This window comes from Kitasatospora sp. NPDC127060 (assembly GCF_042724935.1).
Classification (GTDB): domain Bacteria; phylum Actinomycetota; class Actinomycetes; order Streptomycetales; family Streptomycetaceae; genus Kitasatospora.
Genome location: NZ_JBHXEG010000076.1, coordinates 1 through 47,962, shown reverse-complemented (window position 1 = coordinate 47,962; position 47,962 = coordinate 1). Strand labels below are relative to the sequence as shown.

At 71.2% G+C, this 47,962-nt stretch carries 44 protein-coding genes and 7 pseudogenes; 21 read left to right on the top strand and 30 right to left on the bottom strand.

All coding sequences use genetic code 11. The features are described 5' to 3' along the window. Positions 1-28: 28 nt before the first annotated feature. Positions 29-583, top strand: a pseudogene (locus ACFWIS_RS31875) (transposase); the annotation flags it as partial. A gap of 45 nt (positions 584-628) precedes the next feature. On the opposite strand, the gene ACFWIS_RS31870 reads toward ACFWIS_RS31875, so the two are convergent. The 4 genes from ACFWIS_RS31870 to dnaE form a co-directional block, all read right to left on the bottom strand. Next, positions 629-877: a WhiB family transcriptional regulator gene (locus ACFWIS_RS31870; protein WP_380524146.1), complete on the bottom strand. Its 249-nt coding sequence runs from the start codon at positions 875-877 to the stop codon at positions 629-631. Between the two features lie 396 nt (positions 878-1,273). Continuing rightward, positions 1,274-2,008: a transcriptional repressor LexA gene (gene lexA, locus ACFWIS_RS31865; RefSeq protein ID WP_380524144.1), complete on the bottom strand. Its 735-nt coding sequence runs from the start codon at positions 2,006-2,008 to the stop codon at positions 1,274-1,276. A gap of 1 nt (position 2,009) precedes the next feature. Then, positions 2,010-3,086, bottom strand: coding sequence for a helix-hairpin-helix domain-containing protein (locus ACFWIS_RS31860; protein WP_380524143.1), 1,077 nt, complete (start codon positions 3,084-3,086; stop codon positions 2,010-2,012). Between the two features lie 79 nt (positions 3,087-3,165). Next, on the bottom strand, positions 3,166-6,573 hold the full coding sequence (gene dnaE, locus ACFWIS_RS31855; RefSeq protein ID WP_380524142.1) for a DNA polymerase III subunit alpha: 3,408 nt from the start codon (positions 6,571-6,573) through the stop codon (positions 3,166-3,168). 357 nt (positions 6,574-6,930) lie between these two features. Between dnaE and ACFWIS_RS31850 the strand changes: the two genes are divergently transcribed. Next, positions 6,931-7,164, top strand: coding sequence for a hypothetical protein (locus ACFWIS_RS31850; protein ID WP_380524140.1), 234 nt, complete (start codon positions 6,931-6,933; stop codon positions 7,162-7,164). Between the two features lie 319 nt (positions 7,165-7,483). Here the strand turns inward: ACFWIS_RS31850 and ACFWIS_RS31845 are convergent, their stop codons facing one another. The 4 genes and pseudogenes from ACFWIS_RS31845 to ACFWIS_RS31830 all read right to left on the bottom strand — a co-directional run bounded on the left by ACFWIS_RS31845 (position 7,484) and on the right by ACFWIS_RS31830 (position 10,366). Beyond that, positions 7,484-7,945: a hypothetical protein gene (locus ACFWIS_RS31845; RefSeq protein ID WP_380524138.1), complete on the bottom strand. Its 462-nt coding sequence runs from the start codon at positions 7,943-7,945 to the stop codon at positions 7,484-7,486. Positions 7,946-8,043: 98 nt separating this feature from the next. Next, a pseudogene (locus tag ACFWIS_RS31840) lies at positions 8,044-8,628 on the bottom strand (helix-hairpin-helix domain-containing protein); the annotation flags it as partial. Positions 8,629-8,692: 64 nt separating this feature from the next. Continuing rightward, the gene (locus tag ACFWIS_RS31835; RefSeq protein WP_380524136.1) at positions 8,693-9,877 is read right to left on the bottom strand and encodes a competence protein CoiA; all 1,185 of its coding nucleotides are present in this window, start codon (positions 9,875-9,877) and stop codon (positions 8,693-8,695) included. 243 nt (positions 9,878-10,120) lie between these two features. After that, complete coding sequence (locus ACFWIS_RS31830) at positions 10,121-10,366, bottom strand: hypothetical protein (RefSeq protein ID WP_380524135.1); 246 nt, start codon at positions 10,364-10,366, stop codon at positions 10,121-10,123. Between the two features lie 180 nt (positions 10,367-10,546). On the opposite strand from ACFWIS_RS31830, the gene ACFWIS_RS31825 reads away from it, so the two are divergent. After that, positions 10,547-12,067: a hypothetical protein gene (locus ACFWIS_RS31825; RefSeq protein WP_380524133.1), complete on the top strand. Its 1,521-nt coding sequence runs from the start codon at positions 10,547-10,549 to the stop codon at positions 12,065-12,067. A 27-nt stretch (positions 12,068-12,094) separates the two neighbouring features. On the opposite strand, the gene ACFWIS_RS31820 is transcribed toward ACFWIS_RS31825, so the two are convergent. Continuing rightward, positions 12,095-12,568 (bottom strand): type II CAAX prenyl endopeptidase Rce1 family protein, encoded by a 474-nt coding sequence (locus ACFWIS_RS31820; RefSeq protein ID WP_380524131.1) that lies wholly within the window; start codon positions 12,566-12,568, stop codon positions 12,095-12,097. Positions 12,569-13,208: 640 nt separating this feature from the next. Here ACFWIS_RS31820 and ACFWIS_RS31815 point away from each other — a divergent pair. The 3 genes from ACFWIS_RS31815 (at position 13,209) to ACFWIS_RS31805 (ending at position 16,745) form a co-directional block, all read left to right on the top strand. Then, positions 13,209-15,005, top strand: coding sequence for a hypothetical protein (locus ACFWIS_RS31815; protein ID WP_380524129.1), 1,797 nt, complete (start codon positions 13,209-13,211; stop codon positions 15,003-15,005). Positions 15,006-15,060: 55 nt separating this feature from the next. Next, positions 15,061-15,186, top strand: coding sequence for a hypothetical protein (locus ACFWIS_RS31810; RefSeq protein ID WP_380524127.1), 126 nt, complete (start codon positions 15,061-15,063; stop codon positions 15,184-15,186). Between the two features lie 80 nt (positions 15,187-15,266). Further along, entirely contained in the window at positions 15,267-16,745 is a 1,479-nt protein-coding gene (locus tag ACFWIS_RS31805) for a hypothetical protein (protein WP_380524125.1), read from the top strand. Between the two features lie 201 nt (positions 16,746-16,946). Here ACFWIS_RS31805 and ACFWIS_RS31800 read toward each other — a convergent pair whose 3' ends face one another. Next, positions 16,947-17,270 (bottom strand): hypothetical protein, encoded by a 324-nt coding sequence (locus ACFWIS_RS31800; RefSeq protein ID WP_380524123.1) that lies wholly within the window; start codon positions 17,268-17,270, stop codon positions 16,947-16,949. Beyond that, complete coding sequence (locus ACFWIS_RS31795; protein WP_380524145.1) at positions 17,267-17,980, bottom strand: DUF1524 domain-containing protein; 714 nt, start codon at positions 17,978-17,980, stop codon at positions 17,267-17,269. The genes ACFWIS_RS31800 and ACFWIS_RS31795 overlap by 4 nt, the downstream gene beginning before the upstream one ends. Positions 17,981-18,253: 273 nt before the next feature. Here ACFWIS_RS31795 and ACFWIS_RS31790 point away from each other — a divergent pair, with 273 nt between their 5' ends. Next, positions 18,254-18,406, top strand: coding sequence for a hypothetical protein (locus ACFWIS_RS31790; protein ID WP_380524121.1), 153 nt, complete (start codon positions 18,254-18,256; stop codon positions 18,404-18,406). A 354-nt stretch (positions 18,407-18,760) separates the two neighbouring features. Here the strand turns inward: ACFWIS_RS31790 and ACFWIS_RS31785 are convergent, their stop codons facing one another. Further along, the gene (locus tag ACFWIS_RS31785) at positions 18,761-19,246 is read right to left on the bottom strand and encodes a hypothetical protein (RefSeq protein WP_380524119.1); all 486 of its coding nucleotides are present in this window, start codon (positions 19,244-19,246) and stop codon (positions 18,761-18,763) included. 100 nt (positions 19,247-19,346) lie between these two features. On the opposite strand from ACFWIS_RS31785, the gene ACFWIS_RS31780 reads away from it, so the two are divergent. The 5 genes from ACFWIS_RS31780 to ACFWIS_RS31760 all read left to right on the top strand — a co-directional run bounded on the left by ACFWIS_RS31780 (position 19,347) and on the right by ACFWIS_RS31760 (position 25,375). Next, positions 19,347-20,072 carry a hypothetical protein gene (locus tag ACFWIS_RS31780; RefSeq protein WP_380524117.1) on the top strand — a complete coding sequence of 242 codons (726 nt, stop codon included), beginning with the start codon at positions 19,347-19,349 and terminating at the stop codon, positions 20,070-20,072. Positions 20,073-20,148: 76 nt separating this feature from the next. Continuing rightward, complete coding sequence (locus ACFWIS_RS31775) at positions 20,149-20,697, top strand: hypothetical protein (protein WP_380524115.1); 549 nt, start codon at positions 20,149-20,151, stop codon at positions 20,695-20,697. A 76-nt stretch (positions 20,698-20,773) separates the two neighbouring features. Beyond that, positions 20,774-23,587 (top strand): Helicase associated domain protein, encoded by a 2,814-nt coding sequence (locus ACFWIS_RS31770; RefSeq protein ID WP_380524113.1) that lies wholly within the window; start codon positions 20,774-20,776, stop codon positions 23,585-23,587. 13 nt (positions 23,588-23,600) lie between these two features. Then, complete coding sequence (locus ACFWIS_RS31765) at positions 23,601-23,918, top strand: Imm51 family immunity protein (RefSeq protein WP_380524112.1); 318 nt, start codon at positions 23,601-23,603, stop codon at positions 23,916-23,918. A 437-nt stretch (positions 23,919-24,355) separates the two neighbouring features. Beyond that, on the top strand, positions 24,356-25,375 hold the full coding sequence (locus ACFWIS_RS31760) for an LGFP repeat-containing protein (protein WP_380524110.1): 1,020 nt from the start codon (positions 24,356-24,358) through the stop codon (positions 25,373-25,375). Between the two features lie 228 nt (positions 25,376-25,603). Here the strand turns inward: ACFWIS_RS31760 and ACFWIS_RS31755 are convergent. The 4 genes and pseudogenes from ACFWIS_RS31755 to ACFWIS_RS31740 form a co-directional block, all read right to left on the bottom strand. Further along, a pseudogene (locus ACFWIS_RS31755) lies at positions 25,604-26,014 on the bottom strand (ATP-binding protein); the annotation flags it as partial. Then, a pseudogene (istA, locus tag ACFWIS_RS31750) lies at positions 26,014-27,535 on the bottom strand (IS21 family transposase). The pseudogenes istA and ACFWIS_RS31755, both read right to left, overlap by 1 nt. Beyond that, a complete protein-coding gene (locus tag ACFWIS_RS31745; RefSeq protein WP_380524108.1) occupies positions 27,532-28,146 on the bottom strand; it encodes an SMI1/KNR4 family protein in 615 nt (204 codons plus the stop codon). Before ACFWIS_RS31745 ends, istA begins: the two are co-directional and overlap by 4 nt. A 68-nt stretch (positions 28,147-28,214) precedes the next feature. Beyond that, positions 28,215-28,880 (bottom strand): annotated as a pseudogene (locus ACFWIS_RS31740) (transposase); the annotation flags it as partial. 327 nt (positions 28,881-29,207) lie between these two features. Between ACFWIS_RS31740 and ACFWIS_RS31735 the strand changes: the two are divergent. After that, positions 29,208-29,792, top strand: coding sequence for a hypothetical protein (locus ACFWIS_RS31735; RefSeq protein WP_380524106.1), 585 nt, complete (start codon positions 29,208-29,210; stop codon positions 29,790-29,792). A gap of 49 nt (positions 29,793-29,841) precedes the next feature. Here the strand turns inward: ACFWIS_RS31735 and ACFWIS_RS31730 are convergent, their stop codons facing one another. From ACFWIS_RS31730 to ACFWIS_RS31695, 8 genes are all read right to left on the bottom strand, one after another. After that, positions 29,842-30,399, bottom strand: a complete 558-nt coding sequence (locus ACFWIS_RS31730; RefSeq protein WP_380524105.1) for a type VII secretion system-associated protein — start codon at positions 30,397-30,399, stop codon at positions 29,842-29,844. A gap of 42 nt (positions 30,400-30,441) precedes the next feature. Then, on the bottom strand, positions 30,442-32,223 hold the full coding sequence (locus tag ACFWIS_RS31725; RefSeq protein ID WP_380524103.1) for a putative T7SS-secreted protein: 1,782 nt from the start codon (positions 32,221-32,223) through the stop codon (positions 30,442-30,444). A gap of 1 nt (position 32,224) precedes the next feature. Then, positions 32,225-32,731: a hypothetical protein gene (locus ACFWIS_RS31720; protein WP_380524101.1), complete on the bottom strand. Its 507-nt coding sequence runs from the start codon at positions 32,729-32,731 to the stop codon at positions 32,225-32,227. Between the two features lie 19 nt (positions 32,732-32,750). Next, on the bottom strand, positions 32,751-33,161 hold the full coding sequence (locus tag ACFWIS_RS31715) for an SseB family protein (RefSeq protein WP_380524099.1): 411 nt from the start codon (positions 33,159-33,161) through the stop codon (positions 32,751-32,753). Between the two features lie 153 nt (positions 33,162-33,314). After that, positions 33,315-33,560, bottom strand: coding sequence for a hypothetical protein (locus ACFWIS_RS31710; RefSeq protein WP_380524097.1), 246 nt, complete (start codon positions 33,558-33,560; stop codon positions 33,315-33,317). A gap of 195 nt (positions 33,561-33,755) precedes the next feature. After that, the gene (locus tag ACFWIS_RS31705) at positions 33,756-34,925 is read right to left on the bottom strand and encodes a methyltransferase domain-containing protein (RefSeq protein WP_380524095.1); all 1,170 of its coding nucleotides are present in this window, start codon (positions 34,923-34,925) and stop codon (positions 33,756-33,758) included. A 137-nt stretch (positions 34,926-35,062) separates the two neighbouring features. Further along, on the bottom strand, positions 35,063-35,353 hold the full coding sequence (locus ACFWIS_RS31700) for a hypothetical protein (protein WP_380524093.1): 291 nt from the start codon (positions 35,351-35,353) through the stop codon (positions 35,063-35,065). Positions 35,354-35,389: 36 nt separating this feature from the next. After that, positions 35,390-35,713 carry a hypothetical protein gene (locus tag ACFWIS_RS31695; protein ID WP_380524091.1) on the bottom strand — a complete coding sequence of 108 codons (324 nt, stop codon included), beginning with the start codon at positions 35,711-35,713 and terminating at the stop codon, positions 35,390-35,392. A gap of 318 nt (positions 35,714-36,031) precedes the next feature. Between ACFWIS_RS31695 and ACFWIS_RS31690 the strand changes: the two genes are divergently transcribed. From ACFWIS_RS31690 to ACFWIS_RS31675, 4 genes and pseudogenes are all read left to right on the top strand, one after another. Beyond that, positions 36,032-36,427 carry a hypothetical protein gene (locus ACFWIS_RS31690; protein WP_380524089.1) on the top strand — a complete coding sequence of 132 codons (396 nt, stop codon included), beginning with the start codon at positions 36,032-36,034 and terminating at the stop codon, positions 36,425-36,427. Positions 36,428-36,577: 150 nt separating this feature from the next. Then, on the top strand, positions 36,578-37,735 hold the full coding sequence (locus ACFWIS_RS31685) for a hypothetical protein (RefSeq protein ID WP_380524087.1): 1,158 nt from the start codon (positions 36,578-36,580) through the stop codon (positions 37,733-37,735). A gap of 224 nt (positions 37,736-37,959) precedes the next feature. After that, positions 37,960-38,271, top strand: a pseudogene (locus ACFWIS_RS31680) (SNF2 helicase-associated domain-containing protein); the annotation flags it as partial. Between the two features lie 41 nt (positions 38,272-38,312). Next, positions 38,313-38,738 carry a hypothetical protein gene (locus tag ACFWIS_RS31675; protein WP_380524149.1) on the top strand — a complete coding sequence of 142 codons (426 nt, stop codon included), beginning with the start codon at positions 38,313-38,315 and terminating at the stop codon, positions 38,736-38,738. 85 nt (positions 38,739-38,823) lie between these two features. Here the strand turns inward: ACFWIS_RS31675 and ACFWIS_RS31670 are convergent, their stop codons facing one another. Beyond that, positions 38,824-40,341 carry a hypothetical protein gene (locus ACFWIS_RS31670; protein WP_380524086.1) on the bottom strand — a complete coding sequence of 506 codons (1,518 nt, stop codon included), beginning with the start codon at positions 40,339-40,341 and terminating at the stop codon, positions 38,824-38,826. Between the two features lie 298 nt (positions 40,342-40,639). Here ACFWIS_RS31670 and ACFWIS_RS31665 point away from each other — a divergent pair, with 298 nt between their 5' ends. Next, on the top strand, positions 40,640-41,536 hold the full coding sequence (locus ACFWIS_RS31665; RefSeq protein WP_380524148.1) for a type II CAAX prenyl endopeptidase Rce1 family protein: 897 nt from the start codon (positions 40,640-40,642) through the stop codon (positions 41,534-41,536). 188 nt (positions 41,537-41,724) lie between these two features. Here ACFWIS_RS31665 and ACFWIS_RS31660 read toward each other — a convergent pair. Further along, positions 41,725-42,447: pseudogene (locus ACFWIS_RS31660) on the bottom strand (aminoglycoside phosphotransferase family protein); the annotation flags it as partial. Positions 42,448-42,790: 343 nt separating this feature from the next. On the opposite strand from ACFWIS_RS31660, the gene ACFWIS_RS31655 reads away from it, so the two are divergent. Both ACFWIS_RS31655 and ACFWIS_RS31650 read left to right on the top strand, forming a co-directional pair. Further along, positions 42,791-43,846 (top strand): HesA/MoeB/ThiF family protein, encoded by a 1,056-nt coding sequence (locus ACFWIS_RS31655; RefSeq protein ID WP_380524084.1) that lies wholly within the window; start codon positions 42,791-42,793, stop codon positions 43,844-43,846. Continuing rightward, positions 43,843-45,108 (top strand): PqqD family protein, encoded by a 1,266-nt coding sequence (locus ACFWIS_RS31650; RefSeq protein WP_380524082.1) that lies wholly within the window; start codon positions 43,843-43,845, stop codon positions 45,106-45,108. Before ACFWIS_RS31655 ends, ACFWIS_RS31650 begins: the two co-directional genes overlap by 4 nt. 57 nt (positions 45,109-45,165) lie before the next feature. On the opposite strand, the gene ACFWIS_RS31645 is transcribed toward ACFWIS_RS31650, so the two are convergent. Then, positions 45,166-46,482 (bottom strand): M14 family zinc carboxypeptidase, encoded by a 1,317-nt coding sequence (locus tag ACFWIS_RS31645; RefSeq protein WP_380524080.1) that lies wholly within the window; start codon positions 46,480-46,482, stop codon positions 45,166-45,168. Between the two features lie 202 nt (positions 46,483-46,684). Then, complete coding sequence (locus tag ACFWIS_RS31640) at positions 46,685-46,921, bottom strand: hypothetical protein (protein ID WP_380524078.1); 237 nt, start codon at positions 46,919-46,921, stop codon at positions 46,685-46,687. 112 nt (positions 46,922-47,033) lie between these two features. Here ACFWIS_RS31640 and ACFWIS_RS31635 point away from each other — a divergent pair, with 112 nt between their 5' ends. Continuing rightward, complete coding sequence (locus tag ACFWIS_RS31635) at positions 47,034-47,240, top strand: hypothetical protein (protein WP_380524076.1); 207 nt, start codon at positions 47,034-47,036, stop codon at positions 47,238-47,240. 38 nt (positions 47,241-47,278) lie between these two features. Here ACFWIS_RS31635 and ACFWIS_RS31630 read toward each other — a convergent pair whose 3' ends face one another. Together ACFWIS_RS31630 and ACFWIS_RS31625 are read right to left on the bottom strand one after the other, a co-directional pair. Next, positions 47,279-47,668: a hypothetical protein gene (locus tag ACFWIS_RS31630; RefSeq protein WP_380524074.1), complete on the bottom strand. Its 390-nt coding sequence runs from the start codon at positions 47,666-47,668 to the stop codon at positions 47,279-47,281. A gap of 29 nt (positions 47,669-47,697) precedes the next feature. Then, a complete protein-coding gene (locus ACFWIS_RS31625; protein ID WP_380524073.1) occupies positions 47,698-47,850 on the bottom strand; it encodes a hypothetical protein in 153 nt (50 codons plus the stop codon). Between the last annotated feature and the right edge of the window lie 112 nt (positions 47,851-47,962).

The following is a 47,962-nucleotide window of genomic DNA, read 5'->3' as shown; positions in this document are numbered from 1 at the left end:
ACCGGGCGCCTTCTGGCGGGACCTGCGAGTGCTCGCGATCGACGGCACCCAGATCGACGTCCCGGACAGCCACAGCAACGCCACGACCTTCGACGATCCCTGCCTCCAGGACCGCACGCCCACAGGCTTCCCGCAGGTCCGCGCAGTGGTCCTCGTCGAGGTCGGCACCCATGCCGTGGTGGACGCCGAGATCGGCGGCTGGCGCGACGGCGAGCCCGGCCTGGCGGAGCCGCTTGCCCGCTCGGTCGGACCGGACACCCTGGTCATCGCCGACCGCGGCTTCTGGAGCTCGGCGTTCTACCGCGACTTCCACGCGGTCCAGGGCGCCCACCTGCTCGCTCGGCTCCCGTCTAACAAGCTCGGGCGCAAGCAGTACGACCTGCCGGACGGCACCTACATCTCCGAGATCAGGCCGAGGAAGCAGAACATCCTCCGGGCGAAGAAGGCCGGCCGCCCGTTCCCGGAGGTGATGGTGTTCCGGGTGATCCCGTTCGCCGTTGACGGCAAGCCCTGGTGGCTGGCCACCACCCTGCTCGACCCACGGCAGCACCCGGCGGTGGAGCTGATCAACCTCTACCGGCAGCGGTGGGAGATCGAGATGGCGTTCGACGAGATCAAGAACCACCTCTCATGCGGCCGGACGGCGAAGTTCACCGGCTTCCCGTTCGTGCTCGGCCCTGGCGGCGTCCAGGAGGTCGCGCCACGAGGCGACGGTCGTCCGGCGGCGCAGCAGGGCGCGACGCTCCCGCTCGGTCATGCCACCCCAGACTCCGAACTCGATCCGGTGGTCGAGGGCGTGCGCCAGGCATTGGGTGCGGGAGGGGCAGCCGGAGCAGGTGGCCTTGGCGCGGGCTTGGTAGGCGTGGTTGGCGAACATCTCGTCCGGATCGGTGGTGCGGCAGGCCGCCGCTTCCCGCCAGTCTTCCTCGTGCAGCACTGGTGTCCTCCCCTACTTCGGTGCTGGGCTCAATCTAGGCGATCGGGATCATATGGTCGAGGATTTACCAGAAATGATTTCCTGGACCCGGTTCGCGGGTTTCTCGATTTCTTTCTGCGGTCACCTGGACGAGGCTCTTCCTGCGCCCTTTTGAGCTGGCTTCTCAGGGGCTTTTTTCCGGCCATGGATCTACAAGGTCAGTCAAATGGTGCGCAGTGCCGGGGCGCGAATGATCGCCGAGTTCAGCTCGACGGTTGGCGGCTTGGGATGGCCACCCGCCGAGCCATCGGAAAGGCTGCCATGGATAGTTCATTGGAACTGGGGTCGGGCAGCGGGTCAGAGGCTGCGGAGGACGGCGACGACCCTGCCCAGGATGGTGGCCTGATCGCCCGGTAGCGGTTCGTAGTCAGGATTGGCGGGCATGAGCCAGGTCTTCCCGTCCCGGCGTCGCAGCCGCTTGACGGTCGCCTCGCCGTCGAGCAGCGCGGCGACGATCTGGCCGTTCTCGGCCGTCGGCTGCCGTCGGATGGTGATCCAGTCGCCGTCGCAGATGCCCGCCTCGATCATGGAATCGCCCTTGACGGTGAGCGCGAACAGCTCGCCGTCGCCCACGAGTCGGTGGGGAAGCGGGAAGACGTCCTCGACGCTCTGCTCAGCCAGGATCGGCCCGCCTGCGGCGATCCGGCCGACCAGCGGTACGAACGAGGTGGCCGACGTGCCGTCAGCCTCGGTCGCCGGTGGTGCGGGGTGCCCGAGGCGATGGTTGGCCAGCACGTAGGCGCGGGGGCGGTGCGGGTCCCGGCGGACGACGTGCATCTTCTCCAGCCGTCCGATGACGTGGGAGACCGAGGACGTCGAGCTGAGCCCCACCGCCTTGCCGATCTCCCGCATCGAGGGCGGGTAGCCGCGCTCCTGGACGAAGTCCCGGATCGTGTACACGACCTGGCGCTGCCTGTCCGTCAGGCCGTCTGCGCCTACGCGAATGCCGGGCGGCCGTCCCGCGCGGACGGGCAGGGCTATGTCCTCCGACACGGTGTGGTCCTCTCCCTGGGGATCTTGGTGGACTGGCACTCTACGCCCGCCCGCCGGAGTGGTCTACGAACTTTCCATGGCGGCCAGCAGGGCGTCCACCTGCGCCGATGGTGCGCGAGCGGGATGCGGAGGCCAGTGCCGCGGGGGCCAGGGTGCCGGCGCCGAAGCGCGCGTTGGCGCGGTCGATGACGGGCTCCAGAGTCCTCGCGCTCTCGGTGGGCCGGTCGAAGGTCAGCTGGACCGCCGCGGACTTCTCCTCGCGGAGGTCACCGGCGCGGGCGGTGACGGCGCGCACCCGGGCCCGTTGCAGGCCGAGACGGGCGTGGAGGCCATAGAGGGCGTCACGCAGCGCCGGGCTGTGCCCGGTCGCCTCGGGCAGGGTCCGGGAGCGGGTGGCGTGGGAGCGGTCGGCGAAGGTGACCTGGAGCTCGACGGCACGGGCGGCCTGGCCGGCGGCCCGGAGCCGGGCCCCGAGGTCGGTGGCGAGGTGGAGCAGCGCGCGGCGGACCTTGTCGGGGTCGAGGACGTCGTGGTCGAAGCGGGTGGTGGTGGAGATGGTCGCGGGCGGTCCGGAGGGGGTGACGGTGCGCCGGTCGGTGCCGTGGGTGCGTTCGAGCAGGAGGCGGCCGGTGGCGGCTCCGGCGATGCGCTGCACGGTGGCCGGCGGGAGGTCCGCGAGTTCGCCGACGGTGGCGATGCCGTAGCGGTGGAGCTTCTTCTCCAGGGCGGGCCCGATGCCGGGCAGGTGGCGCACGTCCTGGTGGTGGAGGAAGGCGAGTTGCCGGGCTGGGTCGTCGGGCAGGACGTGGATGGTGCCGGGGGTGGCGGTGTCGGCGGCGAGGGTGGCGAGCATGCGGTTGGGGCCGATGCCGCCGGTGGTGATCAGGCCGTAGCGGGCGGCCAGGCGGGTCTGGAGGAGGTCGGCGAGGCCGGCGGGCTCCTGGCCGAAGTAGCCGACGGCGCCGGCGAGCTGGAGCAGCGCCCGGTCCGGGGGCAGGGCCTGGACGACGGGGGTGATGTCGCCGAGGACGGCGAACAGGGAGCGGTAGGTCTCGAAGGAGGCACGGTGGAAGCGCAGGTGCAGGATCGTCGCCGCGGTGCTGGAGGTGGTAGTCATCGGTGCTCCCTGGCTGGGTGCGGGTGGCGAGCGTGGTCTGGCCCGGGTCTGTGGCCGGTACTGGTGCCGGGGGTTCCGGTCATCCTGCGGATCCGGGTGAGGCGTGCCAGAGCCGTCCGGCGCCGCCGGGGCCGGTTCGGTGCGGTCGGGGGTGCTGGTCCTGGTCCTGGTCCTGGTGGTCGCCGTGGGCGGGCGCGGCGAGCAGGTCGCGGACGGCGCGGGTGCCGCCTTCGGCTCGGGCGCGGGCGAGTTCGGCGAGGTCCCAGGCCCGGGCGCCGATGACCGAGATGGAGCGCCCGCGGTGCTGGACCTGGCCCCGGGCGACGATCAGCCAGGAGTGGAAGAGAGTGTGCGCGCAGGCGTCGTGGGTGTCGTCGAAGTAGGTCAGGTCGATCGGCTGGCCGCCGGCGCCGTCGTCCAGCGTCACGAAGATCGTCCGCCTCCCGGATTTCATCGGCGGTGTCTGGCTGGCGACCTTCGCGCCGGCGACCAGCACCGTCTCGCCCGGCTCGATACCGTGCAGCCGGGTGGACGGGGTGACGCCCAGTTCGGCGAGCAGCGCGTGGTGGTCGGCCATGAGGTGGCGGGAGGCGTCCATCCCGATCACCTCCAGCTCGGCGTTCAGCTGCTCAGTGGAAGTCATCTCCGGCAGGCCCGTGGCGGTGTCGGGCCCGTGAGCGGGGGCGGGCAGGGAGAGCTGGCCGGTGGTCGCGGCGGCGCGCTGGCGGGCATGCAGCTCGTCCAGGAGCAGCAGCAGGTCCCGGCGGCCGGTGCGGTTGCCGGTGACGGTGTCGAGCGCGCCGATGCGGGCCAGGCGCTGGGCGGTCGGCAGGCTCGGGCGGGCCCGCTCCCAGAAATCCTCGATGCCGGTGAACGGGCGCCCAGTGGTGATGCGTTCGACCTCGGCGTCGGTGATGCCCTTCACCGACGTCAGGGCCAGGCGCAGGCCTTCGCGGCCGTCGGCGAGCTCGGTGGTGTAGCCGGCTGCGGAGCAGGCGACGTCGACCGGCAGGATCGTCACGCCGCGGCGGCGGGCATCGGCGAGGACCAGGCGCAGCGGGTACATGCCGGGATCGGCCTGGAGCAGACCGGCGTAGAAGGCGGGTGCATGGTGGGCCTTGAGCCAGGCGGACTGGAGGACCGGCAGGGCGAACGCCGTCGCGTGAGCTGCGGCGAAGCCGTAATTACCCATCCCGAGCAGCTGGTTCCAGCAGGTGTCGATGACGGTGCGGTCGTAGCCGGCGGCGGCCGCGCGAGTGCGGAACCAGGACTCCAGCGCCGGGACGCGCTCAGGCTTGCCGAGGGCGCGGCGGGCCTCCTCCCCCATCGCCAGGTCCGACCTGGTCAGGATGGCGAAGCTCTTCGCGATCTGCTCGTTGAACACCAGCACGCCACCGGTGGCCTTCAACACGGGGATCAGATCGGGGTGGGGGTATCGGGGACGGCGGCCGCGGCGGACCTCCAGCCACGGCTTGACCATGTCGGCGGACAGCGGCCCGGGCCGGAACATCGCGATCTGGGTGATCAGATCCTGGAAGTCCTTGGGCTGGGAACGACCCAACAGGTCCCTCTGGCCTGGACTTTCGACCTGGAAGACGCCCAACGACTCACCCTCGCACAGGAGTTGATAAGAGGCTTCGTCGGTGAGCGGAACCTGCTCGCGGTCGTCCAGGTCGACCTTCTCGCCGGTGGTGCGCTCGATCTCGGCGACCGCGTACGCCATGGCGCTTTGGATGCGAACGCCCAAAATGTCCAGTTTCAAGAGTCCAAGATCTTCGACGTCTTCCTTGTCGTACTGGCTCATCGGGAGATGCTCGCCGGCGGTGGGCATCACCGGTGTGCGGGCGAGCAGGGTGTGGTCGGACAACAAGACACCACAGGGGTGCATCGCGATTCCGCGGGGAAGTGCGTCCAGGCCTTCGACCAGGTCCCACAGCCGCCCGTAGCGCTCGGCCTGTTCGGCGACGTGGCGCAGTTCGGGGAGTTCGGCCATTGCGGTACGGGCGTCCTTCGCGCGGATGTGCGGGAAGGCCTTGGCGAGGCGGTCGACCTCGGCCGGGTCGATGCCCATGGCCAGGCCCGCGTCGCGGATCGCCCAGCGGACCCGGTAGGTCTCGGGCATCGACACGGTGGCGACGCGCTCGGGCCCGAACCGGTCCAGGACGGCGCGGTAGCAGTCGATGCGGCGCTCCGATTCGACGTCGACGTCGATGTCGGGCAGTGAGGTACGCCGGTAGGAGAGGAACCGCTCCATGATGAGGTCGTGGTCGAGCGGCATCGCCACCGCGATGCCCAGCAGGTGGACCACGAGAGAGCCGGCCGCTGAGCCGCGCGCTGCGACCCGGATGCCCATCTCCTTGATGTCGGCGACAACCCGGGCGACGGTGAGGAAGAAGGTGGGCCAGCCGAGCGCCGAGATGAGCTCCAACTCCTCGGCCAGACGGCGGACGGCGTCCGGGCGGCGGTCGTAGCCGCGGCGCACCATCTCCGCCTCGCAGAGCTCGCGCAGCACCCGCGCCGAGGTTCCCGGGGCGAGCCCGAGACGGTCTTCCTCGGGGAAGTGCACCCGGCCGATCCCGAGGTCGGACTTCGGATCGAGGCGGCACTCGGCCGCCGTGCGGGCGGTCACCGCCAGCAGGCGCTGGCCGCCGGACGGACCCTGCCCGGCCGCCTCCGCGACTTCGGCGGCGAGCTCGGCCATCTCGGCCGGGCCCTTGAGCCACCGCTCGCCGTTGCACACGGCGCCGTGCTGCACGGGGCGCAGCAGCCGGGCGGCGTCCAGGACGTCGGCGATGGGGCCCTGGCCCGGGTCGGCGTAGCGCACGGCGTTGGTGAGCACCGGGAGGAGGTCGAGGTCGGCGGCCAGACCGATGGTGCGGGCGGCCAGGCGCAGGCTGCCGGGGCCGGTGCCGGTACGGCGCAGGTGGACGGCTTCCAGGCGCAGGTGGGGGCCGAACCAGGTCCGCCAGGGGGCGAGGAGCTCGGTGGCACGATCGGGGCGGCCGGCGGCGAGCGCGCGGACCGGTTCCGAGCCGGGGCCGAGCAGGGCGGTGAGGCCTTCGGTGTGGGCGGCGAGGACCTCCAGCGGGACGACGGGCTGGCCGCCGCCGCGTTCGGCCCTGGCCGCCCAGGCCGCGCTGATGAGGGCGCAGAGGTTGGCCCAGCCGGTGCGGTCGCGGGCCAGCAGGGTGATCCGCGGGGCGGTCTCGTCGACGAAGACGCCTCCCCTGGCGGGGGTGCGGCGCTTCTCGGTGGGCCGGGCGGGCTGCTCGACCAGGCCGACGGCGAGGTCGGCGCCGAAGATTGGCCGCACCCCGGCCTTCGCGCAGGCCTTCGCGTGCCGGACGGCGCCGGAGACGGTGTCGCGGTCGGTCAGCGCCAGCTCGGTGATGCCGCGCTCCGCGGCCCGCTCGGCGAGCGCGGCGGGCAAGGACGCTCCGTAGCGCACCGAGTAGCCCGAGGCGGTGTGCAGATGCGACGTGAGCACCCTGCACCACCTCCACTCCAGTCCGGTCCCCCTTCGTCTCGTCGATCCCGGCTCCCCTCCGGCTCCCATATTCGATACTACGTTCGATTAAGGGCGCAAGCCGCATTACCGCAGGTGGAGGACATGGAACAGTGCGTACTGCCTCAGCCACGGCCGGACCGGTGCCGCTTCCCACGCCGCCAGATGCTCGACCGGCATCCGGGGCCAAGACCCGTCCGCCCGGGCCGGCAGCTTGAGGCCATGGGGGGCTCGACGACCTCTGATCGGTAGCTGAGCGGCAAAAGACGTGGTTGCCAACGAAATTGCCGAGGATGATGTTGCCCACTGCGCGTTCGCTCGACCTGAGGGGATCCCACGATGCCGCTTGACTGGACCCGCATCGGCTCCGGGGACAAGGACCCGCTGCTTCATCCACGTGAGATCTATGCGGCGCTGCCGAGTCGGCCCTGGCCCTACCTGCGGCACGAGCAGGGTGAGGTGCTGGAGAAGTGGTTCGCCCGCAACACCGACCGGGACGTGGTGATCAAGCAGAACACCGGTGAGGGGAAGACGGTCGTCGGCCTGCTCATCGCGCGCAGTGACCGTAGCTGACCGGCTGCCCTCGTCGGCGCCACGGCAGTTCCAGCGGACGTCGGCGGGCCTCAGCAGGGGCCCGCCGACCGGGAACGCGGCCCCGGGTGGGCGGGCGGCGCGCGGGATTGAGGCGGATCGCGGCACGACGCGGCGGATTCGGTTCGGGGAGAAGCGGCTCCGCGCGGTAAGCTCCCGGGCGAGCAGGATGCGCACGTTCGTCGCCGCCGTCACCCGCCCACACCGGCCGGTGACCACTGCCAAACGATGCGGCACCAGCCCACGGAACCTGAAAGGAATCAGCCTGAAGGCCGCAGGCGCCGGGCATTGTGAACCGCGATCAGGTGGTGGCGCTCAGCGCTGGGATCATGCGGCGGACAAGGGACACCGTTTCCGCAGGACTCAGCTTGATTCCGTTGTACCCGATGGTCATGCAGTAGCAGATGAGCCAGTGCATGACCGCAGTCCGCCGCAGCGCTGCGGGGGCCTGTTGCCACATCTCGGCGACGCCCTCCGTACCTCGCTCCCAGTGGGCGAGCCGCATCGACAGGACCAGGGCGACGTCGGGCTGGGCAGTCCTCGCGTTACGCCGCAGTTTGTCGGCGGCCTCGTGCGGCGCCAGCCCGTAAGCGGGCCGGGCGGCCAAGGGGGCGAACAGCAGCTGGACGTCCCACATGGCCTCCTCGCCTCGCCGTTCCAGCTCCGCAGCCAGCCAGAGCCCTGCGGCTGGGCTGGCGGTCGCCACAGTATCTTCGAGGGCGGTCTCGACGAGATCGTGGAGCTGAAGGTCGGAGCTGCTCATCCTGGGACCGTACCTGGCCGCTGCCGCTCGTCCGCACGCTCGGCGGTTCCCCGCTGCGCCAGGGCGGCCGGGGCGGGATCGCCCCGGCCGGTCGGGGGTCAGGTGAGGCAGGCGGCGACCAGGTCGGCGAATTCGTCCGGGGTGAGGATGCGGATACCGAGCTCTTCGGCCTTGGCGCGCTTGGAGCCGGCCTTCTCGCCGGCCACCAGCAGGGTGGTGCGCTTGGAGACGGAGGAAGAGGCCTTGCCGCCCGCGCGGTCGATCAGCTCGTTCATCTCGGTGCGGGAGAGCTCGGCGAGAGCTCCGGTCATGCTGCCTGTGACGACGACCGCTTCGCCGGCGAGCGGGCCAGCGTCGGCCCCGGTGTCCTCTCCGGTGGCCGCGGCGGCCGGGGCGGTTTCCGTGGTGCCCACGCCCAACTCGGCGAGGCGGTCCAGCAGCGGGGCGAGGTCAACAAGTTCGGCGACGAGGACCCGGGCCTTCTCCGTGCCGATGCCGTCCACCGTCGCCAGGGTCTCGGCGTCGGCGGCGCGGATCGCCGCCATGGAGCCGAAGTGCGCGGCGATCCGGCGGGACATGGTGCGCCCCGTGCCCCGGATGCCGAGCGCGCAGAAGACCCGGTTGAGCGGCTGGGTGCGGGCGGTCTCGATCGCGGCGAGTAGGTTGTCCGTACTGGTCTCGCCCGGTCAGTGGTGCCGGCCTGAGCGCGGGGCGGGTCCGGTTGCGGAGGAGGAAGTCCGGGACGCTTCACATGGTGGTCGGCTCTGGCTGTGCCGACAGGTTGACGACGCGGGTTCCGGGCGGGGCCTGGTCGGCCACGGCGCGGTGCTCGGTGGCGCCGGCGGTCAGGACCACCAGCCCGGCCAGTTCGTCCCGGCCCGCGCGATGGGCGGCTGGCCGCAGGACGGCGTACGGGCGGCCGGCGGCGTATACCGGCAGGCCGCCGGCCCAACGGGGCTGCGCGATCTCCTCGTGGCCCAAGCGGGCAGGCCGCCCGCTGTCGACCTCGACCCACCGGGCGGCTGCGGCCTCCAGCCGGAAGCGCCGCCCGATCGGCATGACGGCCCGCCAGTCCTGCCCTGCCCCCGGCGCAGCCCATCCCTCGCGCCGCTCTCTACGCCGCCGCTGTTCCTCGTCGGCCTGCTTGGCCCGGTGCTCGCTGTCGGCCTCGGCGTGGGCCTGCGCCCGCTCGACGTAGCGGGGTGCAGTCCACAGGATCCGGTGATCGTCGTCCTCGGCGGGCAGCCGATGGGGGGCGATCCGGTCGCCGAGCACCCAGGCGACGACGTCGTCCAGGGACGCGCTGACGTTCTCCCAGCGGCCGTGGCCGTGCGGGCAACGGCACTTCTTGCGGCAAGGCGAGACAGTGAAGCGGCCGACGCCGCCGTGCACGGTCCAGTTCTCAGTGGTAGCCGGCCCGCGGGCGGAGACCACCACCGTGGGCGCCGCGCCCACCCAGCCCCGGGAGGACAGCGCCACCCAGCACACGGCGATGCCGGCCCCGGCGTAGCGGGCGGTGCGCTCGCGGAGCTCGTCTCGGGTGATCGGGGAGAGCTGCGCCTCCCAGGCCATGCGGCGGGCGCCGTCGGTGGAGGAGGCCATCACGTCGGCGCGCCAGGACCCGTCCGGTGCGCGGACCTCCAGCTCGGCGTACCAGCCGGCGGCCCGGATCGCGTGCGCGAGCTGGAGCTTGGTCAGGTGGTGCTCCATGCTCTCCTGCGCCAGCGCGCAGGTCGGGGAGCCGCGGTCATGGGAGAAGAACCGCATCCCCGTGGGCGAGACCTTGGCGTGCACCCCGTGGCCGCACTCCGGGCACCCGAGCGGGACCCGCGGTCGTGCGCGGTGGACCGCTGTCCACGCCCAGCCGCAGCCCATGTCGTCCCGGGTTGCGTCCAGTCGGCCCCGCTGCGCGTGCACGGCGGTGAACGTCACCGCTCCCCCTCTCCCCCTGGCGGTTCCCGGCCGCCAACCATCCTCCCCTCCCGCATCCCGGCCGAACCCCCGCCGACCGGGGGCGGCCGGACCGCTCGGGGGTTCGGCCGGCCGCCCAGTTCCACAGTGCCGTCGCCCGGCTGCTGTCGCAGTTCGGGCTACGCCGACGCGGCGTCAGCAGACGGGAAAGTTAACTGGCGAGCTGGGCGGGAGCAGGATCGCCGTCGCGGTGGCGGTGCGGCTTCAGCCGGTGCCATCAGCCAGGCGGCGCTTGATCGCCGTGAGGTCGTCGGGCGGGGAGATGCTCATCCTCCGGGTGTCGGAGTCGACGGCGGTAATCGACATCAGGGTTTTGGCGCGCCACCAGAACACCCGGGGCGAGAGCCAGCCGCGGCCGCGCAGACCTTCGTCGCAGCCGCCGAGGCGCACGCCCAGCGGATCAAGAAGCCAACGCCACCAGATCCGCCGCAGCGCTCCTGCGTACCGCAAACCGCCGCCGCAGGGGTGGCGGCCACCCTACGATCGGTCACCATGACCACCGGACAGTGGACCTGCCCTCGCTGCGGTGCCCCGCCCCGAACCGACTGCCGAACTGCCAAGGGGCGCAGCCGCAGCGCTCACTGGCGGCGGTGGTGGCTGGCCCGGATTCTGGAATCCGGGGAACAGGCGGTGTTGTCGGCGACGGACTTCGAGCGGCTGATGCACGCGGTGGAGGTCGCCACGGGGCGTGGTGACCGGTGGGCGTCCGGACCGGAGCCTCTGGCCGTCCCAGGTGGGGGCCATGAGCAGCTGCGGACGCTGTTCGACCTCCTCTCCATGCAGAGCTACGTCCAACGGTGGCTCACGGCCTTGGACGGCGCGCCGGTGGACACCACCCGGCTCGCGGCCTGCGCCCAGAACACGGCCGACCGGATCGCCGAGACCACCGGCGTCCTGCGGGAGGTCATGGCCGGGCTTCCGGTCGACGGCTCGGTACTTCCGGGCGACCGGGCCCCAGCCGCGGACGAGCTCGCCCGGGCGCGCGCCCGCGGGGAAATCCTGGCCGTCGCCTGCCGCTTCGAGGCGCGCTTGGCCGCCGAACGCACGGCCCACGAGACCACGACCCGCTGGACCGTCGTCGCCGACGAACACCGCCGCTACGAGGCACACTCCGCCGACGGCGTCCGGGTCAGGGCCTGGTCGGCCCTGCCTGCCGCCTTTGAGTCCGAACTGTCCACCTGGAGCACTCCCCCGGCGCGCCCCGAGGTCCACTACCCCGCGGGCCGCCCCACACACCTCCCCGAGCGCCTGGACATGACCGAGGCCGACATCAACAGGGCCCCCGGTCCCTGCGACACAGCCGACGGCGAGTACGAGCGCTACACGCAGGACTACGCGGCCGGCCAGCACGCGCGCCAGGTCGAGGAGTACCTCACGGTGCTGGGCACCCACCTGGCCGTCGACGAGGTCGAGGCGTTCTACGCCGAGCGCTGCGCCGTCCTCAACGCCACCGCTGCACAGCTCCCCCGTCTGACGCCGGATCCGGACGGGCTGCAGGAGTGGCACACCTGGTCCGGCGCGCACACGTGGGTCGACCCGCGGACGATCGTGCGCACCGCGGACCCCGTGGCCTGGGGCACCATCAGCCGGGAGCGGGACCGCGCCGGCGCGGTGTGGATCCCGGAGGCGATCCGCCAGTGGCTGACCACCGACGACGTCCCGGGTCTGCTCCGCAAGGCGATGACCGCCGACTCCCCGGTGCAGCTGCACCGACTGCCCGGACCGGCCGGTCCCCTGCACACCCAGTACACCGACGGCACGCACCGCACCCACCTGTTCAGGATCCTGGAGTCGCCGGCCATCTTCGCGTACGTCAACGGCCCGAACCTGCCGACCCGGCTGACCCCTGCGGACGTCTGCGGGCCGGACGCGGAGAGCGAGGCGTTGCAGGAGGTCGCTGACATCTGGGGTGGCCTGTACGCCCGGGGCGTTCTGCGGGGGACCCTCCACGTGCCGGGCTGGCGCGGCTGCCTGCTGGACCTCACGTCCGTGCCCGCGATCTGGCTCCTCTACCCGCCGCGACTCGCCGCCGCCTACGGACGCCGCTACGCCGAGATCTACCTGGGGGCGTGGGAGCGTGTCGGCATTCCCGAGGCCGCGTTTGACTCTCCCGAGAGCTGGCTCGCCTGGGCCCGCACCCCGCCCGGCTGAATGCCACCGATCACCCCTGACGGCGCCTCAGGCAGCCGTTTCGGCTTGGCGGCGTACCGGCCTGCCTTGCCGGAGCGCGGTGATCGCCACGACGGCGGTGAACACGGTCAGCGCCGCCACCAGCCCGTAGCGCACCGCGAGCCGGTTGGTCACCGCCGCCATCAGGTCGTAACCAACGTGGGCCGTCATGAGCGGCAGGACCGCACCGGACCTGAGATACAGCAGCACGCACGTGACCGCCCAGGGTGCGACCTGCAGCACGGCCAGGCCGTACTCGATGTGATACGCCAGCCGCACACCGGCAAGGACGACGACGAGCCCGATGAGACCGGCTCGGCGCAGGCGGGGGTTGGAGACCTGCTGGGCGAGCCGCCAGGCGGCCAGGACGGGAACGACCAGCACCACGATCTCCTCGCTCACGCCGGCCGCCAGTGATGAAGCGGCGTCGCCGAGAAACGATGTGTGGGCGGAACTGCGGCGGCCGCTTTCGCCCCTGGCCAAGCGGCCGCGACGGCAATCACCAGGTAGCAGACGGTCACGTACCCTGCGGCGGCCCAGGCAACAGTGCGCATGGGCGCACGAACCCGTGGCGGCGGGAGTGGCGCGTGTTCAGGAAGCACCTCGGCCAGCATCCGAATGATCCGCACGCCCCACGCCCTCCCCGCCGACCCGTCGATCCCCTGGACGCCCCAGACTAGGACCAGATCGCGGTGTGGTGCGGCCCTGCGGCCGTGCTGGGGGTTTTCGCCATGGCGGCGGTCGTCGCATGCGTCGTCGCGCTGAGCCGGTCTGGTCTCCGGTGAACGCGAGCGGTCGGCCCGACGGCGCGCGGGTCGGCCCGGCGCGGGCAGGCGGCGCGCGGTTGCGGTGCAGTTGTCCGGTTGAGTCCTCGGTGCCGCTGGGAACCGCCCTACGCCGATAGGCTTCCGCAGTGACCGGTGCCCCGTCTCTCGACAACCTTCTGCGGCGTGCTCTGCTCGCCTTCAACCCGCGTGTGCTGCATGCCGGTGCTGTATCTGGGGTGCCCGCCCCGGCGGAGCGCCGGTTCCTGACCTTCGTCTCCGCCGGGAGGAACTGAGTGGTGGGTCGTTCCAATCCGGAGAGTTCCTCGCACAGCTGCGCGGACGTAGAAAGGGATCCGGTGGAGAGCGTGGACGAGCTCGGGCGGGACATCGGTGGCCTCCTCGCCGCGATGGCGGACCTGCGCCCCCGTGAGGACGGTGACAGCGGTCCGGCGCTGATGGCGCTCGGCGGCGTCGGGCGGCAGGAAGGCGAGCGGGTCGTGGACCTGGACGCCCCGCTGCTGGGCCATGCCACCCGCGAGATCCGCGACCTCCTCAAGCGTGGCGACCCGTTCGGGCTTCACCTCCGCGACGCCCAGCGCGCTGTCCACCTCGACCGTGACCGGTGCCTGGCGCTGCTGACCGCCGCCGTCGAAGCCGGGTACCTGACCGCGCCCGAGGACCTCCACGAGGCCCGGCACTGCTACAACTGCCGCACCGACGACTGCGAGTACCACGACTACCGGACCTGGACGCTGACCCCCGCCGGGCGGAGCCTGGCCCACGCCTCCGGCCGCAAGCCGTCCACCCGCAAGAACGCCGACGCGCTGGTCGCCAAGGTGGTCAAGGCCGCCAAGGCGGTCAACGCCGACCCCGACGCGACGCTGTGGTGGGTCAAGGAGATCCGCGCAGTGGGCCCGTACGCCGATGCCGGCCAGGAGCAGTTGCTCCACGTCGACCTCGCCGTGGACCTGCGGCCGCGCCTGGACGACCCGGCTGAGCAGCGCAAGGCTGAACAACGCCTGCGCGATGCCGCCCGGGATCGCGGGGAGCGGGAGCGGGTGTGGGACATGGTCGGCTACGGCCACTGGCGTACCCGGCTCGCGCTCGCCGGACGCAGCAAGGTCGTCAGGTTGTTCCGCCCAGCCGAGGGCCTTGAGGGGCCGGCACTCTTCCGTGAGGAGCGGGATCTGACCGCCCCTGCGGTGGCGAGCGTGCCGTATCAGCGGCCTGCGGAGGCGCCGTTGGGGGCCTGCTCGTGGTGTGGGCGGGAGGTTCGGGCCGCGCGGGTCGCTCAGCGCGGTGCCGCGCTGGCTTCTTCCCCGATCGGGCTGTGCGAGCAGTGCCTGTCGCTGGGCTGGACCGGTGATCTCCAGTACCAGGGATCGGCTGAGGTGTGGGCGTGGCCTGTTGTCCGGGACCTGTGCGGGTCGCTGCCAGAGGCGCCGTTCCACGGGGCCGGGTGTGCCCTGTGCGGGCGCGAGGGTGCGGTGGAGCAGCCGTGGTGGCCCGGTGACGTACGGGACGGCTCCGGCGGGGACGGGCACGAGCCCATCGTGCTCAGGTTGTGTGACGTGTGTCCGGGGCTGCTGGAGTTGGTCGACGCCCCCGGCCGCGAGGGCTGGTGGTGCGCCCGGCACCAGGCCGCGTGCTTGGCTGGCATGCACGCCCTGCTGCGTCGCCACGCCGGTGTCGAGGAGGTCCCCGGTGTCAAGAAGGCCCGCAAGGTACCGCGGCTGACCGCGCTGCACCGGGACGTGCTGGCCCGGGTGGCCGAGCACGGGGCGTTGTCGGCCTTGGACCTGGCCCGGGCCCCGTTCAGCCAGGACCACCAGGACTACCGATGGTGGCAAGTGCGGCTGGCCCACCTGTTCGACAACCGTCTCATCGCCGCGGTCCGCGCCGGGGGTGACGAGGCCCGGGCGCTCGTGCGGGCTGCCAGCGACCTGGAGCGGGACCTGGCCACGCGGCTCGGTGCGCTGTACACGCCGGGGCCGGTCTGGGACGGGGAACGGGTGGTCGAGCCCGCGCCGCCTGCGGGCTGGGCCGAACTTCGCGGCCAGGCCGAGCAGGAGGCGGCCCGGCTGGACCGGGAGGCGCTGCGGCGGCGTGCGGACCATCCGGTGCCCGAGGCTGTCCGCGGCCGCTGGGGGTAGCCGTCTGCACCCCGCTTCCCTCTGCCGGCTCATCCGCTGCGTCCCCGCTCTGCAGATGTCCGAGGACACCCTCCTCGACGCGATCGGCGGCAAACAGGACCACCAGTACTGGCCCCTGCCCGAACCCCCGTCCGACCGGATCGGACGTCCCGCCCCCGAGCTGCCCGCAGACCGTCCCTGACCACCACACCCGTCCGCCCCAGGCCGCCGTGGTGCGGCGGTCGTGCCGTCCTCCCTTTGACCGACAGGAGTTCCCTGGCGATGACCCAGCACGCACCCACGTCCCGGACCGGGCTGGCCGCTACCGCGCTGAGGGTTCCCTCAACCGGGCGGGAACTGGTCACGGCGGTGTGCGCGTTCCACGGCCGCTCAGCGCCCGGCCCCGGCCTCGCGGCGCGGCTGGTGAGCCGGGCGTTCACAGCGCTGGACCAGGTGCCGCTCGATGTCCGCCTCTACGTCCATGATCTCCAGGCCACGGCCGAGGAGTGGCCGGCCCTGCCGATCACGCTGCCGCCGACACCGTGGCAGGCCGCCACTCTCATCGACGACCTGGCCGCACTGGTCACGGGCCTGTCGGCGGCCGAACTGCGCGAGGCTGCCGAGGGCCTGGCCCTCACCCGTGGAGAGGTCGCACTGGCCTACGACTCGCCCACCCTCGCCGGGGGTTGGCCGGACGGGGATGAGCCACTGCTCGATACCGCGACACAGCCACGAGGGCGCCGCGCCCGGGAAGCCGAACTGCTCCAGATGTTCGACCACGTGGGCCCGCACGACTGGACCCCCGAGCAGATCGACGCCGTCCGCAAGGCCCTCCTGATCCGCCTCTCCGGCCTCGGCGACGCCCTCCTGCGCGTCTCCGCGCTCCCGCCCGCCACCCTGGACTGGCAGGCCGACGGCGAGCGGCTCACAGCACGGGTGCCCGTGCCCGGCGCGCCCCAGCCCCTGGAAGCCCAGGTGGCCGCCGTACCCGTCGAACCGCACCCCTTCACCTCGTGGAACGATCCGGTTTGGGGCCCCACCGACGCGGCCGCGTCCCGCGAGCGCTGGCGGTGGAGCGTGGGCTGGCGTTCCGCCGACGGCGCGTTCCACACCGATACCGGAAGTACCGAGGCGACGGAGGCCGCGGCCCGGTTCGGCGCGGAGCAGACCCTCGCCGCCTACGCCGCGCAGGCACCGATCGTGCGCCAGCGGCTGCGCTACCGCCTCCTGGTGCCACGGCAACCCGACACGCTGGCCATGAGCGACCCCGCTGTCCTGGTGCTGGGCCTGCGGCCGCTGCTGGAGGCGGTCTGCGACGAGTACCGGTCCGAGGCGAGCCACCAGGAGCCCGCGACCGGGTGGCGGGTCCTGCCCCACCAGGACGAGAACCAGGAGCGCAGCCTTGTCGCGATCCTCCTCGACGACTGCTCCCTTCCCTACCCCGAGCTCGGCGACCCGGCCAACGACGCCGACCCGGCCAGCGCTGCGTTCGAGGACTTCCTGCGCTCCCACGCCGTCATCCTCACCCCGCCCGCCCGCGCCTACCTGGCCGGGCTCTCCCACGCCGGGCCCGGCGAGCTCCCGCTACGCCAGCGGCACGAGGCAGCAATGCGCGCGGTGTTCGCCGTCGGCGGCGAAGCGGCCGACCTGCTGGCCGCCGAGGCCGGCCCCCTGCCCGACGGCACGGCCTGGATCGACCTCCTGGACGCTGCGGCGCTGGAGGAGTTCCTCGCCGCCACGGAGTCCGATCAGGCCCCGTGACTGCAGACCGGGCAAGGCCCCGGCGTGAGCGCCGTCAGACGTCGGTGAGATGGGTGCACGCGCCGGGGCAGTGCATCACCATCTGGCCCGCCCCAACTGCCGGTCGAGCAGTACGTCCAGAAGCTGGAGCAGCGGAGCACCGCGGCCAGCATCGGCACCCCACTTGCCCCCACCTGCGGAGAGCTGGGGGCAGACACGCGGTTACCCGGCGCTCCACCCACTGCGCCTTGGGGCGGTGGCGGCCCCGCCGCGCCGTACAGCCTCGCCCATCGCCTCGTGGACGGCTTGGGCGGCGGCCCAAGTCGGTGCCGGCACCGGGGCGTCCTCGACGGCGTACCACTCATCGGCACCGTCGTACTGGACGGCAAGCAGCGCTTGCTGGCCGTCCCACGTGGTGCGCAGCGTGAGGTCGCCGGTGATCACCCCGACCTCGACCGTCATCACGCCGCCCGGTCCGGACGGGATGCCGACGGTTACCAGCGGTCGGGCGGCAGGGTCCGGAGTTGGGGTGCTGGGGGCGGTCATGATCCCGCCGGGCAGGTGTCGAGCATCTGGCCGAGGGCTGTCTTCTCCGGCTCGGTGACGGTCAGCTTGTAGTAGGTCTTGACGTTGGTCCAGGCCTCCGCGTAGCGGCACCAGGCCGTCTGGGACGGAGGCTTCCACTGGTCCGGCGTCTGGTCGCCTTTCGCCCTGTTGGAGGCGGCGGAGACTGCGAGGAGCTGGGGCCGGGTCAGGTCGTTGGCGAAGGCCTTGCGCTGCTCGTCCGTCCAGCTGTCCGCCCCGGCGCGCCAGCCGGCGGCGAGGGGCACCAGGTGGTCGATGTCGACCTTGGAGGCGTCGGTGAACTGGAGCCCGTCGTAGACCGAGATCCAGGTGCCGGAGGTGGAGCGGCACTGTGCGTCCGTCACCACCGACTGCCCGTCTCTCTTGAGCACGCTCTCGCGGGTGTCACACGCGGCTCCTTGGGAGGCCCAGTGGGGGAAGTGATCACGGGAGTAGCCGGTCATCGGTCGCGGCGGCGCGACCGTCAGCGCCGTCAACTGCACTCGGGCCGTGGCAGCGTCCGTGGGCTGCGGCCCCGGCCAGCCGACAGCGGCGGAGGACGGGGGGGCCGCGTCCGCAGCGGGCCTGTCGGAGGTCGTGGCCTTGGTGCAGGCACCGAGCAGCGTGACCGCGAGGATCGCCGTGCTGGCCCGGAGAACGGTCGATCCGGCTGGTCGCGTGGTGGAGGGCATGGGCAGCAGCTTGCCCGCCACGGCCGTGGTCACCAAGTGCGCCACGCCTACGGGCTGACTGCCCGGCGGAGGCCCCCGGACGCTCTGCGCTGTGCGGCCGGCCGGGGCCCGGGGCTGGGGGGTGCCCGGGTCCTGGCCAGGGGAGGCTCGGCCGTGCGGGGCGCGACCGCTCTGCTCGGCGACCCGACCGAAGTGCCTGGTCGGCTCGCCGTCGTGCCGTGAATGCTAGACCTGCCGTCTGCGTGGCGCTTCCACCCGGACCACCTCCAGTGCATGCGCGACATCGATGCGATGGTCAACACCTGGGACGAGTACGGCCCCTTCAGCGAGGCAGACCTCGCCCAGCGCGACGCCGAGGTCCGGGCGATCTACGACCGGTACGCCAGCCGCTACCCCGGCCGCGTCCTCGCGCCGTGGGAGGAGTGAGCCGGCCAGCGCCCCCGGCCGTCACATCCCCCAACCACCGGTAGGCCGCACCGCAGTCCGAGGCGCCGGGGCGGGAACGGGGGCAGGCTGGCGGTATGGCCGGGGACCGGAATGCGGAGTTCGCCGCCCTCGCCCGCCAGGCCGTGACCTGCGCGGGCGGCCTGCGGCTGCTGATCGAGCGGATGAGCGATCTCGGCTGGCGGATGCAGGACTACAGCGACGAGGACCTGCTCAATGTCGCCTCCGCCCTGCGCGGCACCGCGATCCTGATCACCCTCGACACCGGCCACATGGACCTGTACGCCGAGCTCACCGGCCACCGGGCGCACGAGGTCCGCGACGGCGTTCGGTGGCCTAACGCATGGCGGTCTTCTCGTCGAGCCCAAAGACCTCGGCGAGGTGGAGCGGTTCGGGGCCGTGGACCATGGCCTCTTCGAGCTCTCGGTCGACACGGAGCCGCTCCAGCGTCGCGGCCCGGCCGCGCATCGCGGCGCTGATCCAGTGGTTGCTGGCCCGGGTGGTCCGGTTCGCGGTCTGGTTGTTGATCAGCAGGTGGAGGTTCGCCGTGTTCGGCCAGTGGGCGCGCCGGTGCTCCAGCCAGTCCAGCAGCAGCTTCAAGGTCAGGTCGTCGAGGGGGCGAACGCGGCCGGCGATGGTCAGCCGCCGGTTGCCAATGTCGACGTCATCGAGAATGAGCGTGCCGATCTGGGCGACCCGGGCGGCGTGGACCGCGGCGAAGGCGAGGATGAGTCGTGTCGCCGGGGTGGTGGCCTCTGCGACGGCCCGGTGGGGAGCCTCGGCGCGCCGCTCGCGGATACAGATCCCCCAAATCGGAGACAATTGTCTCCGGCAGGGCTATGGTGGAGACACGACGAAGGGATGGCCGGCGTCGATTGCGACCCGCCACCGGCCACCCCATGACCGGAGAGGAACCCCTCCAGTGAGCGTTACCGTACCGCCTGCTGTCATCCGCGACCCCCGCCACCTGGCCGACTACCTCAACGTCCACGAAATGCCCGGCCGCCGATCGATGACCGCGATCACCCGACTGCGTCGCGAGCGCGCCAAGCTGCGCCCGCTGCCCGTGGTGCCGGAGTCGGTGGAGGTCCGGGCGCAGCGCCGGGTGCTGGCCGCCGCTGTGGCGGAGATCGAGCGGCGTGGTGGTGAGACCGAGATCGTCTCCGAGAGCACCAAGGTCCGCCTGCACATCGCCGTTCGCGACGTGAGCACCGGCATGATGCTGCTGCGGGCCGAGGGGTGGCGCTACTACTCCCGTCGGTTCGGCCACCGGCGGGCGGAACTGGCTTACGTGGTCGGGCGTGACGACGCGGGGCCGTGGGCGGTGAGGGTGCCGGGCACGATGACCACGCTGCGGGACGCTCTGGCGTGGATGGAACCGGCCGAGGTCACCAAGGCCCGCGCCGCCGGCCGCCGCGTGTGGCGCCAGGGCGACGTGTACGCGATCGAGACGACGGCGGCCCACGACGGGCGAGGCGTCGACCTGCTGCCCGATGCTCACGAGTGGCGCCCGGGAACCCGCTACCTGGTCCACCGGCCGGAGGACGGCCGTCGCCACCGGCCGCTCAAGCTGACCCCGCCGGTGCGGTTCGTGCGCCAGCGGGTGCTGGAGATGGGCCGCAGCGGCGCCCGCGCCTTCGGCGACTGAACGTCCCCGCCCGCCCTCGGGGCGGCCGCCCGGCCGCCCCACCCCACCCCGCCCCGCCCCTGAACGGAGACACCCCATGGCCGACACCCGCATCCAGACCCGGGTGAGCGATGAACTCGCCGCCTGGCTGGACGACCGCGACCAGCGCATGATGACCGGCACCGTCCACATCCAGGCCAAGCTCGAACTGGGCATGTGGCGCGGGGCCCTAGCCGCCGAACTGCGCCGCATCCGGCTGACGTTGAACCAGGCGAACTGCATCGCCGACATCCTCAACGGCACCCTCATCACCCCCGCCCTGGCCGGTAGCGCCCCCCTGGTCTACTACGAGGTGGCCGACGCCTTCCAGCTGGTCCGCGACTCGCCGCTGCCCTACGAGGAGAGCACCTACGGCGCCAAGTGGGAGATCGATGAGCAGGCCCTGCTCACCTACCTGCGGTCCCTTGGGCCGACGGCCGACCACGCCCTGCACGACGCGGTCAGCCGCTGGTGGGCCGCAGACCACAAGGACACCCGTGAAGGATGGGCCGCGGTCGGACTCACAGTGGTTCCCGACCCCGTCCGAAACGAGGACGGTGGCGAGGACACCACCGGCTCCAGCACCTTTTCGCGCCAGTCTCGTTGAGCACTCCGCCGGGCAGGGGATTTAGCGTGTCCCCTGCCCGGCGGGCGGTCAGCATCACCCGCAGAAGGACGGCCCCGTGAACGAGCAGGAACGCCCCTACCAGACCGAAGCCGTGGCGGCGCTGGTCGCCGGTCTACGGGAGTCGCCCCTGGGCCAACTGCATGCCGCCTGCGGATCGGGCAAGACGCTGATGTCGCAGCGTGCCACGGAACGGCTGCTGCCCGCCGGCGGAACCGTTGCCGTCCTTACCCCGTCGCTGGCGCTCATCGCGCAGACCCTCTCCTCCTGGCAGCGCAACGCCGCTTCGCCGATCCGTGCGGCGCTCGCGGTCTGCTTCGACGACACCGTGGCCGACGCACCCGCCCGCCTGCCGGACTTGCGCATCCCGGTCACCACCGACCCCGCTGCCATCACGGCCTGGCTGACCGAGCCCGCCGACGGGTTGCGGCTGATCGTGGGCACCTACGCCTCCGCCGAACGCCTCGCCGAAGCTGTGCGCGCCACCGCGCCCCTGGACCTGCTCATCCTGGACGAGGCCCACCACCTGGCAGGCCGCCCCGCCGCCACCACCCGCCGCGTGGTCGACCGCGCCTTCCTGCCCGCGGGGCGCCGGCTCTACATGACCGCGACCCCGCGCATCAACCGCTCAGGCGCCGAACGTCACGGCCATCTGTCCATGGACGACCCCGACGTGTTCGGCCCCGTCCTGTACAGCTACTCCTTCGCCCGCGGCATCGCCGAAGGCTACCTGGAGGACTACCGGCTTGTGGTTGTCGGCATCAGCGACCGCGAGGCCCGCTCGCTGCTCGCCGACGAACAGCGCGAGTACGTCGAAGAGATCGGCGCGCCGTCCTTGCAGACCCTCGTCGCGCAGGCCGCCCTCATCAAGGCCAACTCCCTGCACCGCGCCCGCCGCGTCCTGACGTTCCACCACCGCGTCGATCAAGCCGCCGACTTCGCCCGGACCCTGCCGCGCACTGCCGCCCGTCTCGGCACCCTCATCCCGACCTCCAGTCACGTCCACGGCGAGATGAGCCACAACGTACGGGACCGCGTCCTTGACCACTTGCTCCATCCGCCCGAGGGCGGCTGGACCGTGGTGTCCAACGCCCGCTGTCTGGGCGAGGGCGTGGACGTGCCGGCCGTGGACGCCATCTTGTTCGCGCACCCCAAGCGCTCAGCGGTCGACATCGTGCAGGCCGTCGGCCGCGCACTGCGCCCCCACGCCGACACCGCTGGCCCCTCGACCATCATCGTGCCGCTGGTACTACCCGAAGAGGACGGCGAGGTCGGCGACCTCGACCCGGGTGACTACGAAGTCCTGTGGCAGGTCGTGCGGGCCCTGCGCGCCCACGACGACCCGCTGGGCATGGACCTGGACGTCCAGCGTTCCCACGGCCACGTCGACAATCCCGGCCTCCCCGAGAAGATCACCGTTGTCCTGCCGCAGGGCACCGCCCAACGCATCCTCGACACTCTCACCACGATGCTGGTGCGACAGACCACCTCCCCCTGGTGGGAGGGCTACGGCCACGCCGCCACCTTCTACGCCACCCACGGCCACCTGCGCGTGCCCACCGACTACCTCACACCCGACGGCTACCGGCTGTGGCGCTGGATGCAAGACGCCCTCAAGCACCGCCGCCGCGGATGGCTCAGCGCCGACCGGGTCGAAGCCCTCGACAAGCTCGGCATGGTCTGGGAACGCCATCAGCAGGCATGGGAGAACGCCTACCAGGCCGCCGTCGACTACCACGCGGCCAAGGGAAGCCTGCGTATCCCCCAGGGCTACACCGAATCCTCCGGCTTCCAGCTCGGCAGGTGGATCAATCGCCAGCGCGCTCAGTACCGCGCCGGCCGCCTCAGCTCCGACCGCGCCGAGCGACTCACCCAGCTCGGCATGGTCTGGAACGTCCTCGACGCCGATTGGCAGAACTGCCTTGCCGCCGCCAGGGCCTACCGAGAGCAGCAAGGCCACCTCGACGTCCCCGAGGACTACACCGCACCCGACGGCACCCCGCTCGGTCAAACCCTTTCGCACCTCCGCGCCAGCCGACGCAAAGGCACCATCGCCGCCGAACGAGCCGCAGTCCTCGACGAACTCGGCATGATCTGGGCCCCCAAGCAGGAGCGTGCCGCCACCGAATGGGACCGTTTCATCCGCGCAGCCCGCCGTCACCTCGCCCGCCCCGGAGTGCGGAACCTGCAACTTCCTCGCGGCTGGCGAGACCCCGAAGACGGTTACCCCCTCGCCTCCAAGCTCGCCACCTACCGCCAGCGAGCCGCCGACCTCACGGACGAACAGCGGGCCCTGCTCTCAGAACTCGCCCCCACCCGCACCGCTGCCACCGCACAGAGCGACGCTGCCGCTGCCATGCGCCGCTTCCACGCCGAGTACGGCCACCTGCGTATCCCCGCCACCTACCGCACCGCCGACGGCACCCTGCTCTACCCCGTCCTAGACCGGCTGCGCGGCTGGCACCGCAACGGCACGCTCCTGCCCGGAGTACAGCGCGAACTCGAAGAACTCGGCCTATCCCTCCAGCGGTCCGATCCCTGGCCCGACTTCCTGGACGCGCTGCGACGCTGGTACGCCGACCATGAACCCGGCCAGCTGCCACCGCGTGGATACACCGACCCCAGCGGGTACCCGCTCGCCCAACGCTTGGAATACCACCGCCACCGCGCAGGCACAGGTCAACTGCCAACCGAACGCATCGAGCAGTTGCTTGCCCTGGGCGCTCCGATGCCCCGCCGGCGGACCAACGCCCCTGGCGGAGCGAGCCATGACGAAATCACCCGCAGTGGTGCTATGCGGACCAGGAAGGCCGCAACCGAGGCGCCTAGTGCCGTGACCGGAAAGGATCACCGGGGTGGGAGCTGGGCGTGAGAAGATCGCGGCCGTGGCCATCTTGCTCCATGACTTCGCTGGCAAACACTCGCTGACGTTTGACGTTGGCCGCCTTGCTGCTGACGCGGCGGTAGCCGATGCAGGGCACGAGCCGAACGGGTACTTCTGGGAAGGCCTCGTGCAGTTCGCCTGGCCGGACATTGCCGAGCGCCTCGACTTCGACAGCGAGGCCGGCATGTTCTGCGTGGTCGGAAGTCCGAGTGACCTCGCGCAACTCAGGACGGCCCTTGAGCCGGTCATCGCGAGCCCCGACGCGGTCAGGGACATCATCGAGCGGGCAGAGACTTCAGGCTTCGAGTTCGACGACTAGGGCCTGTCCGGCGGATCTTCGTGGGGCATGATGTGCTGGGTGCACTCCGCCATCCACGCTGGCCACCCGCAACACGCTGCACGGACACGGATCCTGCCAGATCACCGAGCTCACCATCGCCAGAACGCCGCGATCCACCTAAATCCCGCTTACCAGTTCATCATTGCGCAGCCCGCGCGCGGGCCCCTGGGATGGCCGGGCGCAGTCTGAAGGTGCTGCCGAAAGGCCGCGCAGGTGAGGAGTGGGTGTCGGTTCACCACCACGGGTGTCGAGGTCGGTGGAAAGGTGTGCCCCCGAGCCGGCGGCCCAGAGCCCCCGTCGGTCGACCTGGTCGTCCACCGGCCCTGCGCCCGCAGGGACCCGGGACGAGGCCTTCTGGTGCAGCTCGGCTGGAATTCCTCTCCTCACGAATCTCCGGCGCCCGATACCTTTCCGGAGTGAACAAACTACGGAAAGTCACCCTGCTTGGGGCAGCGTGCCTGGCCGCGCCTCTGGTTGCGTCGTCCCCGGCAGCGGCAGCCGACCGCGACTTCTGCGGGAAGACCGTCTCCGGTGCCATCCTCGACAAGTACATCGAGCTGAAGGACGTGTCCTCGCCGCTGAAGTGCCCGGTGACGAACGAGATGTCCACTCCTGACGGGCGCGGCCGGTACTCCCACTTCGAGGGAGGTTCGATCTACTGGTCGCCGGCGACCGGCGCCCACCCGGTGTGGGGGGCGGTGCACGACAAGTGGGAGGCGATGGGCTGGGAGCGGTCCTCGCTTGGCTACCCCAAGTCGGACGAGCTGAAGAACGCGGACGGCAAGGGCGTGCGCCAGGAGTTCGAGGGCGGCACCGTGTACTGGTCGGCGGCGACCGGCGCCCACCCGGTATGGGGGAGGATCGGCGCGACGTGGGGCGAGTACGGCTGGGAGAACAGCGCGTTCGGCTACCCCGCGTCCGATGAGACGGACGGTACCGGCTCGTGGACGGACGCCGACACCGGGCAGGTCCACACGTACCGGCTGGTGACCCAGAGGTTCGCCTCAGGTGCGACGCTCTTCTGGACTCCGGGCGGCGCCACAGAGGGCTGCGGCGGCGAGTGCACCGGCTACGAGGTACAGGCGCCGGGCAGCCTCGTCAGCCGGGTGCGGGTGAACCTGCCGACGGACTCGGACAAGTTCGTGCTGATGATCTTCCCGACGGATGCCGGCTTCCGAGGCGGCATCGACAAGGCCGCCGCCGGCTGGCAGGAGGTCTGGGCGAACACACCGAATCCGCTGCGCCTGGACACGACCGACAAGGCGGAATCCCTGCGTAAGCAGTACGCGTGTCACGCCGCATACGCGCTCAAAAAGCCCGACGGCAGCTGGAACACCGGCAACTCGTGGGATCTGGAGTCGGAACGGCCGAACGTGAGCTGGACGTACGCCACGGACGTACTGTTTGTGGCGTTCCACAAGTGCAACTGGACTTGACCGGGGAGCGAAACGCCCTGCGGCCGGACCGAGCCGTGGTGGTGATGACGGCGCCAGCCCCAAGGCAGGGTCCTAGACCGGGTATGGGGCGATGCAGTGCCGCAGGGGGGGTCTGCGCCCTGAGCATCCGGGGCCGGCCATGTCCGGTGGAGGAGGCCTCGCGCCACTCGCGCAGGTGCGCGGCGACGGCGTCCAGGACGACCTGGTCGCCGCCGTCCTGGGAGCGTCCTCGACCGCGGCCTGGCCGAGCGCCTCGGTGAAGTGGCTCTTGCCGGTGCCGGACGGTCCGCAGACACAGAGATTCTCCCGACGGCCCACCCATTCAAGGGACTTGAGCGCGTCCTGGGTGTGCCTGGGGATCGCGGAGGCGGTCTCGTCCCAGTCGCCGAAGGTCTTGCCGGTCGGGAAGCCGGCCCGCTTGCGGCGGGTGTGCAGGTTCGCCCGGTCGCGGCCGGCGGCCTCCTCCGAGAGCAGGACCCTCACCACCTCGGCCGGATCCCAGCGTTGGGCCTTGGCGGTGGGGATGATGTCGGGCAGCGAGCGGCGGATGTGCGGGAGCTTGAGCCGCTTGGTCAGTTCGATGGCCTCGGCCAGCAAATCTCCGTTGGTGCCGTGGACGGTGCGGAGCGGGGTGGCCATCAGGACGGGTCACTTTCGTTGTGGTCGAGCAGAGCGTTGACGCCGAAGGAGGACCAGGCGGAGGTGCCCGGCTGGAGCGAGTGCTCCTCGCTGCGGCGGGTGGGTTCGGCCTGTCCGTGGACGGACTGGTAGTCGAGGATCGAGAGCAGGTCCTTGTCCGCGAAGCGGCCGGTGACCGCCGCGGTGCCCAGCGCCCGATCGACCTCGTCGGCGGAGAAGAGCTTGGCGAGGGCGACGGCCTGGGCCATCTTCGCCTTCATCCGCCGGGTGCCGGCCGCGGCGGCCTCCACCAGCCAGCTGGCGGCGCCGGGGCCGAGCTGGAGGAAGGCAACCTCCTCGACGCTGGTCGCCTTCGGCGTGCGGTCGGCTTCCTTGTTCTCGCGCGGTGGGTAGTGCGCGTCGTCCAGCACCGGCGAGCCCGGCTTGCCCATCCGGTGGCGGGCGACTTCGCGGGCGGTGCCGCTGGCGTCGACGGCGGTGACGATCAGTTCCTCGCCGTGGAAGCGGGCCCAGACCCGGGTGTCGATCAGCTCGTGCGGGACCGAGTAGCGCACCGCCTCCACCGAGATCGTCGCGTCCCAGTTGACCCGGCGGGTCGTGCCGAACGCCGCGGTGAACGGCTGCCGCGGCAGCGGGTGCAGCCGCTGGCGCTCCTCCGTCAGTCGCTCGACGGGCTTGCGCCGGGTCTCGCGGTGGGTGCGGGAGTTGACCTCGTCGCAGAACTCGAAGGCAGGCCGCCTCCAGTTCGCCGAAGGTGCGGAACTCCTCGCGCAGGTTCACGTCCTTGGGCACCAGGTCGGCCTTCGCGATGCGAACCGTCGCCTCCGAGCCGCCCTTGGACTCCGGGTCGGCCGGCACGCAAGTACGGATGGTCGTGCCGTAGTGCCGGGCGACCTCCACGATCTCCGGGTTGCGGACCGCGATCCCGGCGATGTGATCGGTCGTCACCGTCTTCTCGTTGTCGGTGAGGATGTAGGCCGGCACTCCGCCGATCCGCCGCAACGTGGTGTCCAGGCAGGCCGTGACCGTCGGCAGGGTCTTGTCCCAGATCGGGATCACCACCCGGAACCTCGACCAGGCCAGCCACGCGCAGAACAGCGTGGTCCTGCGGCCCTTGATCACCGGCCCGTCGCCGAAGTCGTACTGCAGCCAGAGCCCCGGCTCGGTCACCCACGGCCGGTAGACACGCCGCTGACCGGCCCTGAACTGGGCCTTTGCCTCGGCGACCGTGCGGCGGGTGGTGCGTTCCCCGCCCGTGAAGCCCATCGCGACCAGGCGCCGGTGCACCACGTCCGCGCGGATGCGGCCCTGCGAGCGGACCACCAGCTCCTCGATCTTCGGAAGGTAGTCGTCGATCGCCCGGGCGCGGTGCCGGCGCTGGCCCGGCTCCAGGCCGGCCTCGCGCATCTTCACGTACCGGGCCACCGTGTGGTGGTCGCACCCGGCCAACTCGGCCGCAGCACGGTAACTGCCTGTGAGACATCGCACGCGATTAAGAGTCAAGCGGGGTGGGTTGATCATCGGCCCGGGTCGGCGGGTTGCCACGTGAGATCAAGTGCACCATCGACTGTGGCAGTGCGGGATTCCTGGGAGCCGCCGAGGGCTGCGTGGCTCAGCAGCGCGGGCGTGCCGGCCTCCAGCGCGTTGGCGATGTCTTGGAGCATCGAGGTGACCGAGGCCCACTGGGGGACGTCCAGCATCCAGGTCTCGTTGTCCCAGAGAAGTACCGCGCCGTGGGTGTCACCGGGTCGCATGTCGACGACCAGCCCGTCGCCACCGGGGCTCAACGCGATCGGCATGAACTCACGCAGGTAGCGCGTCTCGGGCTGGCCGTTCTCGTCGAACGATTCGCCTTCCTGCTCTGCGACCAGCAGCCAGATGTCGTGGGTCTCCAGGGCCTCGTCCAGCGAGACCGGGGCGAACGCGTCCGGAATCCAGTAGCTCGCGGTGACGTCGGGCAGCAGCCACCAGGCCCGCAGGTCGGCGGGCAGGGGCAGGCCGAGGTCTGCCTCGAAGGCGTCCAGGCGGGCGGCATCCGGCGCTGGTCTCGCCGGGCCTCGTCGGGTGTGCGCGGTGAGCCAGGTGCCGATGCGGCTCCAGGAGGTCGGGACGTCGTGATCATCGGTTGTCATGGCGGGCAGTCTGCCTCACCGGGGTGTCAACGGCCGAAGCTGTGCAGCACTCTCAGCGAAGCAGCCGGTCAGGCCGCGACTGCGGTGAGAGCTGGTGCGGGAAAGGCGGTGTCCTCGTCGAACCGTTCGTGGTGCTGGAGGCAGTGGTGGAGCTGTCCGAGCAGGCGGTTGAAGAGATGGCGTTGGGCGGCGGCGTGCCAGTCTCCGTGTTCGCGGCGGGCGCGGTAGTGGGCGCCGGCTCCGGGTGAGGCGGTGAGGGCGGAGAACGCCCAGAGGTAGCCGACGTGGTTGAGGCGGTCGTTCTTGACCATGCGTCGTCCGATGTGGCTCTTCTTGCCGGAGGCGCGGGTGATCGGCGCGGCTCCGGCGTAGGCCTTGAGGCCGCGGGCGTCGGCGAAGCGGGTGTGGTCGTCGCCGACCTCGGCCAGGACGCGGGCGGCCAGCTGGGTGCCCAAGCCCGGGAAGGACAGCAGGATCTCCGCGTCGGGGTGCTGGGGGAAGAGTTCCTCGACAGCCTGGGCGAGTTCCTCGGCGGCCTGGCAGGTGGCGTCGAGCTGGTGCAGGAGGGCGAGCATCTGCTTGCCAAGGGCGTCCTCGACGAGCTGGGGCTGGTGGGCGTACGTGTTGCGGAAGACCTCGCGCAGGCGGTCGGTCTCGGTGTCGAGCTTGCGGCTGCGGCCGGCGCGTCTGAGGGCGGCGGCGACCTGGCTGCGGGTCAGGCGGGCGGCGCGTGCCGCACAGCGGCAGGCTCTCCCCGCCGGGCAACTCGGCGGCCACATAGGCGAATCCGGCACGGAAGCGGATCGCGATGGCATCCACGTACGGCCAGCGTTCGCGCGCGTGGCGGTTCAGGCGCTGGCGCAGGTGGTGCTGCATCGATTCCGGGGGGGTTCTTCGGCACGGGCCCCATCCTGCCGGGGTGCGGCGGCGACCCGCCATGATCTTTGGCCGTGCGTGGTGGGCGACACCGGCCAGGCACCCTTAGCCTCCGGTACATTGCGGACGTTCGTCGAACGGGGATGTCGGGCGCGGGCCTGGGATCCAGCAGGGAGGGACGGTCCGTGGTTCTGTTCAGCATCGCCCTCACCGTCGGGTGGCTCGGCGCGGCGGCCTGCGGCGCTGTCGTCGTCGCGCGGGCAGGTTACGGCCAGCGCCTGAAGCCCGGCGTCCCACCCGGGGTGATCGAGAGGATCGTCCTCAGCGCGTGCGCGTTCACAGCAGGTGAGGGGACTCCTGCGATCTACCAGTGCCTCGGACTGGTTTCCAAGACCTGCGCCCCGTGGCTGCCGCTCATCCACGGCTTCCTGGTCCTGACCGGATATACGCTGATCGCCCGGCTGATGAGCCGGACCCGCTGGGGTCGGCGAGCGGACAGTCTGCTCACCGGGCTCCTCTGGGAGGCCATGCCGGCCGTCGCGGCGGCGCAGCAGCGCATGGGTGAGCGCGGCGGGGACTTGGTGGAGAGGGCCCAGGTAGCGCTTCGCGGCGGCCGGGGCCGGGAAGCGCTGCAGTACGTGGTCAGGGTGCGCGAGCTGGTCGAGAGTGCCGGGATCGCCGCGCCCCCGGCCTGGGCCGAGGTCGACGGCCAGATCCTGCGGTGGCAGCGCGGGGCCCTGAGCCGCCGAAAGGTCCAGGACTGCGGCTGACCACGGACCAGCTTCGGCTCGGGTCGGTCGCCGTTCGCCCTGCCCCTGGTCAGGCCAAGGCGATGTCGTCCAAGGGCAGCGTGGCGGACGGGCGGGCGGTGGGGTTCAAGCGTAGGAGTCCGCCGGGAACCTCGGCTGCGATTTGGCGGCCGGTGAGGAGCCGGTAGCCGGGCCAGTCGGAGGGAAGGCGCGCAGGCGAGGTGTAGGCGGTGATAACTCCTGCCGCCTCGGGGTGGGGCTCGGTGTACAGCCCGGGGTGCTGGGGATGGGCGAGGACGGCGAGCGGGGTGTCGCGCAGTGCGGTGAGCAGGTCGTTCTCGCCTGCGTGGCCGGTGGCGGCGGCCTGGAGGGCGGCCTCGGCGACGTTCTGGGGCTTGTACATGCCCAGGGCCTGCGGGGAGGGCCGGTAGTCGGGGTTGCCGGTCCACTCGATGTCGCAGAAGGGGCCGACCTGCCACCATCCGAGGATGCCGTGCAGGGGGACGTGCCCGTCGGGGTTGAAGGCGGGGTCGATCTCGTAGATCCATTTGCCGGGCGAGGCGAGGGCGCGCTGGCGCAGCGCGTCGGTGATGGGTGGTGCGGGCGGCCCTGCGGGCGGGGTGGTCACTGTGGGGTCCTCGGTCTTCGATCAAGGTGACGGGCGGTCGGGTCAGGGCCTGGCCGGCGCCACCGGGCCGGTTGGGTAGGGCGGTTTCACGCCGCCGCCGAAGACGGGCGGCGTGCCGGGCGGGGGGTGGTAGGCCGGGTTCTGGACCGGCGGGCCCCAGGTCTGGTTGATCGGGTCGAACTCGCGCCAGGACTTGATGTGTTCAAGGTTGATGCCGCCGGGGAAGGCGATCTCGCCCTCGTTCTTGTGAGGGTTGTCCTTGACGGTGGCGTTGACGTCGATGCCGCCGGGGGCGTCCACCTCGTACATGTACTTGCGGCGGAAGTCGGGCATCTGGGAGGGGTCCTTGGTGGCGCCGACGAACGCGCTCTCGTCCTGATGGATCACGTAGCCGCGCAGGTCGGTGTTGTGCGTGTTCCACGGGGTGAGACCCCCGCTGGCCTTGATCTCGGACGGCGGGCGGTCGTCCAGCCGGTACAGCGGCTCGTGGCTGCTGCGCCAGGTGACGTCGCCCAGGCCCGACACGTCCACGCCGGAAACGGCGGCGGTCTGCGCGGCGGACTTCTGCCCGGCTTCCTTCGCGGCCTGGGCAGCAGCCTCCTGGGCGGCCTTCTCTGCGGCTTCCTTCGCCGCCTTCTCGGCCGCCTCCTTCGCGGCCTGCTCGGCGGCCTGTTTGGCCATGACGGCGGCGGCCTCCTGGTCGGACATCGCCACCGCGCCGCGGCCACCGGTGGCGCCGAGGGCGCTGACACTGCCGAGCAGCTTGCCGCTGGCCTCGGCCGGGTCCGACCCCCAGCCGCTGCCGATCAACCCGTCGACCAGTTCGGAGGGGTGGTTCACCGCGCTGGCGAGCCCAGTAGCGAAGCCCGAGAGCCCGGTGGCGTACTCGGCCGGGTGCGTCACGTTGTAGATGTCGAGGGGGTTCAGGCTCCTGGCGAGCCGACTGAGGTCGGAGGCGCCCTTCACCACGCCGCCCCCGAAGTGGAGCAGTGTCGAGGGGATGATCTTCGTCTCGTCCAGGATCTCGGCCTTGAGGATCTGGGTGCGGCTGGGCAGCACGGGGGCGGCCTGCGCGAGCGCGGTGATGGCCGTCAGCGCGGTGATTGCGGCGGAGTCGCGCTGGGTGCGGGCCGCGTCGAGTTTGCCCTCTGCCTCCTTGAACTGGGCGACCGCCTCCGCTGGGGCGGTGAACGCCCCGGGCTTGGCCGGCGGGTCGCCCTGGCGCTGGTCAGCCGGCGTCGCATTGTAGGCCTTGGCCCGCAGGTCGTAGGTCATCGCGTCGTTCATGTAGGACTTGGCGGCGGCGTCTGTCTTCTTCTGTGCCTCCTTCCAGATCCTGACCGCGTCCTTGGCCTGGTCCTGGGCCCAGCTGACGGTGTGTCCGTAGGAGGCCAGGGCGCTGCCGGCTTTCGCACACGCGTCCGCGGCGGTCAGCCACAGCTTGGGCTGGGGGTCGAACTGGGCGCGGAAGTTGTCGGCGGCCTGGCCGCTCCAGTGGTCGGTGTCCAGGCGCGCCATGCCCTGGCCCGCCGTCTCGAAGGCGTCGTGCAGCTTCTGGAGGTGGTCGGCGGCCTCGCTCAGCTTCTTGGCGTCGCCGTGCAGCAGTTCCGCAGGGTCGTCGCTCTGCCCGAGCTGGCGTTCGGCAACTCTGAGGCCAGCGTCGTCGGCGGCGTCGTCGCCCCAGCCACTGACGGTCCGACCGGCGCTGCGCAGCCCGGCGTCGTCGAGTGCGGACCCGGCCAGGTGCGCGCCCTTCTGCATGCCCTTGGCCGCGACCTTCGTCCCGCTGTCGACGAGGGCCAGCGCGTCGTCGAGGAATCCCATCTCACTTCTCCCTGGCCGGGATCCGGCCGGTGGCCACGCCGGGCCCCTGGGTCAGGTCCTTGCCCAGGTCACCCCACTGCCGTTTGATGTCGGAACCGGCCTTGTCGAAGGACTTGCCGGAGTAGTCGGGGTGCAGGACGTCGGTGACGGGGTTGTCGCCCAGCACCTGCGACCAGGACTTGCCCTCGATCTGCTCGTCGCTCTGGTGCGGGTTGCCGAAGACGGTGGCGAACAAGTCCTTGCCCGTCCCGCTCACGTACTGCTCCTGATCGTGGTACCAGCCCGCCGCCAGGTCGAGCCGCGCGGCCATGTCGGTGCCCTTCGCGACAAGGGAGCGCACCCCCCATTCCCAGCGGTCGCAGAACTCCTTGAACTGGGTCGCCAGTTCGCTGGACCCGGCCTCCATCCCGCTCATCTCCAGCTGCCTGAAGCCGCGTCCGGTCTCCGCGTACTCGGCGACGCCCATTTTTTTCAGCTCGGCGATCACCCCGTTAAGGCCCGTCGCCACCTGCCGCAGCGCTTCCGGGTCAGCCTCGAATCCGTCCCCCACCGTCCGCACCCCCCATCGCCATCGGCCCGTCCAGGGCCACTTCGTCAGGCACGATCCCGCGTACGGGCGGCAGCAACAGCGGCTCCGCCCCGGCCACGTCCAGCGCGACACCCCCGGGAACGCCCAGGTCCGGCACCGCGACATCCAGCAACCTGCTCCCCAGCACTGCCATGAACGGGAGTCCGGCCAGCGGCACCCCCTTCGACCGTGCGAACGCGGCCAGCTCCGTCTCGGACGAGAACGTGAGGACCCACCGCAGCCCGCCCTCATCCGCAGTCCACACCGCCCTCTCGCCCCACAACGGCACGAGCACGGCAGTTAAGCGGAACTGCGCCAGCATCAGGGCCGCGTCCCCGGCCCCCGCGCGCAGCATCCGTACCTGGTGCACCAGACCCGAGTTCCGCACGGCACCCCCAACGAACCTAGTTGGTTGATTTAAATCAATCCACCCAGAGCAAGCAAGCCATGACTAGGGCATCTGGCTTCTCTGGGGCGATTGAAATCAATCACTACCGTTCGAACCATACATGAGGGCCCGCCGCTACGAGGGCCGACGGCTGCCCCGCAGGACGGGCCGGCCAGCGCCGGTCTGGACCCGGTCGCCGGGGTCGGCCCCGACCATGTCCGCGTGCCAGGTAGCCGGGCCGACGCCGGCTTGGTAGATGGCCTGCTGGAGGTCGGCCAGTGCCTGGCCACGGGGGCCTTTGGGCTGGGCGGCGGCCGCACCGCACGCGACGGCCAGCACCGAGAGGGTGGCCAGGAGCCGGCCGGTGAGTGCGACGTCCACAGGGGCGCCTTTCGTTCGTGCTGCCAGGCGAGGGAGAGGCCGAACTCTTCGATGACCGGCGAGATCGGGGTGTGTACAGCAGGGTGTCGTAGCAGTAGGGCCGCTCGTTGGCCACTAGCCGAGCGCGCACCCTGACTGCCGACGCCGCGGGCCGGGACGGCACGAACCCGTCCCGGCCCGTACGACCCATGCCGGTCAGGACCGGGCCGGTGCCGGCTGCTGCGTGATCGGCCAGCGCGATCCGTCCGGACTGCCCTGCCACGCCCACTGGGAGGTCGGGGTGACGGTGATGCCGTAGTCGTACCGGTCCGGCCGACCGAGCTCTTCCCACTGCGCCCAGGCGATCATGACGTCGTCGCCGATGCGGCGCGGCCCGCCCTGGTACAGCACCACCGTGCCGTCACCGCGGGCGGTGAACGCCGCCCAGGACCGGTTGCCGTCGTGGGCCCAGGCATTGACGCCGTCGTCGTCCCGGCCGGTGAGCAGCACCGCGTCCGGCACGGCCACGCGCAGCGCGAAGCGCAGGTCCCAGTCGCTCTCCAGCGGGCTCAGATCTCGTTGCAGCACCCGCTCGGTGTCCGGTTCGGCGGTGCCGCGCACCGCGGTGTATGCGGTGTGGCCGGTGGGTGCCGGGGTGGGGCCGGTGCGGTCGGCCATGAACTGCGCGAGGCCCTGCACCCAGCCGGTCGCGGACTTGCCGTCGTCGGCGACGGTCAGGGCCACGTGCCCGAGCAAGCCCCAGGGGTAGACGATCCGTCCGCCCGGGCGCACCGCTTCCACCCAGGCCCAGGGGACGGCCTCCAGCGCGTAGGTGGCATGGATCCGGTCGACCTGCCCGCCGCCGGGCACCTCGGCGCCGGTCGCGTTGCCGGTCACCACCTCGACGTCGAGACCGGCGGCAGCGAGACGCTGGCGGGCGAAGGCGGCCAGGTGTTCGTCCACCTCGGTGGAGACCACCAGGCCGGGGCCGGACCGCCATGCGGCCAGCGCCGCGGTCCAGCCCTGCCCGGTGCCGATGTCCCAGACCCGGTGGCCGGGCTCCAGGCGCAGGCTGTCCAGCATGTCGGCCACGACGGCCGGCGCGGACAGCGACGAGGACGGCAGACCGCCGTCAACCTGGGTGACGGCCGCATCGTGGATGCCGTCGAACAGCTCGTCCGCCCAACCCCGTTCATCCGCACCGCGGTCGAGCGGCACGTAGGCCCGGCCGTCCCACCGCCACAGCCGCTCGGGCGCGAACGCGTCGCGCGGCACCGCCGCCATGGCCTCGCGCACCCACGGGGAACCGGCCGGCCACGCCCCTCCCTCCTCCATCGCCGCGTCCAGAGCCGCCCGGCGCCCCGCCGGATCCACGCCTTCCGTCATCGCGCTCTACGCCCGTCGCGTGCCGGTGCCCGGCGGCGGGGGCGGGACCTGCCCGTCCTTGTTACCGGGCGGAGGCGTTCCCGTGCCCGGGTCCGGTGCCGGCTTCTCGTGCTTGCCCATGAGGTCATCCCCTTCGGTCAACGGGACACGGTCAGCCGCTCATCCTTGCCCACCCCGGCACCGGACGGTAGAGGGCGTGCGGGAGCGACCAAGGGGCGCACAGCGGAGCCCCCGCCCGGAACGTGGGCGCCGCCCGGTAGCGTCGGCCCGGTGACGGACCAGAAGCGGAAAACCAGGTGACGGAACCTACTCCGGCAGCGCTGCGCGCCCTCCGGGCCCGCGCCGACGAAGTGGCCGCGGGCCTCCTCCAGTGCCCGGTCGATGTGGCGGTTCTCCCACCAGGTCAGCAGGGCGGCCATGACGGCCATGAGCGCTCCGCCCGCGAGCACGATCAGCCCGAAGCTCTAGGCCTGGCCGAGCAGGTCGCGGAACAGTGCTTCGAGGTGCCCAGCCCCGGAGGGGGCGTCTGCGTCTATGGGCTCGCCGAGCAACTGCTTGAGGAGGAAGGCCCCGAGAGCGGCGATCCCCCCGCCGGCCGCTGCCGCCGCAGACCTCCTCAGAATCTGGGCGGCGCCGCTGTAGGACACCACGAGACCATCGGCCGCACCCTCCGGGGCGAGCAGGTCGGGGTGCCGGGAGGCCAGTTCGGCGACGGCGTCTTGGATCGGGGTCGGCAGGGCGGGGTCGAAGACCGGCGCCGCGGGCTGGGGCTTGTTCAGATGGGCCATCGCTCGTCTCTCTCCCGCCGCAGCGGCCCCGCCGCTGCATCATGCCCGCCGGCCTACCGGTGGATGCGGAGGCCGGTCGAGGGCTGCTGCTCGGCCCTCGACCGGCCTCCGGGGCATGGTAGCGCCGTAAGACGACGGCGATCAGGGCTTTCCGCAGGCGGGACCGTCTACAGGCGCCCTGGTTCGCGGACGGCCGGCTACCGGTGTTCGGTCCCGGCTGTCGCGGTGTTGCTCCCCGATCGGCCTACAGGTCCGTGACCAGCCGACCAGCCGTGCCGTTGGGCGAGCGCGACATGGACCGACAACGAGGGGTGAACCGTGCGTAAGAGGGCTTGGGCGCTGGCAGCCGCGGTGATGCTCGCCGCTGTACCTAGCGCGGCGCTGGCGCAGCACCGTAGCTCGCAGTCCATCGGGTTGGACGCGAGCGCGGGCGACGGATCGGTGTGGGGTAATGCCCGGCTGACGGCCACCCGGGAGAACAACGGCTACCGCTTGAAGGGGTGGGTCGAATCCGGTGCCGGGTGCGTGGAGCTGAAGGCTGTGAACATGCACCTCGGCTCCTACTTGGGCGGGGACCGGATCGTGAAGACCTGTGAGACGAACGTCCAGGTCCCGGTGGACGCCTGGACTCATCACACGGACGTCGTTTTGACAGCGATCGTTCCCCACGGCCAGGACTGGGACTCACACATCGTCACGCTGACCGGCCACTGACGCGCACCGCCCGTGAGGCAGGGCAGCGTTTTCCCAATTTCCCTCGACGGACGGGTCCCGGTGGCCGGACACTGAGCCATATTCTCCCCGCCCGCCGGACTGCCGGCCATCGCCTCCACCTCGCTGACCTCCGGCCTGACCTGCCCCACCGTGGTTACCGTCGTGGACGCCTGCGCGCTGGCGCAGGTGGCCTGCGGGGCGCTGCGCGACGGTGAACAGGTCGATCTGATCAGCGCCCTGGCGGGCACCGGCCGCTCCAACCCGTACGGTGCCGCGCACATCGTGGAGGAGCTCCAGCAGCACCTTCCGCGGATCGCCGCGAAGACCGGCGTGCCGCTCGACCGGGCGCAGGAGATGCTGTGGAAGCCGATGCTGCCAGGTGTGCCGATCGTCGACCTGGCTATCGGCGACCACCTCTCCCCCGCGTCCAGGCTGCTGCTGCGCGACGACCCGAAGCTTCCGGCGATCGCCCGCGGTGACGCCGACGACGCCCCGACCGCAGCCCTGGCCCAGTTCCCCGCCCCAGCAGTCATCCTCACCCAGGACTCCGTCTTCACCCGCTTCGGCCTGGCCGTCCCGGTGGAACAGTGGGTCGGGATGGCCCACGGGCTGCTACGCGCGGCTGGCTATGAGGCGAACCTGTCTACCTCCGTCGTCGTAGCCGAGATCGCCGCCCGCCTCGCCTGGCAGGTCGTGGCCTGGGCCGGGCGCACCGCCGCACGCAACCCGGTCCTTGCCGGCGCCGTGGTGGCTCTGGCAGTGCTGGTCTGCCGCCACCAGGGCCTGCTCGACGCTGCCCGGTGGCGGGCCAGCGCGGTCTCCCTCAACGAGATCGCCGCGCCGCTGCTGGAGAAGTTCGCCGCCGCCAGTGAAGACCTGGTCGATGCCGGTGGGCGCGGCTGTACCGGTACTGAGCCGGGCCCGGCTGCGGGGAACCGGGGACGAGGCCTGCCTGTTCTGGGGCGCGGCCTCGCTGCTCGCGCTGCGCCTGATCTCCCGGGGACGGATCGACGTGGCAGTGACCGAGTCGGGCTACGACACCTGGCGGTGCACGCCGCAGACGGACGGACCAGGAGCGGGCGGAGTGCGCCGCGCTCGCGCGGGCGATGCCGCCGACGGCGCACGCCGTTCCCTTCCAGGAGAGCTACAGCGGGCGCCCGCTGCTGCCCGAACCGCTCTTCCTGCTCCAGGCCTACATGGACGCGGTGGCGGACGCCTTCGCCCGGACGCCGAGGGCCCCGAGCGTGCAGGGACGCCGGTCTTCACCGCGCCGCCGGCCCAGCACGTGCCGCAGCTCGCCCTGCATAGCCTCCCCGCACCGGTGCCGCTCGCGAGGATCTCCCTTCTCGTCGCGATCGACGACGACGGGCCCTCCGGTGTCCGCGCGTTCCTCCAAGTCCGGCGCACCGGAGTCGAGGAGGCGCTGCTGACCGCTACCCAGGTGTCGGGCGACGACGGCGATCCAGCACTCGGTCCCGTGCGCCTTCACGCCCGCGTCGCACTGCACGCCGCGGCACAGGCGTGGCCCTCCGATGCAGGAGTTCGTGGACCGGCCGGGACTCGCGGCCCTGGACCTGCCCCCCGAGCAGGTCGACGACCTGCTCGGCCAGAGCGCGACCGACCTCACGGCGGCCGGCTGCGACGTGCTGCTCCCGCGCGATGTGGTCCGGGCGCTGACGGTGCGCGCCCAGATCTCCGCCAGGAGCCCCGACTCAGCTCTGGCGGGCGCGCTGCTCGGTCAGGACCAGCTGCTGGGGTTCCGATGGCGGGTGGCCCTGGGAGGCAAGGAGCTCACGGCTGCGGAGATGAGCCGGCTCGTCGAGGCCAGGCGGCCGTTCGTCCGGCTTCGCGACCGGCCCGGGTACCGGACACCGACCCGCTCGCGTTGCTGCTCCTGCGCGGGCGCGCCGCCGGGGACCTCCTGGCCGGCGTCGCCGATCCCGATCACCACAGCCTCACCCGCAGCTTCCGGCCCGGCGCCCCCGTCACGCTGCCCCAGGTGTCCGCGGACGATGCCTACGCCCGCCGCCGCCCCTCCGCCCGGCCGCCCCTGCCGTCCGGGCCGGCGCCCGGGCCGGCAGGGGCCGCGAAGGTCTCCCTCACCGGGATGCCGCGCGTCGATATGGACGCCTTGACCCTGCTGGCGCTGCGCACGGCCAAGCGGGCCGGCGCGATGCTCGACGGCCTTCTCGCCGCGGCCGAACCCGCACACCGGGCCGCCATCGGCCGTCCCCGGTCCGATGAGGCCGCTGACCCGGCGACGCAGCAGGCCCTGCGTCGGCTCACCACGCAACAGACCCTCCGGGGCTGACCCCGCGATGATCGGCGCGATGACGGGGCGGCACCGTTGGCCGAGGGCATCTCCCGTCGTCGGCCTTCGGCCGGCGGCGGGGATTCTAGAGCGCGTCCGCGTCTGCCTGCGCCGGGACGGGCTCGTCCGGGTAGCCCTCGCGGAGAATCCGGTCGACCTCGTCGGCCAGGGCGCCCGGGTCCTGCAAGGACGCCTGGGTCTCCTGCGGGTCCCACGGGTACGTCCCGTCCCCGGCGCAGCCCGTGTACGACGTGTTGGCGGAGGTCGCACTCGGCAACAGCCAGAGGCTGTCGCCTGCCCGGCGCTCGGCGGTCCAGGCGGAGGCCGCCTCGGACAGGATGATCTGGACGCCGGTGGCCCCTTCGGCGCCGATGGTCCAGCCCTTGGCCCGCAGCCGCGAGGCGACCAGGGCGTAGTTGCCCCCGGAATTGAAGTGCGGGCCCTCGGTGACGGTCGGGTACTGCGGCTTCCAGGGGCCTCCGCGCTGCTGCACGAGGGCCCGCTCGTTGTCCGACAGGCCGTACCACCGGCGTCGGGCTTCCTGTCGTCCGACGTCGGTGAGCCTCAGGTGCGCCCGGGCGTCGTAGGCCTTGCCGTTGACGAGGCCTTCGATCATCGGTGTCCCCGCCTCGTCGACCAGGTCGAACCAGTAGTAGCCGGCCTCCTGACGGACCAGCTGCCAGCCGTCGGGCCACGTCGCCGGCACCAATCCCCACACATCCGCGGCAGCGCCCTCTTGAACGTCAACGCCTAGGAGGCGGAGGGTCTCCGTGGTCTCTCCCTGCCCAGTGATCCTCTTCGGGAGCAGGTTCGCATCCATGAACTGCTGGAACACCTGCTCCTGCATTTCTTCTACACCGGACACCGTGTCACCTTCGGAGTCGTAGACGGCGGCCATCGGGGCGAGTGCCACCGAATTCATGTTCTCCTGCCACCAGATCCGGTTGTTCCGGACGGTGAATACGCCGCTGGCCGCCAGGAGCGACCACGGAACAATGGCCCAACTCGCAATGAGTCCGGCCATAAGCAGCAGAAATCCGAGGATGCCGGCGGCGATTCGCACGGGGAATGGCAGATGCCCGCCCGCCACCGAGAAGAGACCGAGGCCTCCGGCGCTGACCGCGTCGGCCGCCAGGGCTGCCACCAGAGCCGTGGCTGCTGTCCCCAGCATCGACTCGGTGTCGAACAGCGGTCGGCGCAGTTCCAGTGCGGTCCAGTGGCCCCAGCGGCAACGGCGGCACGCGCAGCGGCGGCGGCCGCCTTGGTGAGGGTCGTCGGTGCCGAAGACGGCGGCCACGGACAGGGAAGCCGCGAACGCGGTCAGAACAACAGCGCAGAATCCGGGGAGAATCGGATAAAGATCGGCCGCCTTCAGTACGATTTCGAAAGCACCCTTTGCCATCGGTGATTCGGCATGCCAATCAGAGAGGGCGAACGCGGCAGTGCCGCTGAGAGCCACCAACAATAAAACGCCGATTCCGGCAACGAGAGACTGCGTGACCGATATCGGCGCAAAGAGGTCCCGGCGCCAGTCGAACGAGATCCAGCGATTCCGCTCATCCGTGGCCACAGTGCTCCCTTGGTTGTCGGCTGTGCCCAGCATGACAGGCTTCTCACTGCGGATTCAACGCGACCGCGGCCGCCCGACGGGCAGTCTGCGACTGAACGACACTCTCGGCGGTGCCGGGTACGGGATGCGGTGGTCCGCCAAGTGCGGGACCTGTACGACGTCGGTCTCGATTGGGTGGCGCCTACGGGTCCGGCTGTTCGGGCGGGTACTCGACAACTCTCGCCCTGGCGGTCGCACCGCCGCTGGTAAGCTGCCTGGTATCGCCGCTTGCTGCCTGAATTCCCGTCACCGGGCATCCGACCACGGGGACGGCGGGACGGAGGGGGTGGGCGTGCCGTTCGTTCAGAAGCTGCTGGGGGTACTGCCCGACCGCGAGCCGTTGCCGCGCCCTCGCGCGGGGCAGAACGGACGCGCGATTGCCTGGTCCTTCGCCGCCCCCTTCACCTTCATGTACATGGCGATCACCATCGGGGCCGCCTTGCCAGGAGCACAGGCCGCCGCCTCCGGCGCCGCGCAGCGCCAGGGCCCATCGACCGCCGACACCATGCTCTGCGCGTCCGCACTGTGGCTGGGGCTGTCCCTACCTGCATGGCTGATGGTGGGCATCGCGGAACGGGCGCCAGCGGTCGGCCTGGGCCGCATGTCGGCCCGGCGGCTGCTGTCGGCGTCCTGCGCGGTGTTTTGCCTGGCGGAGGCCCCGATGTTCTTCGTGCAGGTGTTGTTCGAGCTCGTCCGCACCCACTCTCGCGCCCTGGCCTCGTACTCCGGCGGCAGCGGGGAAAGCACGCTCCTGGGCGACGTGGTCTCCTCCATGGCGGCCGGAATCAGTGAGGAGATCGTTGTCCTGGTCCTGCCCCTCCTGGCCGCGTGGCGGATCGGCAGAACACTCACCAACGTCCGGCTGCGTCGCTTCGGCCTGGCCGTTCTCGTTGTGGTCCTGACCGCGGCGCGGCTGTCCTATCACCTGGAGTACGGACTGGCCGCTGCCCCCCTCGTGCCGTGGGCGGTCGTCAGCGTGCTGCTGTACCTCCGCTCGCGCGCGGTGCTGCCCCTCATGGTCGCCCACGCGGGCTTCGACATAGTTCTGGCCGTGGTCAACCGGGTCGCTGCCCGAAGTGGTTTCGCCGCGTCGGTGACGGTGTTCGCGGTGGTGACCGCGGTCGCGCTCACCACCGCGCTGGGACTTTCCGGAGTCCCAAGCACGCGCCAGCAGCCCTCAGGTATTTGACTCCGGGAGGCGGCCATGCCAGCACGGAGTGCCGCGTGGCCCTCGTGCGAGAAGACGTCCTGGCCGGCGGCGGCCGCAGAGACGGCGATGGCGGCGGCGTCCCCGACCCCGCACCACCGCATGAGGCGCTGCTCGTCATCGGTCGGCCGTCGGCCGTACCCGGTGTAGAAGGCGGCAGCGAGGTCGGGGCGGGTGCGCAGGGTGCGCTGGGTGATTCGGAGGAAGTCCCGGCCGGCGGCTTCGTAGCGGCTGGTCTCGAAGGCGATCACGGCGATCCGCACCCGGCCACGTTCGTCGGCGAGGAGGTTGCGGGCGGTGAGATCCAGATGGGAACGCTGGGACCTCTGCGCAGGCAGGGTCTCCAGATGCTCGATTGCGGTCAGGGCGAAGTCGAGTTCGGCGCTGGTGAGGGGGTGGGTCGGGCCGGTGAGCTGGGCGCGCAGGTAGGCGGCGCGTTGGCGGCCGAAGTCCGTGATCGTCTGCGGCGGGCCGGCTTCGTGGAGGCGGCGCAGGAGTTGGCCGGTCTGCCGGTAGGCGTCCTGTTCCTGGGCGGTGGTGAGGGTGGCGAGGTCGAGGCGGGTGCCGAGCAGTGCGGTCATGAGCAGCACGCGGGCGTCTTCGTCGGCGTCGACAAGCTGCGGTGCCGATGCGCCGAGGACGGGAGTCCAGGTGCGCAGGGCGTGCAGCTCGCGGGTGAAGCAGTCCGGGTGGCTGTTCGCTTTGAGGACGAGGTGCTGGCCTGTGGGGCGGCGCAGGAGGCGGACCCGGTGCGGTGGCGGTGAGCAGGACGCTGCCGCCGGCCGGGCCGGGGGTGGTGGTGGGGGCGGCCGAGGGCGGTGGCGGCAAGACGGCCCATGTTGGCGGCGCGTGAACCCGCGTTCGGCCGTCGCCGCGAGAAGAGAACAAGCCAACTCAAGTGCGCACGCGATATTCGCTTGCCTATTCTCGGGGTGCTTGTTGTGATGGCTGGAATCCGTTCTACGGATGTTGAGTCCGGCTACCAACTTGGCAGGGGGTGATCGAGATGGCGAAGGGCAAGGCTCCGAAGCAGGCTCCGGCGAAGAAGATTCAGATCCGGAAGCTCGACAAGGTTGAGACGACCGCCGTGACCGCGAGCGGCGGCTGACGGTCGGAGGCGTCTGTCCCGGAGTCTCGGGGCAGACGCCTCTCTTGCTTGTGCAACTTTTCAGCCGTCAAGGAGTTGTCGTGCGGCGACCGCGTGTGAAGCCGGAGCATGCGCCATATCGGACTGAAATGGGGCATGTTCGAATCGGTGGGGGCGTTTACGGCATCGCTGCCGAGATTGAGGACGCTGATGGCTGGATCTGGCAGCTGGTCAATGTGCTGGACGGGAGCCGCAGCCCGGACCAAGTCACCGCCGAGGTATGCGACCGCTGTCCTGAGGTCACGCGCGGCGAGGTCGAGTCGGCGCTGGAGCAGTTGATCGAGGGCGGCTACCTCGTGGACGCCGCAGCGCCTCCTCCCGCCGAACTGAGCCCGCGCGAGCTGGAACGCTACGCCCGGAGCATGCAGTACTACCGGTGGACGGACCTGACTCCGCGCCGCAGCGAATGGGACGTCCAGAGCATCCTCAAGCACGCCCGGGTAGCAGTCGTCGGCGTAGGCGGAGCTGGCGGAGCAGCCGCCCTTTCGCTGGCCGCCTCGGGCGTGGGGCATATCCACTGCGTGGACGCTGACACGGTCGAGCTGTCCAACCTCAACCGGCAGACCCTTTACACCGAGGACGACATCGGCAAGCCCAAGGCGGACGCCGCAGCAGCACGTCTGCGCCGCCTGAACTCGGACATCACCGTGACGAGCCGGCGCCTGCGGATCGAGGACGAGCGGGACTTCGGCCCTGTCCTGGTAAACACCGATCTTCTGGTCTTGGGCGCTGACCGCCCGCCGGCGATCCGGATCTGGGCGAACCGCGCCTGCCTGGCCGCTGGCACTGCCTGGGTGGACGGCGGGTACCACGGCGCCCACATCACGGTGGGCGGGTACACCCCCGGCAACGGCCCCTGCTGGGAGTGTCTCCGGGCGGGAGACAACGCCGAGGAGCGCCTTCCTGTCGCGAGCATGGACGACCTCGTGAAGGCGCTGCCCAAGGCGCCGGGCCATCCGGTCACCGCCGTCACGGCGGGCCTGTCCGGCCAGCTCATGGCCCACTGGGCGATCGCGCTGCTCACCGGAGCGGCTCCCGTCACCCCCGGAACCGTGTACGGCGTGAATCTGATGGTGCCGGGTGACCCGGTGAGCGTGCACCATCCCCGTCGGCCCGGCTGCCCCGCGTGTGGTGCCACCGGATGAGCAGCGCCCAGGCCCCGGTGGCTGCGACCGGCCGCTCGGTTGTCACCCTGCACCGTCTCGCCAGCCGGGCGGACCGAGACGACACCGTCGTCGTCGGCCGCATCGACACCGGCAGCTTCGTCGCGATTCCCGATGTAGGAGCCCGCATCATCTCCCTCCTGGCGGGCGGAGCCACGGTCGGCGCGGTCGCGGCCCAGGTGTCCTCCGAGACCGGTGATGACTTCGAGGTTCCTGATATCGCCGAGTTCGTCGAGGATCTGGTCGGTCTCGGGTTTGTGGCCTCGATCGACGGCGTGGAGCTGCCGGGGCCGCCCGTACCGCGGTCGAGCCTGGAGCGGCTCAAACCCTCGCATGTCAGGTGGCTCGTATCCCCGAAGGTGCACTGCCTGTTCGCCCTCATCATCGGATCCGCGGTGGTCGCCGCCGTCGTGAGGCACACACCGCCTCCGAGCTATCGCGACCTGCTCTGGACCACGACGGGAAGCCTCGTTCTCGTCACCCAGCTCGTCACCGGATGGACGCTGATCTTCATCCATGAACTGGCTCACCTCGCCACAGCCCGAGCCGCAGGCGTGCCCGGACGGATCGAGCTCAGTACCCGGCTTCACTTCCTCGTCGCGCAAACGGACGTCACGGGCATCTGGGCAGCCACACGACGCCAGCGCCTCATCGTGTACTCCGCCGGGATGGCGTCCGATGCGACGATCGGCGCCGTAGCGTTCCTCACGTCGCTCTCGGTCGCACCCGGCGGGGCCGCCTACTGGGCGGCGAAAGTCATCGCCGCCACGGTCACGATGGCCGTCCCGCTTCAGTTCCTCATCTTCATGAGGACCGACGTCTACTTCATCCTCCAGGAGCTAACGGGCTGCAGAAACCTGTACACGGACGGGACCGCGTACGTCTGGTACCAGGTGCGACGGGCCTTCAGGAAGCGCTCGGCCCGTCGCCGCGAGGCTGACCCCACACGTGACCTGCCTCCGGCTGAGCAGCACACCGTGCGCTGGTATGCGCTCCTCTTGGTGGCGGGAACGCTGGTGTTCCTCGCGGTTGCGCTGAACACCACGCTCCCCTTCGAACTTCACCTCCTAGCCGGCGGAGTAGGGGCGCTGTTCTCGGGACGATGGCCCCGCATCGTGGACGGCGTCACGGTCCTGGCCGTCCTGTGTGCGATCCACGCGTTCTGGTGCGTCGCGTGGTGGCGCCGGCACGGCCCGAAGATCCGGCGCATGCGGGCGGCACGCGGGAGCGTGCTCGACACCTGACGCCCTCCACCGGTGTGCGCGGTCATCACAGCGCACGGACCGGACGCGGAACCCGGACTACCTGCCTACGACGAGACTGACCCCCGCGAGCGTCGCGTCGGCTTGCACTGCCACCAGGCGTTCCAATTCGATCGGTGTGGGCCGCAGAAGCTGCGCGCAGCGTCGTGCCCGCTCGGCCAGCAGTTCGTCCAGCTGCCCGCGGACGGCCAGGACGGAGGGACTGGACGGGGCGTTATTCGCGGCGCGCAGTGCCATTCCGGCTGCCCGCAGGGTCATCATGACGCGCATGTAGTGCGCCTCGGCCAGCTCGGCGCCCGGTGCCGGCGCGGGATGGGTGGCGCGCTGCCGCCAGGAACGGGCGACAGTGGTACTGACCGCGAGGGTGTCGTTCGCAGCCCGGGTGAACACTCCGTCGGGGAGGCTGGCCTGCTCCATCAGCCGTCGGACCTCAGAGGCTTCCCGGGTCAGCGCGTGTGCCAAGTTGGCGAGCTCGGTGGGCGGCGCGTCGTCGAATCGGGTTCCGGTGTGCCAGCGCGGGACCTCCGGCAGCAGCGTCACAGTGCCGTGCCGTGCGGCGTAATGGGCAAGGTGCGCGCCGTATGACGGTGCCTGCGTGTGGTCGCGGATCACCAGTTCCTCGACCGGTGGCATCCGGAAGACTCCGCGGCCGAGTTCCGGCCAGCCGACGACATCCGCGGGCGCGGCTTCGGCGACCGGCAGGCCGTGCCGGGCCGAGGCCGCGGCCAGCTGCTCGGCCAGGCCCGGCACGTCTTCGCTCAGGACGAAGAACGGGGCCCCGAATTCGGAGTTGTGCAGCGACACGGCAACGGCCGGACGAAGCACGTCGACCAGGTCCGCCAGCGCCTGGTTCTCGGACAACCCGAAGCGGTGGAGCCGATCACCCCACCGAACGGGAAACGTCCACTCGGGCTGCTCCGCCATGGCCGGGCGGTAAAAGTGGCGGTGCTGTGCGAGGAGGTCGAGCGGCAGGCTCGTCCAGCCGGCGTTCATGGCGGCGGCGTCCGGGTCCACACACGGAAGGAAGTGCCAGGCCAAACCGTCCCGCAGGTCCGGGTGCGCTGCTACCAGATCGGCCAGGACGCCGATGGTGGCATAGCCGACCGGCTCGTTCGGGTGCGGGCCGCCGACCACCAGCACGGCTCGCGGTCCGGACCCGATGGAGAGCACCTCCAACGCGCGTCCCTCCCTAGAGGTCCCGATCCGCCGCATCCGGGCCAGACCTGCTCGGGACTCACCGATGCTGCGCAGCCTCAAGGCGAGCTCCTCCACCGAGGGCACCAGAGTGCCGACCGGTGTGGGGCAGCCCGAGCCGCGCAGCGGGTCATCGAGAATGGACGTGGCAGCAAACACCACGGTGTGCCTCCCTTCGCATGCCCGCAACCGTCTCATGTGATCGCGGCATGCGGGTCCAGAATCTCGGAACAGCCCACCCGTGAAGGGGCCACAGTGCTTCGCTTGTCAGCGGCCCAGATCCTGCCCGCGTACGGCCAGCGCCTCCCCACCGGCGACGCAGGTGCAGATTGGGACGGTGGGGGTGTCGGTGCCGGTCATGCGGTCACCGCAGGGACGGAGAGGGAGAGGGTGTTGGCAAGGTGGGTGAACTCGCGGACTTCGGGCTCGGGTTTCCAAGGGGCGAGGGCCGGGTCCGCTCCGCGTTGTAGCGGGTGACGACCTGCGGCAGGAAGTCCGCGTAGTGCCTGAGCGCGGCGACGTCCGCCTCGGAGCGGACCACCGCGAGCTGGTCCAGCTCGGCGGCGGCGCCGAGCGCGGCCTCGGCCGTGGTCGACGCCATCGTTCGCCGCATGTGGGCGGTCAACCACGCGACCATGCCAGAGCCCAACTAACGATGGCGGGGCAAGGAGCGACGCGCGCGGCAACGGCTCCGGCGGGCGCTCGTGCGCGGGATGAACTTCGAGGGCGCGATCGACAGCGCGCTGATGCGGTACGTGAAAGAGCTGGCCGGCTTCGACCTCATGGTGGAGTTCGCCTGCGGCCCGATGAACGCAGCCGACATGGAACCGACTCAGCTGAATCTCGCGGCCCCGGCCGCCGCATCGACGCAGGCCGAGCTGCGCGCGATCCTCGGCCGCACCGAGCCGGAACCGGCCTGATACCTGCCGACCCTGATTGTCGAGGTGGCAGCGGTCGGTCAGGCGTCTGAGTCGACTTCGGGGTGCGTGAACCTCACGGGCTTGCCCAGCGACCGGGCATAGGCGATTTCGGCTCGCGTGCTGTCTCCGATGTAGTCGCCGACTACGAGCACCTCATCAGCGAGCCGAATTTTCGCCCGGTGCAGATCGTCGAGTCGAACCTTCAGCGCCTCGGCCTCGACAGGATCGGACCAAAGTTCGTGCGGCGACTTCATGTCACAGCCCGGTTTGACGACAATCTTTCCGGCCTTGGTCTCCCGCAGATCGGCCTCGTTCATCTCGGTCATGAAGCGGGTGGAGCCGCAGATCACGACGATATGCGGGAGGCTCAACAGCTTCTTCGCGTTGGCGAGCTTCTCCCCAGGGGTGAGCAGTTGCGGGTATGACACTGGTTCCTCCTGTTGGTGTGGGGGTCTGACTAGGCGTACCGGAACCCCCGTGCGGGATCGCGTCCGGCGTCCGGGTCGAAGGGTGTGAACCAGTCGCTCAGGCCGAGGTTGACCATGCCGAGCATCTGGTTGACCGGGTTGTCGGGGTCGTCGATGCCGTCCATGGAGGCGTCGTACAGCATGAGGACGTCGTGGTCGAGTTTTCCGAACCGCCGCGAGTTCGCATCGCCTCTGAGCTGGGTGAATGCGTCGCGTTCATGTCCGGGACGCACTCACCTGGCAATCATGGCTGGG

Excerpts from the sequence above, each read along its gene's own strand:
- ACFWIS_RS31870 (WP_380524146.1), bottom strand. The coding sequence starts at position 877 with ATGTTCGCCAACCACGCCTACCAAGCCCGCGCCAAGGCCACCTGCTCC.
- ACFWIS_RS31860 (WP_380524143.1), bottom strand. The coding sequence starts at position 3,086 with ATGACTACCACCTCCAGCACCGCGGCGACGATCCTGCACCTGCGCTTC.
- ACFWIS_RS31850 (WP_380524140.1), top strand. The coding sequence starts at position 6,931 with ATGCCGCTTGACTGGACCCGCATCGGCTCCGGGGACAAGGACCCGCTG.
- ACFWIS_RS31845 (WP_380524138.1), bottom strand. The coding sequence starts at position 7,945 with ATGAGCAGCTCCGACCTTCAGCTCCACGATCTCGTCGAGACCGCCCTC.
- ACFWIS_RS31810 (WP_380524127.1), top strand. The coding sequence starts at position 15,061 with ATGTCCGAGGACACCCTCCTCGACGCGATCGGCGGCAAACAGGACCAC.
- ACFWIS_RS31805 (WP_380524125.1), top strand. The coding sequence starts at position 15,267 with ATGACCCAGCACGCACCCACGTCCCGGACCGGGCTGGCCGCTACCGCG.
- ACFWIS_RS31800 (WP_380524123.1), bottom strand. The coding sequence starts at position 17,270 with ATGACCGCCCCCAGCACCCCAACTCCGGACCCTGCCGCCCGACCGCTG.
- ACFWIS_RS31795 (WP_380524145.1), bottom strand. The coding sequence starts at position 17,980 with ATGCCCTCCACCACGCGACCAGCCGGATCGACCGTTCTCCGGGCCAGC.
- ACFWIS_RS31790 (WP_380524121.1), top strand. The coding sequence starts at position 18,254 with ATGCGCGACATCGATGCGATGGTCAACACCTGGGACGAGTACGGCCCC.
- ACFWIS_RS31775 (WP_380524115.1), top strand. The coding sequence starts at position 20,149 with ATGGCCGACACCCGCATCCAGACCCGGGTGAGCGATGAACTCGCCGCC.
- ACFWIS_RS31745 (WP_380524108.1), bottom strand. The coding sequence starts at position 28,146 with ATGACAACCGATGATCACGACGTCCCGACCTCCTGGAGCCGCATCGGC.
- ACFWIS_RS31725 (WP_380524103.1), bottom strand. The coding sequence starts at position 32,223 with ATGGGATTCCTCGACGACGCGCTGGCCCTCGTCGACAGCGGGACGAAG.
- ACFWIS_RS31705 (WP_380524095.1), bottom strand. The coding sequence starts at position 34,925 with ATGACGGAAGGCGTGGATCCGGCGGGGCGCCGGGCGGCTCTGGACGCG.
- ACFWIS_RS31700 (WP_380524093.1), bottom strand. The coding sequence starts at position 35,353 with ATGGCCGTCATGGCCGCCCTGCTGACCTGGTGGGAGAACCGCCACATC.
- ACFWIS_RS31695 (WP_380524091.1), bottom strand. The coding sequence starts at position 35,713 with ATGGCCCATCTGAACAAGCCCCAGCCCGCGGCGCCGGTCTTCGACCCC.
- ACFWIS_RS31670 (WP_380524086.1), bottom strand. The coding sequence starts at position 40,341 with ATGCTGGGCACAGCCGACAACCAAGGGAGCACTGTGGCCACGGATGAG.
- ACFWIS_RS31655 (WP_380524084.1), top strand. The coding sequence starts at position 42,791 with ATGGGGCATGTTCGAATCGGTGGGGGCGTTTACGGCATCGCTGCCGAG.
- ACFWIS_RS31650 (WP_380524082.1), top strand. The coding sequence starts at position 43,843 with ATGAGCAGCGCCCAGGCCCCGGTGGCTGCGACCGGCCGCTCGGTTGTC.
- ACFWIS_RS31640 (WP_380524078.1), bottom strand. The coding sequence starts at position 46,921 with ATGGCGTCGACCACGGCCGAGGCCGCGCTCGGCGCCGCCGCCGAGCTG.
- ACFWIS_RS31635 (WP_380524076.1), top strand. The coding sequence starts at position 47,034 with ATGAACTTCGAGGGCGCGATCGACAGCGCGCTGATGCGGTACGTGAAA.
- ACFWIS_RS31625 (WP_380524073.1), bottom strand. The coding sequence starts at position 47,850 with ATGCTGTACGACGCCTCCATGGACGGCATCGACGACCCCGACAACCCG.